52 protein-coding genes (2 of these 52 running past the window's edge) are annotated in these 57,671 nt (G+C 52.5%); 31 read left to right on the top strand and 21 right to left on the bottom strand.

The genetic code is table 11. The features are described from left to right. The 3 genes in view from dhaT to OGX97_RS01595 are tightly spaced (at most 16 nt apart) and all read left to right on the top strand, a layout consistent with a single transcriptional unit that may run on beyond the window. On the top strand, positions 1–686 hold the 3' portion of the coding sequence (dhaT, locus tag OGX97_RS01585) for a 1,3-propanediol dehydrogenase (RefSeq protein ID WP_003024734.1). The gene continues 478 nt to the left of window position 1, outside the view; the window shows 686 of its 1,164 coding nt (coding positions 479–1,164); its start codon lies off the left edge, out of view; the stop codon is at positions 684–686. Positions 687–702: 16 nt separating this feature from the next. Then, positions 703–1,056 (top strand): glycerol dehydratase reactivase beta/small subunit family protein, encoded by a 354-nt coding sequence (locus OGX97_RS01590; protein ID WP_032945057.1) that lies wholly within the window; start codon positions 703–705, stop codon positions 1,054–1,056. After that, positions 1,057–1,587 carry a cob(I)yrinic acid a,c-diamide adenosyltransferase gene (locus OGX97_RS01595; protein ID WP_235126617.1) on the top strand — a complete coding sequence of 177 codons (531 nt, stop codon included), beginning with the start codon at positions 1,057–1,059 and terminating at the stop codon, positions 1,585–1,587. On the opposite strand, the gene dhaR is transcribed toward OGX97_RS01595, so the two are convergent. From dhaR to OGX97_RS01610, 3 genes are all read right to left on the bottom strand, one after another. Then, positions 1,565–3,490, bottom strand: a complete 1,926-nt coding sequence (gene dhaR / locus OGX97_RS01600; RefSeq protein ID WP_003828512.1) for a dihydroxyacetone kinase operon transcriptional regulator DhaR — start codon at positions 3,488–3,490, stop codon at positions 1,565–1,567. The two genes, OGX97_RS01595 and dhaR, sit on opposite strands and share 23 nt — an antisense overlap. 91 nt (positions 3,491–3,581) lie before the next feature. Then, positions 3,582–4,679, bottom strand: coding sequence for a glycerol dehydrogenase (locus OGX97_RS01605; RefSeq protein WP_079935257.1), 1,098 nt, complete (start codon positions 4,677–4,679; stop codon positions 3,582–3,584). Between the two features lie 29 nt (positions 4,680–4,708). Next, on the bottom strand, positions 4,709–5,152 hold the full coding sequence (locus tag OGX97_RS01610) for a hypothetical protein (RefSeq protein WP_235126616.1): 444 nt from the start codon (positions 5,150–5,152) through the stop codon (positions 4,709–4,711). Positions 5,153–5,239: 87 nt separating this feature from the next. Here OGX97_RS01610 and OGX97_RS01615 point away from each other — a divergent pair, with 87 nt between their 5' ends. Continuing rightward, complete coding sequence (locus OGX97_RS01615; RefSeq protein WP_235126614.1) at positions 5,240–6,898, top strand: glycerone kinase; 1,659 nt, start codon at positions 5,240–5,242, stop codon at positions 6,896–6,898. A gap of 132 nt (positions 6,899–7,030) precedes the next feature. Here the strand turns inward: OGX97_RS01615 and cfa are convergent, their stop codons facing one another. Continuing rightward, positions 7,031–8,185 carry a cyclopropane fatty acyl phospholipid synthase gene (cfa, locus tag OGX97_RS01620; protein ID WP_048225647.1) on the bottom strand — a complete coding sequence of 385 codons (1,155 nt, stop codon included), beginning with the start codon at positions 8,183–8,185 and terminating at the stop codon, positions 7,031–7,033. A gap of 67 nt (positions 8,186–8,252) precedes the next feature. On the opposite strand from cfa, the gene OGX97_RS01625 reads away from it, so the two are divergent. Further along, positions 8,253–9,101 carry a helix-turn-helix domain-containing protein gene (locus tag OGX97_RS01625; protein ID WP_153752181.1) on the top strand — a complete coding sequence of 283 codons (849 nt, stop codon included), beginning with the start codon at positions 8,253–8,255 and terminating at the stop codon, positions 9,099–9,101. Here the strand turns inward: OGX97_RS01625 and OGX97_RS01630 are convergent, their stop codons facing one another. Beyond that, complete coding sequence (locus tag OGX97_RS01630) at positions 9,102–9,875, bottom strand: siderophore-interacting protein (RefSeq protein ID WP_048236806.1); 774 nt, start codon at positions 9,873–9,875, stop codon at positions 9,102–9,104. Positions 9,876–10,110: 235 nt separating this feature from the next. Between OGX97_RS01630 and OGX97_RS01635 the strand changes: the two genes are divergently transcribed. Next, positions 10,111–10,794 (top strand): PadR family transcriptional regulator, encoded by a 684-nt coding sequence (locus tag OGX97_RS01635; RefSeq protein WP_164091703.1) that lies wholly within the window; start codon positions 10,111–10,113, stop codon positions 10,792–10,794. 53 nt (positions 10,795–10,847) lie between these two features. On the opposite strand, the gene OGX97_RS01640 is transcribed toward OGX97_RS01635, so the two are convergent. After that, a complete protein-coding gene (locus OGX97_RS01640) occupies positions 10,848–12,368 on the bottom strand; it encodes a methyl-accepting chemotaxis protein (RefSeq protein WP_048236810.1) in 1,521 nt (506 codons plus the stop codon). 430 nt (positions 12,369–12,798) lie between these two features. Here OGX97_RS01640 and ygjG point away from each other — a divergent pair, with 430 nt between their 5' ends. After that, on the top strand, positions 12,799–14,178 hold the full coding sequence (gene ygjG / locus OGX97_RS01645) for a putrescine aminotransferase (protein WP_167371260.1): 1,380 nt from the start codon (positions 12,799–12,801) through the stop codon (positions 14,176–14,178). A 77-nt stretch (positions 14,179–14,255) separates the two neighbouring features. On the opposite strand, the gene OGX97_RS01650 is transcribed toward ygjG, so the two are convergent. Continuing rightward, the gene (locus OGX97_RS01650) at positions 14,256–14,588 is read right to left on the bottom strand and encodes a tRNA-binding protein (RefSeq protein WP_016157522.1); all 333 of its coding nucleotides are present in this window, start codon (positions 14,586–14,588) and stop codon (positions 14,256–14,258) included. Between the two features lie 209 nt (positions 14,589–14,797). On the opposite strand from OGX97_RS01650, the gene ebgR reads away from it, so the two are divergent. The 7 genes from ebgR to OGX97_RS01685 all read left to right on the top strand — a co-directional run bounded on the left by ebgR (position 14,798) and on the right by OGX97_RS01685 (position 26,911). Then, positions 14,798–15,781, top strand: coding sequence for a transcriptional regulator EbgR (gene ebgR / locus OGX97_RS01655; RefSeq protein ID WP_032945068.1), 984 nt, complete (start codon positions 14,798–14,800; stop codon positions 15,779–15,781). Positions 15,782–15,988: 207 nt separating this feature from the next. Continuing rightward, positions 15,989–19,081: a beta-galactosidase subunit alpha gene (gene ebgA / locus OGX97_RS01660; protein ID WP_279850797.1), complete on the top strand. Its 3,093-nt coding sequence runs from the start codon at positions 15,989–15,991 to the stop codon at positions 19,079–19,081. After that, the gene (locus OGX97_RS01665; RefSeq protein WP_279850796.1) at positions 19,078–19,527 is read left to right on the top strand and encodes a beta-galactosidase subunit beta; all 450 of its coding nucleotides are present in this window, start codon (positions 19,078–19,080) and stop codon (positions 19,525–19,527) included. The genes ebgA and OGX97_RS01665 overlap by 4 nt, the downstream gene beginning before the upstream one ends. 65 nt (positions 19,528–19,592) lie before the next feature. Then, positions 19,593–21,026, top strand: coding sequence for an amino acid permease (locus OGX97_RS01670; RefSeq protein WP_003828538.1), 1,434 nt, complete (start codon positions 19,593–19,595; stop codon positions 21,024–21,026). A gap of 207 nt (positions 21,027–21,233) precedes the next feature. After that, the gene (gene ygjJ / locus OGX97_RS01675; RefSeq protein ID WP_234096766.1) at positions 21,234–22,295 is read left to right on the top strand and encodes a protein YgjJ; all 1,062 of its coding nucleotides are present in this window, start codon (positions 21,234–21,236) and stop codon (positions 22,293–22,295) included. Between the two features lie 16 nt (positions 22,296–22,311). Continuing rightward, positions 22,312–24,663: an alpha-glucosidase gene (gene ygjK / locus OGX97_RS01680; RefSeq protein WP_235126594.1), complete on the top strand. Its 2,352-nt coding sequence runs from the start codon at positions 22,312–22,314 to the stop codon at positions 24,661–24,663. A gap of 229 nt (positions 24,664–24,892) precedes the next feature. Then, positions 24,893–26,911: an NADPH-dependent 2,4-dienoyl-CoA reductase gene (locus OGX97_RS01685; RefSeq protein ID WP_235126586.1), complete on the top strand. Its 2,019-nt coding sequence runs from the start codon at positions 24,893–24,895 to the stop codon at positions 26,909–26,911. Between the two features lie 53 nt (positions 26,912–26,964). Here OGX97_RS01685 and rlmG read toward each other — a convergent pair whose 3' ends face one another. Continuing rightward, positions 26,965–28,101, bottom strand: a complete 1,137-nt coding sequence (gene rlmG, locus OGX97_RS01690) for a 23S rRNA (guanine(1835)-N(2))-methyltransferase RlmG (RefSeq protein WP_279850794.1) — start codon at positions 28,099–28,101, stop codon at positions 26,965–26,967. A gap of 82 nt (positions 28,102–28,183) precedes the next feature. On the opposite strand from rlmG, the gene OGX97_RS01695 reads away from it, so the two are divergent. From OGX97_RS01695 to sstT, 4 genes are all read left to right on the top strand, one after another. Further along, a complete protein-coding gene (locus OGX97_RS01695) occupies positions 28,184–28,684 on the top strand; it encodes a M48 metallopeptidase family protein (protein ID WP_137378110.1) in 501 nt (166 codons plus the stop codon). Between the two features lie 72 nt (positions 28,685–28,756). Further along, complete coding sequence (locus OGX97_RS01700) at positions 28,757–29,755, top strand: Gfo/Idh/MocA family protein (protein ID WP_103014960.1); 999 nt, start codon at positions 28,757–28,759, stop codon at positions 29,753–29,755. A gap of 271 nt (positions 29,756–30,026) precedes the next feature. Further along, entirely contained in the window at positions 30,027–30,995 is a 969-nt protein-coding gene (locus tag OGX97_RS01705; RefSeq protein ID WP_003828551.1) for a TerC family protein, read from the top strand. A gap of 242 nt (positions 30,996–31,237) precedes the next feature. Then, positions 31,238–32,482, top strand: a complete 1,245-nt coding sequence (gene sstT / locus OGX97_RS01710) for a serine/threonine transporter SstT (RefSeq protein ID WP_032945076.1) — start codon at positions 31,238–31,240, stop codon at positions 32,480–32,482. A 16-nt stretch (positions 32,483–32,498) separates the two neighbouring features. On the opposite strand, the gene OGX97_RS01715 is transcribed toward sstT, so the two are convergent. The 3 genes from OGX97_RS01715 to uxaC all read right to left on the bottom strand — a co-directional run bounded on the left by OGX97_RS01715 (position 32,499) and on the right by uxaC (position 36,107). Beyond that, positions 32,499–33,053 (bottom strand): YgjV family protein, encoded by a 555-nt coding sequence (locus tag OGX97_RS01715; RefSeq protein WP_032945077.1) that lies wholly within the window; start codon positions 33,051–33,053, stop codon positions 32,499–32,501. A 138-nt stretch (positions 33,054–33,191) separates the two neighbouring features. Next, positions 33,192–34,679 (bottom strand): UxaA family hydrolase, encoded by a 1,488-nt coding sequence (locus OGX97_RS01720; protein WP_008785871.1) that lies wholly within the window; start codon positions 34,677–34,679, stop codon positions 33,192–33,194. Positions 34,680–34,694: 15 nt separating this feature from the next. Continuing rightward, a complete protein-coding gene (gene uxaC / locus OGX97_RS01725) occupies positions 34,695–36,107 on the bottom strand; it encodes a glucuronate isomerase (protein WP_235126574.1) in 1,413 nt (470 codons plus the stop codon). A 472-nt stretch (positions 36,108–36,579) separates the two neighbouring features. On the opposite strand from uxaC, the gene OGX97_RS01730 reads away from it, so the two are divergent. The 11 genes from OGX97_RS01730 to OGX97_RS01780 all read left to right on the top strand — a co-directional run bounded on the left by OGX97_RS01730 (position 36,580) and on the right by OGX97_RS01780 (position 43,859). Continuing rightward, the gene (locus tag OGX97_RS01730) at positions 36,580–37,881 is read left to right on the top strand and encodes an MFS transporter (RefSeq protein ID WP_003828557.1); all 1,302 of its coding nucleotides are present in this window, start codon (positions 36,580–36,582) and stop codon (positions 37,879–37,881) included. A gap of 134 nt (positions 37,882–38,015) precedes the next feature. After that, positions 38,016–38,792, top strand: a complete 777-nt coding sequence (exuR, locus tag OGX97_RS01735; RefSeq protein WP_003828559.1) for a transcriptional regulator ExuR — start codon at positions 38,016–38,018, stop codon at positions 38,790–38,792. 348 nt (positions 38,793–39,140) lie between these two features. Then, entirely contained in the window at positions 39,141–39,803 is a 663-nt protein-coding gene (gene yqjA, locus OGX97_RS01740) for a DedA family general envelope maintenance protein YqjA (RefSeq protein ID WP_003828561.1), read from the top strand. Between the two features lie 18 nt (positions 39,804–39,821). After that, positions 39,822–40,190: an EnvZ/OmpR regulon moderator MzrA gene (gene mzrA, locus OGX97_RS01745; RefSeq protein WP_162623447.1), complete on the top strand. Its 369-nt coding sequence runs from the start codon at positions 39,822–39,824 to the stop codon at positions 40,188–40,190. A 148-nt stretch (positions 40,191–40,338) separates the two neighbouring features. Then, complete coding sequence (locus tag OGX97_RS01750; protein WP_032941739.1) at positions 40,339–40,707, top strand: DUF1090 domain-containing protein; 369 nt, start codon at positions 40,339–40,341, stop codon at positions 40,705–40,707. Between the two features lie 33 nt (positions 40,708–40,740). After that, positions 40,741–41,046, top strand: a complete 306-nt coding sequence (locus OGX97_RS01755; protein WP_003024832.1) for a DUF883 family protein — start codon at positions 40,741–40,743, stop codon at positions 41,044–41,046. Between the two features lie 2 nt (positions 41,047–41,048). Then, entirely contained in the window at positions 41,049–41,444 is a 396-nt protein-coding gene (locus OGX97_RS01760; RefSeq protein WP_003828567.1) for a phage holin family protein, read from the top strand. Beyond that, positions 41,444–41,743 carry a YqjK-like family protein gene (locus OGX97_RS01765; protein WP_003828569.1) on the top strand — a complete coding sequence of 100 codons (300 nt, stop codon included), beginning with the start codon at positions 41,444–41,446 and terminating at the stop codon, positions 41,741–41,743. Before OGX97_RS01760 ends, OGX97_RS01765 begins: the two co-directional genes overlap by 1 nt. A 173-nt stretch (positions 41,744–41,916) precedes the next feature. Then, entirely contained in the window at positions 41,917–42,309 is a 393-nt protein-coding gene (locus tag OGX97_RS01770; protein ID WP_003024847.1) for a DoxX family protein, read from the top strand. Between the two features lie 72 nt (positions 42,310–42,381). After that, a complete protein-coding gene (locus tag OGX97_RS01775; protein ID WP_235126558.1) occupies positions 42,382–43,368 on the top strand; it encodes a glutathione S-transferase family protein in 987 nt (328 codons plus the stop codon). A gap of 125 nt (positions 43,369–43,493) precedes the next feature. Beyond that, on the top strand, positions 43,494–43,859 hold the full coding sequence (locus OGX97_RS01780) for a DUF805 domain-containing protein (RefSeq protein ID WP_008785879.1): 366 nt from the start codon (positions 43,494–43,496) through the stop codon (positions 43,857–43,859). A gap of 108 nt (positions 43,860–43,967) precedes the next feature. Here the strand turns inward: OGX97_RS01780 and yhaJ are convergent, their stop codons facing one another. After that, positions 43,968–44,864 (bottom strand): DNA-binding transcriptional regulator YhaJ, encoded by an 897-nt coding sequence (yhaJ, locus tag OGX97_RS01785; protein WP_003024855.1) that lies wholly within the window; start codon positions 44,862–44,864, stop codon positions 43,968–43,970. 104 nt (positions 44,865–44,968) lie between these two features. Between yhaJ and OGX97_RS01790 the strand changes: the two genes are divergently transcribed. Next, entirely contained in the window at positions 44,969–45,670 is a 702-nt protein-coding gene (locus OGX97_RS01790; RefSeq protein ID WP_003024860.1) for a pirin family protein, read from the top strand. Positions 45,671–45,696: 26 nt separating this feature from the next. After that, positions 45,697–45,846, top strand: a complete 150-nt coding sequence (locus tag OGX97_RS01795; protein ID WP_003828578.1) for a hypothetical protein — start codon at positions 45,697–45,699, stop codon at positions 45,844–45,846. Positions 45,847–45,900: 54 nt separating this feature from the next. Here the strand turns inward: OGX97_RS01795 and OGX97_RS01800 are convergent, their stop codons facing one another. From OGX97_RS01800 to tdcA, 9 genes are all read right to left on the bottom strand, one after another. After that, positions 45,901–47,211 (bottom strand): L-cysteine desulfidase family protein, encoded by a 1,311-nt coding sequence (locus tag OGX97_RS01800; protein WP_048236821.1) that lies wholly within the window; start codon positions 47,209–47,211, stop codon positions 45,901–45,903. A 24-nt stretch (positions 47,212–47,235) separates the two neighbouring features. Continuing rightward, positions 47,236–48,567, bottom strand: coding sequence for a hypothetical protein (locus tag OGX97_RS01805; protein WP_279850793.1), 1,332 nt, complete (start codon positions 48,565–48,567; stop codon positions 47,236–47,238). A 569-nt stretch (positions 48,568–49,136) separates the two neighbouring features. Next, the gene (gene tdcG, locus OGX97_RS01810; RefSeq protein ID WP_279850792.1) at positions 49,137–50,501 is read right to left on the bottom strand and encodes an L-serine ammonia-lyase; all 1,365 of its coding nucleotides are present in this window, start codon (positions 50,499–50,501) and stop codon (positions 49,137–49,139) included. A gap of 87 nt (positions 50,502–50,588) precedes the next feature. Beyond that, positions 50,589–50,984 (bottom strand): enamine/imine deaminase, encoded by a 396-nt coding sequence (locus OGX97_RS01815; protein WP_003828585.1) that lies wholly within the window; start codon positions 50,982–50,984, stop codon positions 50,589–50,591. A gap of 13 nt (positions 50,985–50,997) precedes the next feature. Next, a complete protein-coding gene (gene tdcE / locus OGX97_RS01820) occupies positions 50,998–53,292 on the bottom strand; it encodes a 2-ketobutyrate formate-lyase/pyruvate formate-lyase (protein WP_003828587.1) in 2,295 nt (764 codons plus the stop codon). Positions 53,293–53,320: 28 nt separating this feature from the next. After that, a complete protein-coding gene (gene tdcD / locus OGX97_RS01825) occupies positions 53,321–54,529 on the bottom strand; it encodes a propionate kinase (protein WP_032945082.1) in 1,209 nt (402 codons plus the stop codon). 31 nt (positions 54,530–54,560) lie between these two features. Continuing rightward, positions 54,561–55,892, bottom strand: coding sequence for a threonine/serine transporter TdcC (gene tdcC / locus OGX97_RS01830; protein WP_008785886.1), 1,332 nt, complete (start codon positions 55,890–55,892; stop codon positions 54,561–54,563). A gap of 22 nt (positions 55,893–55,914) precedes the next feature. Then, entirely contained in the window at positions 55,915–56,904 is a 990-nt protein-coding gene (gene tdcB / locus OGX97_RS01835) for a bifunctional threonine ammonia-lyase/L-serine ammonia-lyase TdcB (protein ID WP_003828594.1), read from the bottom strand. A gap of 98 nt (positions 56,905–57,002) precedes the next feature. Then, positions 57,003–57,671, bottom strand: partial view of a transcriptional regulator TdcA gene (tdcA, locus tag OGX97_RS01840; protein WP_003828596.1) — the 3' portion only. The gene runs 270 nt beyond the window's last position; only the last 669 of its 939 coding nucleotides appear in the window; its start codon lies beyond the right edge, outside the window — the gene reads right to left on this strand; it ends in the stop codon at positions 57,003–57,005.

Genomic DNA, 57,671 nt, shown 5'->3' on the forward strand with positions numbered 1-57,671 from the left:
AAACCAAAGTGAAGTTTGTGATTGTCAGCTGGCGTAACCTGCCGTCGGTCTCCATTAACGATCCGCTGCTGATGCTCGGCAAACCCGCTCCGCTGACCGCCGCGACCGGCATGGACGCCCTGACCCACGCCGTAGAAGCCTATATTTCCAAAGATGCCAACCCGGTCACCGACGCCGCCGCTATTCAGGCTATTCGCCTGATCGCACGCAACTTGCGTCAGGCCGTAGCGCTGGGCAGCAACCTGAAAGCTCGCGAGAACATGGCCTACGCCTCTCTGTTGGCGGGTATGGCTTTCAACAACGCCAACCTCGGCTACGTTCACGCAATGGCGCATCAGCTTGGCGGTCTGTACGACATGCCACACGGCGTGGCGAATGCCGTTCTGCTCCCGCACGTGGCGCGCTATAACCTGATCGCTAACCCGGAGAAATTTGCCGATATCGCAGAATTTATGGGTGAAAACACTGACGGACTCTCCACCATGGATGCCGCCGAACTGGCCATTCACGCCATTGCCCGTCTCTCCGCTGACATCGGCATTCCGCAGCATTTGCGCGATCTGGGCGTCAAAGAAGCCGATTTCCCGTACATGGCGGAAATGGCGCTGAAGGACGGCAACGCCTTCTCTAACCCACGCAAAGGGAACGAGAAAGAAATTGCCGAGATCTTCCGTCAGGCATTCTGATAACGCAGGGGGCGCAATGTCACTTTCATCACCGGGCGTACATCTGTTTTATCACTCACGCTGGCTGGATACTCGCGTGCTTGATGAGCTGTGCTGGGGACTGGAAGAGCAAGGCGTCCCTTGCCGGGCAATCTGTTGCGACGAGCATGACTGCGCGCTGGCATTGAGCAAACTTGCGGCCAAAAGCTCAACGCTACGTGTCGGTCTAGGTCTTAACGCCACGGGTGATATTGCTTTAACCCACGCCCAGTTGCCCGAGGATCGGGCACTGATCCGTGGGCATATCCGCGCCGGAATTGCGCAGATCCGAACGCTTGGCGCCAATGCCGGTCAACTGGTCAAAGTACTTCCCTTCAGCGAGATAAAATAAATGTACCGCATCTACACCCGAACCGGCGATAAAGGCACGACCGCGCTGTTTGGCGGCAGCCGTATCGACAAAGACGACATCCGCGTTGAGGCCTATGGCACGGTGGATGAACTGATTTCCCAGCTTGGCGTCTGCTATGCCAGCACGCACCAGGCTGAACTACGCCAGGATCTGCACGCCATGCAGAAGATGCTGTTTGTACTGGGTGCGGAACTCGCCAGCGATGAGAAAGGACTCACTCGCTTACAACAGCGTATTGGCGATGAGGATATTCAGGCGCTGGAGCAGCTTATTGACCGCAATATGGCGCAAAGCGGCCCACTCAAAGAGTTTGTTATTCCGGGGAAAAATCTGCCATCGGCACAGCTACACGTTGCGCGAACTCTGACGCGCCGACTGGAGCGGATCCTTATCGCAATGAGCAGAACGCTGACGTTACGCGATGAACCCAGGCGTTACATCAACCGACTGTCGGACGCGCTGTTCTCGATGGCGAGAATTGAAGAAACTAGTCCAGATGCTTGCGCTTAAACTGGCTGGCATCAATGTCGTATTGCTTCATCTTGCGCCACAAGGTAGTGCGACCAATGTTCAGCAGTTGCGACATCTCCTGTACGCGTCCGCTGGTGACGCGAGCAGCATGGATAATCGCCTCTTTTTCGATAGCGGTAAAGGTCAGACTGGCTGGCAGCAGTGAAGACGCCGTCTCCAGACCAGGACGTTCGGCAAACAGATAATCCGGTAGATTGCTCAGCCGAATATGGCCGTTATCACTGCTGATGGCGATGTTTTCGATAATGCTGTTCAGCTCAAAGTCATTGCCCGGCCACGAATAGGCCACCAGCTGAGCCAGCGCGTCGTCGTCGATCTTCAAACTGGATGAAAAGCGTTTTTTCAGGCTATTCAGTCGCGTATAAATCAGCGAGGGAATACTGTTACGCCGCGCCCGCAGCGGGGGGATCACTATCTCAAAAGAGTGCAGCGCGTAATATAGCTGACGGCTAAAGCGGTTTTGCTCCACCAGATTGGCGAGATCAACCGTGGTGGTGGCGATCACTTTGACATCCACCGGAATCAACCGACGGGCATCCAGGCGGGTTAGTACCCCCTGCTTGATCACCTGTAACAGCGCGGATTGCAGCTCCGGCGCCAGATATTCAATTTTTTCCAGAAACAGCGTGCCGCCGTTCGCCAGTTCAAGACGGCTCAGCCGGCCATTTTCATCGTCGGTGGGCGCACTGCCCATAAAATCCTGCCCCAGCACGCTGTTGGCATACAGCTGACAGTTCACGGCGATATACGGCCCGCTGGCGCGCTCGCTTTCATTGTGAATGGCCTGACTCAGCAGCTCCTTACCAACGCCCTCTTCTCCGCACAGCAGGATCGGGAAACTCCCCCTCGCCGCCTGGCGTCCAAAGTGGATCAAACGGCGGGTTTCCGGATCGTCAGTCGACATCTGCTCAAAGGTGTGACTCACCTTGCCGAGCTGGCTGGTCATCAGCTGGCGCATTTGCTCTACCGGATGCAGCAGCAGGATAAAGCTGTTGCCCTGCTCCTCAACAATCGGTTTCAGGGTAATGACGGCATCAACAAACTGATGCTGGCTTTCAAAGGTAACTTCGACGTGATTCAGGCCGCGGGCATGTTTGATCGCCCGGCGCAGCAGCATGGGGAGATTGAGCAGATCGTGAATATTTTTTCCCTGGCTGGCCTGCGCATCGAGATGCAAAAGCAGCGCCGCACGCGCATTGAGGAACTGCAATACGCCCTGTTCGTTCCAGGCCATCACACCATCATCCATACTTTCCAGCAGCCCGTACATCTGGTTCAGATGGCGGTTGGATTCAGCCAGCAGGCTGTCGGTCAGCAAAGAGTTGCCGACTTCTCTGGCTATCGCCAGCGTCAGGGATAAATCAGAAACGCACTCATGCTCCACCAGACAACACAGCGAGATGGAGCCGAACAGTCGACCATGGTTATCGAAGACCGGCGTCGAGCAGAACGACCACGGATGCAGAGCCTGTTTAAAATGCTGATCGCCAGAGGTTTTTGTCGGCTGGCCCGGCATCGTCGCCAGCGACAGTGCACAACTGCCAATGATGCTTTCCGCACAGTAGCTGCCGTCGCGAAACCCAAGCTCCGCCAGCTGCTCCACCGTCTGCGGATCACCGCAACGGCTGAGAATACAGGCTGATTCATCCAGAATCAGCAGCGCGCACGGGCGGCCGTCCATAAACTCCCAGGCATCTTCCAGCGCAGCCTGAGCAATCGTCAGCAACGCCGTCTTGCGACGACAAATCGACTCAAAGGTCAGCCCTTGCGCCTGATGCGGCGCCTGCCAGGTTTCCCGCTGCATAAACTTGCTGCAACGATGCCATGACTGGGCAATGACTGAAGAGACTTCCTTCCCGATGCTATGCGTGTGCGCCGTCATATCCCTTTCCGCTGTTTAACCATAGACAACCCCTCCGGCAGAGACTGTCAGAGGGGGAGAAGATGCCGGATAAAAACCTACCGACGACTGATTAACGCGCCAACCACTGCTGTCCCAGCAGGTCTGCCGTCAGAATAGCGGCATGTACGCTTTCAGGCGTTACCGGGAACGGCATATTGTGGATGGTTTCACCTTCTGCACAGGTCGCTTTTGCCACCGCCATGATCTTGCCGTCAACGTCTTCTTTCACGCCCATTTCCGCTAACGTTACCGGCAGGCCTACTTTCTGACAGAAATTCAGCACGGTTTCGATCTCTTCCATCGGGCTGTTTTGCAACACCAGCTGCGCCAGCGTACCAAAGGCGACTTTTTCACCGTGGTACAAATGGTGGCACTCTTCCAGAATCGTAAAGCCGTTGTGGATCGCATGCGCCCCTGCCAGACCGCTGCTTTCAAAGCCGATGCCGCTGAGGTAAGTATTAGCTTCGACAATACGCTCCAGCGCATCGGTCACCACGCCGGCCTGCGCGGCAAAGCGTGCCTTCTCGCCTTCCGCCAGCAGGGTATCATAGCACAAGCGCGCCAGGCTCAGCGCCGCCACCGTGGACTGTCCGCCCGCCATGCTGGTCGCTCTGGCGTCATAACAGGCTTTCGCTTCAAACCAGGTCGAGAGCGCATCGCCCATCCCGGCCACCAGCAGACGTACCGGCGCTTTGGCAATGATTGCTGTGTCCATTACCACCATATCCGGGTTTTTCGGGTAGATCAGATACTCTTCAAACTCACCGGCTTCGGTATAGATAACGGACAGCGCGCTGGTTGGCGCATCGGTAGACGCGATAGTCGGGATCACCACCACCGGCAACTTCTGGTAGTAGCCAATCGCTTTGGCGGTATCCAGCGTTTTCCCACCGCCAATCCCAACCACACCGCGGCAACCGTGCTGTTTCAGAATGGTAATCAGGCGATTAATTTCAACATGGCTACATTCACCGTTAAAGCGTTCCGCATGGCAGCTAATGTCGTGGCTGTGCAGGCCGTTGAGTACCTTCTCTCCCGCCAGCTTCATCACGAAGTCATCCGCAATCACGAAAAAGCTGTCCGCCAGATTTTTAGCGTATTGACCAAACAAGGTGGAAGCGTCAGGGCCCTGGAGATATTTGGCTGGAGATTGAATAACTTTTAGCATTCCTTTCATCCTCAAATAAGTACATGTTTTTACATGGTGAGCCCTGGCGTTAACCTGTTTGGCCTGATGCTGATGGCGAAAACGGGAGGTACCGGAGCGATGCAATAACTGTATGGCGAGGCGTGCACAAAAAAATCTTTCGTCTTTTTGTTCTGATATGAAACAGATAAAAACGACAAATGTTTCATATTGGAACGCTTAACCATAAAAAATATAAGGTTTGCGATCCCGATCCGTTCATTTACCACCAAATCTCCGGCACAGACGAATCTCACTTTCTCTTTTACCCACTCACTTGCCAAAATACCGGTAAAAAAAGCTGACAGTGCAGTGTGACCTGCATTCATCGCGAGAGGAAAAAGTCGAGCAAGCTCGCATTGTGATCGTTCCCCGTTCTTTTCGGTTTCATTTCGGAACAAAAAACAATAACAACGTTCCGTAATGAAACTCATTTTAACGTTGTTTTTTTCCACGCTGACTTCGCCAGAATCTCTCTATCGCCTCCGCACCATGACCATGCTTCCGGGGGTTTGTCTTACACTCAACCTCAAGGAGCCGTTATGTCTCAATTCTTTTTTAATCAACGCACCCATCTCGTGAGCGACGTCATCGACGGTACGATTATCGCCAGCCCGTGGAATAATCTGGCGCGTCTGGAAAGCGATCCGGCTATTCGCATCGTGGTCCGCCGTGACCTTAACAAAAATAACGTGGCGGTCATTTCCGGCGGCGGTTCAGGGCACGAACCCGCGCACGTTGGGTTTATCGGTAAAGGTATGCTAACGGCCGCGGTCTGTGGCGACGTGTTCGCTTCCCCGAGCGTAGATGCGGTACTGACCGCCATTCAGGCGGTAACCGGTGAGGCGGGCTGTTTGTTGATCGTGAAAAATTACACCGGTGATCGTCTTAATTTCGGTCTTGCCGCCGAGAAAGCCCGTCGCCTTGGTTACAACGTTGAAATGCTGATTGTCGGCGATGACATCTCCCTGCCGGATAACAAACACCCGCGCGGCATTGCGGGAACCATCCTGGTGCATAAAATCGCGGGCTATTTTGCCGAACGCGGCTACAACCTCGCCACCGTCCTGCGTGAAGCGCAATACGCGGCCAATAACACCTTCAGTCTGGGCGTTGCGCTTTCCAGCTGTCATCTGCCGCAAGAAACCGACGCCGCCCCGCGTCATCATCCGGGCCACGCGGAGCTGGGTATGGGCATTCACGGCGAACCAGGCGCCTCGGTCATCGACACCCAGAACAGTGCGCAGGTGGTGAACCTGATGGTGGATAAACTGCTGGCTGCCCTGCCTGAAACCGGCCGTCTGGCGGTGATGATTAACAATCTTGGCGGTGTTTCTGTTGCCGAAATGTCCATCATTACCCGCGAACTGGCCAGCAGCCCGCTGCATCCGCGTATCGACTGGCTGATTGGCCCGGCCTCGTTGGTTACCGCGCTGGATATGAAAGGCTTTTCACTGACGGCCATCATGCTGGAAGAGAGCATCGAAAAAGCGCTGCTCACAGAGGTGGAAACCAGTAACTGGCCGACGCCGGTCCCACCGCGTGAAATCAGCTGTGTACCGTCATCTCAGCGTAGCGCACGTGTGGAATTCCAGCCTTCGGCAAATGCCCTGGTGGCCGGGATTGTGGAGCTTGTCACCACAACCCTTTCCGATCTGGAGACCCATCTTAATGCGCTGGATGCCAAAGTCGGCGATGGCGATACCGGTTCAACCTTTGCCGCAGGCGCGCGCGAAATTGCCGGTCTGCTGCATCGTCAGCAGTTGCCGCTGGATAACCTTGCCACGCTGTTTGCGCTGATTGGCGAACGTCTGACCGTGGTGATGGGCGGTTCCAGCGGTGTGCTGATGTCTATTTTCTTTACCGCTGCGGGGCAGAAACTGGAACAGGGAGCTAACGTTGCCGAAGCCCTGAATACGGGACTGGCGCAGATGAAGTTCTACGGCGGCGCAGACGAAGGCGATCGCACCATGATTGATGCGCTGCAACCGGCTCTGACTTCGCTGCTCACGCAGCCGCAAAATCTGCAGGCCGCCTTCGACGCCGCGCAAGCGGGAGCCGAACGAACCTGTTTGTCGAGCAAAGCCAATGCGGGTCGCGCATCGTATCTGAGCAGTGAAAGCCTGCTCGGAAATATGGACCCCGGCGCGCATGCCGTCGCAATGGTATTTAAAGCGCTGGCAGAGAGTGAATTGGGCTAAGCCATAAATGCCTGATAAGGCACTTGCGCCGCCATCCTGCGAAGAAATGCCTGATGCGCTGCGCTTATCAGGCCTACGAGTACAAACCTATGTAGGCCGGATAAGGCGCTTGCGCCGCCATCCGGCAGAACGTTAACGATAAACGCGGATCCCGCCCTCTACGCCGCGGCTAAACAGCACCTGCCAAAGCTCAATATCTCTGGCGCGGAAAGCCCCTGCGCATGCACATAAATAATAATTAAACATTCTTCTGAAGGTGGCGGAATAACGTGATGACAGCTCCGGCCAGGCCTGATTAAAGCGCTCATGCCAGGCCATCAGCGTTTTATCATAATCGCTGCCGAAGTTATGCCAGTCCTCCATCACAAACCGTGATTCGCTGGCCTCGGCAATATGGGAAATCGACGGTAAGCAACCGTTCGGGAAAATGTATTTATTGATCCACGGATCGACGCTCATCCCTTTTTTATTGCTGCCAATGGTATGCAGCAGGAACAGTCCATCCGGTTTTAAACAACGGTCAGCGATGCTGAAATAGGTGTCGTAGTTTTTCGGCCCGACGTGTTCAAACATCCCCACGGACACAATGCGATCGTAGTGTTTATCAAGATCGCGATAATCCTGCAGCAGAATGTTAACGTCCAGCCCTTCACAGCGCTGCTGCGCCATTTTCTGCTGCTCTTTGGAAATGGTAACGCCTTCTACCGCCACGCCATAATGACGCGCCGCATATTCTGCCAACCCTCCCCATCCACAACCGATATCGAGTAAACGCATACCCGGCTTAAGCTGCAGCTTCTCGCAGATCATTTTTAATTTGGCATTTTGCGCTTCGTCTAATGTGGTCGCGTCTTTCCAGTAACCGCAGGAATATTGCATATGCGGATCAAGCATCAGCGCAAAGAGATCGTTACCAATATCATAATGTTCTTTACCGACGATCCATGCACGGCTACGTGACTGCAAATTAAACAGGCGTGCGCTGGCAATGCGTAAAATATCTTTCAGATTACCTGGCATCTGCTGGTCGAGTTTTGCTTTCAGGATTTTGCAGAACAGAATATCGAGCCGTTCGCAGTCCCACCAGCCTTCCATATAGCTTTCGCCAAGCCCTAACGAGCCTTGTTGCAATACCCGTTTAAAGAAACCGGTATGATGAAGTTGAATGTCCCAGGCGCGCGAGCCATTAATTCTGATATCCGCTTGCGAAAGCAGCTCTTTTCCCATTCGGGTCCAGTTATCATTTGTTTCATTGACGATGACAGCATCTGAACAAAGCGAGTTCATGGTATTTACCAAAAGTGGACTAAAAATTATTACGCAAGATTATTATGGAAAAAAGAGTGTATGTATTATGATCCGCGGACAAAATCTATCGAACAGCGGACACACCATCGGGAGCATTGACGATTCATTTATGGAAACTCTCGCGCAAAAACAGTGGAACTCCTTCCCGGATAACTCCATGACCGAACTGCCGCAGGACGTATTCTTTCGCTCTTATGTCCTGGAAGCCAACCACCATGTACCGCAGCATTCACACTCTTTTATGCAGTTTCATTTCGCCCGCAAAGGCAGCATGCGCATTGATGTTGCCGGTAAGTGCTGGATAATCCCCGCGCATTATGGCATTTGGATCCCAAATAATACGGAGCATGCGGTTTGGGCATTAGATGATGTGTATTTAGAAAATCTGGATATTAAACCGGGTTTTCTTGAAGAGAGCATCAATGAATGCAAAGTCGTGGCTATCAGTGATTTCGCCAGAGAGTTTATTCATTACGCCACGAATTCAATTTCAGGCCATTATGATAGTCAGTCAAAAGAGGGCAAGCTGGTTAGTGTGCTGGTCGATATTATTCTGCAACTCCCGGAAGTCGCCTTTGTATTACCCTGGCCGCAGGATCGCGAATTAACCAAAGTCTGCCGAACAATACAAGAATCCCCCGCACTGGAGCATTCGGTTGAATACTGGGCGCAGCATTTGGGTATGTCTGCCCGTACCTTTTCACGCCATTTCAAAAAAGAAACCGGATTGCCTTTCAGCGTCTGGAAGCAAAAAATGCGAATACTTGAATCGGTATTAATGCTGAAGAAAAATAAAAGCGTAACCGCCGTGGCACTCGACGTTGGGTATTCAAGCACCGCGGCATTTAGCTACGCATTCCGCCAGGCGTTTGGCGTTCCGCCCTCTAATTACTGATTAACGGCGTTGATGCCAGTAAGCCGCTGCACGAACCCGTTGCTGATCGAACGCCTCGGTTTCAAAACGAGCACTCAGGTTTTTGACCACCTTGCCTTCGCCGGTGATCCAGATGAAATAATCGTCTGCGGGCACGCTTAGCCGCGATAAGTGTTCATTCACCGCCTGCTCGTCATGGCCGATAAACCACTGAAGAGTAAATCCGTCGAGATGGGCAAAATAGTCCTGGTAGGCTGCATCCTGCACGCTAACCAGCGCCGTGACGTGCGGACGTACCGCCAAACGGCTGAGCGACTCCAGGCGTCGGCGCAACGCGGGCATTCCCGACTCATCACACACGTAAACCTGATACGCATAATCCTCTGGCACCACCAAAGAACCGCGCGGTCCGCCGATCGTCAGCTTGTCACCCTCACGGGCATTCATCGCCCATGTACTTGCCACGCCGCCGTCATGAATATAGAAATCCAGTGCCAGCTCATGGCGCGCTTCGTCATACAACGGCGTGTAGTCACGGGATAACGGACGTACACCGTCAGCCCAGACAATGCCTTCATCGGTGACGACAGGTGGTACAAAGTTGCTGCCCGGTTCAGGGAAAAAGACCTTGGTATGGTCGTCAAAGCCGCGTGAGCTAAAACCGTCCAGAGCGTCACCGCCCAGTACAATACGCTGAAAACCCGCGCTAATACGCTCTACGCGCAGGACAGTAAGTTCTCGAAAACGCAGTTCATTGCGAACGCGCTGTGGGTAGCGTGAGGTGTTTTTTGTCATTTTTTCGCCTTGTGAAGATAATACGATATATCTAAATTTATTTTTTAAATGATAATGATTGCTAATCAAAAATATTGCAAGCATTTTTTGATATAGTTAAATTATGATTATCCGGCTATCACACGCATTTAAAAACAGTTAATAATCATCACGTTATACAGGATATAATTTGTAGACTTGCAAACTGATAATCTTTAGATATAAATTAGATATATCTAAATAACATCAGGAGACGATGATGCAAAACCATCATGAAGGTTGCTGTAAGCACACAGAGCACCAACACGAAGGCTGCTGCAAGGGTGAAGGACATCACCATGAAGGCCGCCACAACGAGCACCATGCAGGTTGCTGCAAAGGTGAAGAACATCGCCATGAAGGCTGTAACAAAGAACATCACCACGAGCAGGGTTGCGGACATCGCCACGGTCGTGGTGGCGGCGGAGGGGGTCGTCGTCAGCGGTTCTTCGGCCACGGCGAATTACGCCTGGTGATTCTGGATATCTTGACCCGCGACGCCAGCCACGGCTATGAGCTGATTAAAGCGATTGAAACCCTGACCCAGGGTAATTACACCCCAAGCCCGGGCGTTATCTATCCAACGCTGGATTTCTTGCAGGATCAGGCACTGATCACCGTCAGCGACGAGGAAGGTGGGCGTAAACAGATTGCGATCACGACTCAGGGCCAGCAGTGGCTGGATGAGAACCGTGAACATCTGGAACATATCCACGAACGGATTAAAGCCCGCTGCGTGGGTTTTGAATTACGCAAAAATCCACAGATGAAACGCGCGCTGGAAAACTTCAAAGCCGTGCTGGATCTACGCGTCAATCATGGTGATACCAGCGATGCGCAGATCAAAAAAATCATCGGTATTATCGATCGCGCTGCACTGGATATTACTCAGCTGGATTAATCTGCACAGCAGGCGGAACCCGTATGCCCAACGTTCCGCCTGTATTTTTAGTATTAATGCAGCACCGTAACCGCATCTTCCAGACGACCCGCGCGATGTTTCACCATCGCGGAAATCTGCGCACTCTCTTCAACCAGTTCGGCGTTTTTCTGTGTAATGTTGCTCAGCTCATTCACCGCACGGGTCAGGCTGGAAAGACCATCTGACTGTTCCAGCGTGGAGTGGCTGATTTGGGCGATCAGCTGAGTGACGTTTTGTACCTGCGCCACAATATCGTCCATCGTGCGTCCTGCGGCGTGAACCTGGTCAGATCCGGACTGCACCTTGTCAGCGCTGGCATCAATCAACTTGCGGATATCATTGGCTGCACTGGCGCTACGGCTAGCAAGATGACGTACTTCTCCCGCCACCACGGCGAACCCTTTCCCTTGCTCGCCCGCCCGCGCGGCTTCAACAGCGGCATTCAAAGCCAGAATGTTGGTCTGGAAGGCAATATCGTTAATCAGCGTCGTAATGGTGCCGATCCGCTGGGTGCTGTTGGCGATATCGTCCATGGTTTTGATGACGGTATCCATCGCCTCACCGCCGTGCGTTGCCGCGCTACTGGCGGCAATAGAGAGCTTATCGGCCGCGGCGGCGGTCTCTGAGTTTTGTTTCACCGATGCTGCCATCTGATTCATGGTGGTCACCGTTTCCTGCACGTTCTCGACAGTCTGCTGCGTATGCTTGTTTAAATCATCGCTGCCTTTCGCCAGCGTTTCGCTGTCGCTGCGCACGCAACTCACCTGGCTGGAGACGTCGTGAATGAGCCAGCGACACATTAATCCAAGTTGGCCCACTGCTCGTAGCATCAGGCCCAGTTCATCACTACGGTTAAGATGCGACACGCTGTTCCGCTCACCGGTCGCCACTTTCAGCGCCTGACGGGTGACATTCTCAATAGGACGCACAATCTGCCATTCGAAAATAGCCGTTCCAAAAAGCATCACCAACGCGCTCATCAGCAGTAACGGCCATTCGGCGCCCATCTGCTGCAATGTGGCCGCTAGCAGGACAAACATGAATGCCATCACGCTGCGTACCCGCCAGCGAATCGGCATCGCCGGCAGTTTACCCAGCCAGCCTTTGCGTACCACCAGCCCTTTATGAATACGTCGGTTGCAACGTCCTTCGTTCAGCGCTTTATACAAAGGCTCTACCGCCGCAATTTCCTCGTCAGTAGCCCGGGTACGAATCGACATATACCCGGTCACGCGTCCTTCCCGCACCATCGGCACCGCATTGGCCCTCACCCAGTAGTGATCGCCATTCTTACGCCGGTTTTTCACAATCCCGCTCCATGGCTCGCCCTGCTTCAGGGTGTACCACATATCCGCAAACGCCGCTTTTGGCATGTCCGGATGACGAACCTGATTGTGCGGCTTATCAAGCAATTCATTCAGCTGATAGCCACTGACCTGGACAAATGTATCGTTCGCATGGGTGATATAGCTTTGTAAATCGGTGGTAGACATGAGGGTGATATCATCATCCAGCGGTGTATTTTGCTGACTAACGTAGGGATGAGAAGACATGATTGCGTCCTGTGCAGGTTATCTGGTTGTTAACTCTTTCGGCTTATGTTATTTCGGCGATAATTTTTTTATCTTTAGTTGTTAAATTTGATTTAGATCGCAATTTGCGATTAAACCTCAAAATCTGTACGCATTCTAATCCATTGATTTAAAATACTTTCATCTAGTAACTATTCAACGTCACTTCTACCAGCGCACCGTCACAGTGCAAATATTGCCCATTTTTAGCGCAAATTTGCGTTTATTCGATCTGTTTTCAGGCTCCTTACTTGGGCAAAATGCCAGCAAATGTTAAATCGCGGCATTAAATGTTGCGTAAATGAGATATTTCCTGGTGTTTATCCCGATTTTTGCTAAGCGCGCCGGAATGGCGCAATCCCTGCAATACTTAATTCAGTATCATGTGATACGCGAGCTCCGGGAGCATATTTTGAACAGGTTACCTTCCAGCGCATCGGCCCTGGCCTGCAGCGCACACGCACTGAATCTCATCGAAAAGCGCACGCTTGATCATGAGGAAATGAAATCGTTAAACCGAGAGGTGATTGAGTACTTCAAGGAGCATGTCAATCCGGGGTTCTTAGAGTATCGAAAATCTGTAACTGCAGGCGGGGATTACGGAGCCGTAGAGTGGCAAGCGGGAAGCCTGAATACGCTTGTCGACACCCAGGGGCAGGAGTTCGTCGATTGCCTGGGTGGTTTTGGAATTTTCAACGTGGGGCACCGTAATCCAGTCGTGGTTTCCGCCGTACAGAATCAACTCGCGAAACAACCTCTGCACAGCCAGGAGTTACTTGACCCTCTGCGGGCCATGCTGGCAAAAACCCTCGCCGCACTGGCGCCCGGTAAACTGAAATACAGTTTTTTCTGTAACAGCGGGACCGAGTCGGTTGAAGCCGCCCTGAAGCTGGCGAAAGCATATCAATCGCCGCGCGGTAAATTTACGTTTATTGCCACCAGCGGCGCATTCCACGGTAAATCACTGGGCGCGCTGTCCGCTACGGCTAAATCCACCTTCCGTAAACCTTTTATGCCGCTGCTGCCGGGCTTCCGTCATGTGCCGTTTGGCGATATTAACGCAATGCGCACCATGCTCAGCGAGTGTAAAAAGACCGGTGACGATGTCGCAGCTGTGATCCTCGAGCCGATCCAGGGTGAAGGAGGAGTGATCCTGCCGCCGCAAGGTTATTTGACCGCCGTTCGTAAACTTTGCGATGAGTTTGGCGCGCTGATGATCCTTGACGAAGTGCAAACCGGCATGGGGCGTACCGGCAAGATGTTCGCCTGCGAACACGAAAACGTGCAACCCGACATTATGTGCCTGGCCAAAGCGTTGGGCGGCGGTGTGATGCCAATTGGCGCGACCATTGCCACCGAAGAGGTGTTCTCCGTCCTGTTCGACAATCCTTTCCTGCATACCACCACGTTTGGCGGCAACCCGCTCGCTTGTGCAGCTGCGCTGGCCACCATTAACGTCCTGCTGGAGCAAAATTTACCGGCTCAGGCGGAGCAGAAAGGCGATATGTTGCTGGATGGTTTCCGCCAGCTTGCGCGGGAATATCCGGACCTGGTGCATGATGTACGCGGTAAGGGAATGCTGATGGCGATTGAGTTTGTCGATAATGAAATCGGCTACAACTTTGCCAGTGAGATGTTCCGCCAGCGGGTGCTGGTTGCCGGCACGCTTAATAATGCAAAGACGATCCGCATCGAACCACCGTTGACGTTAACGATCGAGCAATGCGATCTGGTATTGCGATCGACGCGCAAAGCCCTGGCAGCATTACGGGTGAGCGTGGAGCAAATGTAACAACCTTACCCGGCCTATAGAAGACACTCTTTTGTAGGCCGGATAAGGCGTAGCCGCCATCCGGCAATTAACCTAACTTAAACAATCCGCACACCAGCAGGCATAAGGCGTTCTGGCGTTAACAGTACGCTTTCGCTGCCATCGTCGGTTTCCGCGCACAGCAGCATGCACTCTGATGTCTCACCGCGCATTTTGGCCTTTTGCAGATTACACAGCACCACCACCGTTTTGCCCATCAACTCCTCTTCACTGTAGTAAGGCACCAGGCTGGTTACGGTTTGCAGCGTACGCTCTCCCACATCTACCTGTACGATATACAGCTTATCGGCATTGTCATGGCGCTTTACCTGTGCGATTTTTCCAACACGTATTTCCATTCGGGCAAAATCAGCAAATGCGACGGTATCCATTATTTTCTCCTTTAGTAAAATTTTACTAAATACTAGCAAAATATTTTCCGGGCATTGTTCTTAAAAGCGGGAAAATGACGTACTCATCACACTCTGAAAGCCCAGTTTTACCCCGAGCATGTCAATTAATCATGCTTTTTTTACTGAAAACAGATGAATAGATAAGCACTTCATTTACAATGCGCAGGTAACTCAGGGAAAAGGCAAACATGGCAACACTTAAAGACATCGCAATCGAAGCTGGCGTGTCCCTGGCGACAGTGTCCCGGGTTTTAAACGATGACCCCACGCTGAATGTAAAAGAAGAGACTAAGCATCGCATTCTGGAGATCGCGGAAAAGCTGGAGTACAAAACCAGCAGCGCCCGAAAGAACCAGACCAGCGCGCTCGGCCCCCAGCATATTCTGGCGCTCTACAGCTATCAGCAAGATTTGGAAATCAACGATCCTTACTACCTCGCGATCCGCCATGGGATTGAAACCCAGTGTGAGAAACTCGGGATCGAACTGACCAACTGCTATGAGCACAGTGGTCTGCCGGAGAGCAAACACATTACCGGCATTCTTATTGTCGGCAAACCTTCTCCCGCTCTGCGCGAGGCGGCAACAGCGCTTACCGACAACATCTGCTTTATCGATTTCCATGAATCCGGCAGCGAATATGATGCCGTCGATATCGATCTGGCACGCATCAGCAAAGAGAGCATCGACTTCTTCATTGCCCAGGGCGTCACCCGCATTGGTTTCATCGGTGGCGAAGACCAGCCAGGCAAGGCCGATATCCGCGAAGCCGCGTTTGTCGAATACGGTCGTCTGCAGCAGGTCGTTTCTGAACAGGATATCTATCGCGGCGGTTTCTCCAGTTCATCAGGCTATGAACTGGCTAAAGAAATGCTGGCGAAACCCGACTATCCCAGCGCCCTGTTTGTGGCTTCAGACTCGATTGCCATTGGCGTTCTGCGCGCCATCCACGAGCGTGGTCTGAATATTCCGCAGGATATTTCGCTGATTAGCGTTAATGATATCCCAACGGCGCGTTTCACCTTTCCTCCGCTTTCCACCGTTCGCATTCATTCGGAAATGATGGGCAGTCAGGGCGTCAACCTGCTGTTCGAAAAAGCCCGTGACGGGCGTGCGCTCCCCCTGCTGGTTTTTGTTCCCAGCAAGCTGAAACTGCGCGGCACCACCCGCTGAAATCCCCCGTTAACCCGCCCGGTTTCTTCTGATGCCGGGCGCGCATTGTCATGCATTCTTTTCCGCGTCCGAATTATTTTCGTGATCCAGTTAAAGTAAATCACCTCACCCGCTATATTTTAGTAAAACTTTTACTAAAATCACCATCAATTACACTTACCCACCATTACAATGAATGGTTCCAATTTTTCTCCACCGGGAGGCCTTATGAATCGCTGGGAAAACATTCAGCTCACCCACGAAAATCGACTGGCGCCACGCGCATATTTTTTCTCTTACGACTCCGTTGCGCAGGCTCGCTCGTTTGCCCGCGAAACCAGCAGTCTCTTTCAGCTGCTAAGCGGTCAGTGGAATTTTCAGTTCTTTGAGCATCCGCTGCAGGTGCCGGAAGCCTTTACGTCGCAGTTTATGAGTGACTGGGGCAGCATCACCGTCCCCGGCATGTGGCAGATGGAAGGACACGGCAAGCTGCAGTATACCGACGAAGGTTTTCCTTTCCCGATTGATGTCCCCTACGTTCCGACCAATAACCCCACCGGGGCCTATCAGCGTATTTTCACCCTCAGCGAAGGCTGGCAGGGCAAACAGACGCTGATTAAGTTTGATGGCGTAGAAACCTACTTCGAAGTTTACGTGAATGGTCAGTACGTTGGCTTCAGCAAAGGCAGCCGCCTGACGGCCGAATTTGATATCAGCGCGGTGGTGAAGACCGGTGATAACCTGCTGTGCGTTCGCGTAATGCAATGGGCTGATTCCACCTACGTTGAAGACCAGGATATGTGGTGGTCGGCGGGAATTTTCCGCGACGTCTATCTGGTCGGCAAACAGGCGACCCACATTCAGGATTTTACCGTTCGCACCGAGTTCGATGATGACTATCGCGACGCCACCCTCTCCTGCAACATTGCGCTGGAAAACCTGGCCTCCACGCCAGCGATAGCGTCGCTGGAATACACCTTGTTTGACGGTGAGAAGGCACTGCATAGCGGTGTGATTAACGCCCTGAAAGTGGATAAACAAACGCAGACCGCTTTTTATTTCAAGGTTAGCGCGCCGCAGCAGTGGTCTGCGGAATCGCCGTATCTCTACCATCTGGTGATGACGCTGAAAGATGCCAGCGGCAACATCCTTGAGGTCGTGCCACAGCGCGTTGGATTCCGCGATATTAAAGTTCGCGACGGTCTGTTTTACATCAATAACCGCTACGTGATGCTGCATGGCGTTAACCGCCACGATAACGATCATCTTAAGGGCCGCGCGGTCGGTATGGATCGCGTTGAAAAAGATCTGCTGTTAATGAAGCAGCACAACATCAACTCCGTACGCACCGCCCATTACCCGAACGATCCGCGTTTCTATGAATTGTGCGATATCTACGGCCTGTTCGTGATGGCCGAAACAGACGTTGAATCTCACGGCTTCGCCAATATCGGCGATATCAGTCGGATCACCGACGATCCACTGTGGGAAAATGTCTACGTTGAGCGCATCGTGCGCCACGTCCATGCGCAGAAAAATCACCCTTCGATCATCATCTGGTCGCTCGGTAACGAATCCGGATACGGCTGTAACATCCGCGCCATGTATCACGCTGCGAAAGCGCTGGATGACACGCGTCTGATCCATTACGAAGAAGATCGTGACGCTGAAGTGGTGGATATCATCTCCACCATGTACACCCGCGTGCCGCTGATGAATGAGTTTGGTGAATATCCGCATCCTAAACCGCGCATCATCTGTGAATATGCTCACGCCATGGGCAACGGTCCCGGCGGGCTAACGGAATATCAGAACGTCTTCTATCAGCATGATTGCATTCAGGGGCACTATGTCTGGGAGTGGTGCGATCACGGGATTCAGGCTAAAGATGACGACGGCAACGTCTGGTACAAATATGGCGGCGACTACGGCGACTATCCGAACAACTACAACTTCTGCCTTGATGGCCTGATTTATTCCGATCAAACCCCAGGACCGGGACTGAAAGAGTACAAGCAGGTAATTGCGCCGGTGAAAGTGCGCGCACAGGATCTGGCCCGCGGCGAGCTACGGGTAGAAAACAAACTCTGGTTCACCACGCTTGACGACTACACCTTGCATATTGAGGTTCGCGCCGAAGGAGATACGCTCTCTGTTCAGCAGATAAAACTGCGCGACGTTCCTCCCAACAGCGACGCGCTGCTGCAATGCGAACTGCCGGAGCTGGATGCGCGCGAAGCGTTCCTTAACGTCACCGTGACGAAAGATTCCCGCACGTCATACAGCGAAGCCGGGCATCACATCGCGACTTATCAGTTCCCGCTGAAGGCCAGAACGGCGGCTGCCGTACCGTTTAGCCTGCAAAACGCCAACCCTCTGACGCTGGAAGACAGCCGCCAGAGCTGCACCGTTCGCGGTTATAACTTCCATCTGACCTTCTCAAAGCTGACCGGTAAACCGATCGCCTGGAACGTCAATGGCGAAGAGCTGATTACCCGCGAGCCGAAGATTAATTTCTTCAAACCGACCATTGATAACCACAAGCAAGAGTTCGAAGGCCTCTGGCAGCCGAATCATTTACAGATTATGCAGGAGCATCTGCGCGAGTTTACCCTTGAGCAAACCGATGATGCGCTGCTGATAACCAGCCAGACCATTATCGCCCCGCCGGTATTCGATTTCGGTATGCGCTGCACCTATCGCTGGCGCATTGCCGCGGACGGTCAGCTGAATGTGGAACTTTCTGGCCAGCCTTACGGCGAGTACCGGGACATTATTCCGTGCATCGGTTTCACGATGGGCATCAACGGTGATTTGGGCCAGGTGGCGTATTACGGACGTGGTCCAGGTGAAAACTATGCCGATAGCCAGCAGGCCAACATCATCGACATCTGGCGCAGCAGCGTGGATGAGATGTTCGAAAATTATCCTTTCCCGCAAAACAACGGCAATCGTCAGGACGTGCGCTGGGCAACACTAACCAACCGCCACGGCAACGGTCTGCTGGTGGTTCCGCAGCGCGCTGTCAACCTGAGCGCCTGGCGCTATACGTCAGAAAATATCTTTGCCGCACAACACTGCAACGCGCTACAGCGTAGCGATGACATCACCCTGAATCTGGACCACCAGTTGCTGGGCTTAGGTTCCAACTCGTGGGGAAGTGAAGTACTCGATTCCTGGCGCGTCTGGTTTACGTCATTCAGCTACGGCTTCACGTTGTTGCCGGTTTCCGGCAGCGAATCTGGCGCTCAAACCACCGCCAACCGCGCCTTTGGCACCGGGTTCTTTTCCACGAATATGCACAGCGAGAATACAAAATGAGGATCATCAACAACTTAGAGCAGTTCCAGCAACGCTATGCTTCAGGTCGGAAATGGCAACGCTGCGTCGAGGCTATTGAAAATATTGACAATATTCAGCCAGGCGTCGCCCACTCTATCGGTGATTCCCTGAGCTACCGCGTGGAGACAGACTCCGCGACCGATGCGCTGTTTACCGGTCATCGTCGTTATTTTGAGATCCATTACTACCTGCAAGGGCAGCAAAAAATAGAGTATGCCGCCAAAGAGGATCTCCAGGTGGTTGAATATTATCGCGATGAAACCGATCGCGAATATCTGAAAGGTTGTGGAAAAACCGTCGAAGTGCACGGAGGACAAATGGTTATTTGTGACAACCATGAAGCCTATCGTTTTATTTGTAATAACGCAGTGAAAAAAGTCGTACTCAAAGTCACCATCGAAGATGGTTATTTTCATAATAAATAAAAACACAGGCGGCGCCGACGTTGCGCCGCCAGTACCCTATAATAATCAGGAATCGGAGATGTGCTATGTCTGATACCAAACGTAATACCATCGGCAAGTTCGGCTTACTTTCACTCACCTTTGCCGCGGTTTATAGTTTTAATAACGTAATCAACAATAATATTGAGCTTGGTCTGGCATCCGCACCGATGTTTTTCCTCGCGACGATTTTCTACTTTATTCCGTTTTGCTTAATCATCGCCGAATTTGTTTCGCTGAATAAAAACTCCGAAGCCGGTGTCTACGCATGGGTAAAAAGTTCGCTGGGTGGACGTTGGGCATTTATTACTGCCTACACCTACTGGTTCGTTAACCTGTTCTTTTTTACCTCGCTTTTGCCCCGCGTTATTGCCTACGCCTCATATGCTTTTTTAGGCTACGAATACATTCTGACGCCGTTCGCAACCACCGTGTTAAGTATGGTGCTGTTTGCCTTCTCCACCTGGGTTTCGACCAATGGTGCAAAAATGTTAGGGCCGATTACCTCGGTCACCTCCACGTTGATGCTGCTGCTGACGCTGTCCTATATTTTACTGGCAGGTACGGCGCTGGTTGGTGGCGTACAGCCTGCTGACCCTATCACCGTAGACGCAATGATCCCGAATTTTAACTGGGCCTTCCTCGGTATCACCACCTGGATTTTTATGGCGGCAGGCGGCGCGGAGTCGGTGGCGGTTTACGTCAACGACGTCAAGGGCGGCTCCAAATCATTCGTGAAGGTCATTATCATTGCCGGAATTTTTATCGGCGTGCTCTATTCCATCTCCTCGGTGCTGATTAACGTCTTCGTCAGCAGCAAAGAGCTGAAGTTTACCGGTGGATCGGTGCAGGTATTCCACGGCCTGGCGGCATATTTCGGCCTGCCGGAGTTGGTCGTGAACCGCTTTGTCGGCCTGGTCTCCTTTACCGCGATGTTCGGCTCCCTGCTGATGTGGACCGCCACGCCGGTGAAGATCTTCTTCTCAGAAATTCCGGCGGGTATTTTCGGTAAAAAAACCGTCGAACTGAATGAAAACGGCGTCCCGGCCCGTGCAGCATGGATCCAGTTCCTGATCGTTATCCCGCTGATGATTATCCCGACGCTCGGTTCCAATACCGTGCAGGATTTAATGAACACTATCATCAACATGACCGCCGCCGCCTCGATGCTGCCGCCGCTGTTTATTATGCTGGCTTACCTGAATCTGCGTGCAAAACTGGACCACTTACCGCGCGACTTCCGTATGGGTTCGCAAAAAACCGGCATTGTTGTGGTGTCGATGCTGATCGTTCTTTTCACCATCGGATTTATTGCCTCTACCTTCCCAACCGGCGGCAATATCATGACCATTATTTTCTATAACGTCGGTGGGATTGTTATTTTCCTCGGTTTTGCCTGGTGGAAATACAGTAAATATATCAAAGGGCTAACCAAAGAAGAAAAAGCTATTGAGGCAGCCCCTGCTTCAGATATCAATTAATGACTAAAACATAATAACAATAAACAATATTCTCCAAGGCTATAACTAAAATAATTAGAGTTGCATGAAGGCGGCAAGTGAGTGAATTCCCAGGAGCATAGATAACTATGTGACTGGGGTGAACGAACGTAGCTAACGCACATGCAGCTTGAAGTATGACGGGTATATAACAATAAAAATTATATTTTATTTGCTTAGGATCGAAGCATGAAAAACATTAGCCATTGTTGCAGGGCAATTATTGCCCTGCCCTTTTTCTGCGTCTCCTCTCTGGGTGCAGAAGAAGTTCGCCCGGCAGAACACGACGACACGAAAACGCCAGAAATATCTTCCCCCTCATTTCGCTTTTATGGCGAATTGGGCATGGGGGGATATATGGATTTAGAAGGACAAGACAAACATAAATACAGTGATGGTACCTATATAGAAGGTGGCCTGGAGATAAAACACGGCTCTTGGTTTGGTCTGATCTACGGCGAGGGCTGGACCGTGCAGGCCGACCATCAGGGCAATGCCTGGGTTCCTGACCATAGCTGGGGCGGATTCGAGGGCGGGATCAACCGCTTTTACGGCGGTTATCGTACCAATGACGGAACGGAGCTGATGCTCAGCCTGCGCCAGGACTCTTCGCTGGATGACCTGCAATGGTGGGGGGATTTCACTCCAGACCTGGGCTACGTTATTCCCAACACCCGTGACATCATGACTGCCATTAAGGTGCAAAACCTGACCGGTCCTTTGCGCTACAGCGTGACAGCAACACCCGCCGGACACCACGACGAGAGCAAAGCCTGGCTGCACTTTGGTAAATACGATCGCTACGACGATAAATATACCTATCCGGCCATGATGAACGGCTATATCCAGTACGACCTGACTGAAGGCGTAACCTGGATGAACGGCCTGGAGATCACAGATGGTACCGGACAGCTGTTCCTGACCGGCATCCTTTCGCCCAACTTCGCCGCCCGCGCCTGGCACCACACGGGCCGCGCCGACGGGCTGGATGTGTCCGGCACCGAAACCGGCTACATGGTCAGCGCGATGTATGAAGCGCTAAAAGGCGTTTACCTCTCCACTGCTTATAGCTACGCCAAACACCAACCGGATCGCGCCGAGGACGAAACCACTTCCTTTATGCAGTTCGGTATCTGGTATGAATACGGCGGCGGCCGTTTCGCTACCGCCTTCGACAGTCGATTCTATATGCAGAATGCATCCGGCGACCCGAGCGACCAAATCTTCCTGATGCAATATTTCTATTGGTAACAAGGACCGGAATACCATGAACATGAAACCTATTCTTACGCCGCTGGCCTGTATCCTGCTGATGAACTTCTCCGCACATGCCGCCAGTGCTAACGACTTTAAAAACATCATTAATCGCACCGGTGCGCCGGGCTACATGCATGACTACGATCACGACGACCACCAGCGCTTTAATCCATTTTTCGATCTTGGCGCCTGGCACGGTCATTTGCTCCCGGACGGCCCTGCAACGATGGGCGGCTTTCCAGGCGTGGCGTTGCTGACCGAAGAATACATCAATTTTATGGCCAATAATTTTGACCGTCTGACGGTGTACCAGCACGGTAAAAAGGTCGATTTCGCGCTTGAGGCCTACAGCATTCCCGGCGCGCTGGTGCAAAAGCTTTCATCTAAGCATGTGCAAATAGAGATGACGCTGCGTTTTGCCAGCCCGCGCACCTCGCTGCTGGAAACCAAAATCACCAGCAACACGCCGCTGGATCTGGTGTGGGACGGCGAGCTGCTGGAGAAACTGGAAGCCAAAGAGGGAAAAGCGCTGTCGGATAAAACCATTGATAGCGAATTCCCTGGCTATCAGCGCAAAATCACCGCCACGCACGACGGTCTGAAAGTCACCTTCGGCAAAGTGCGCTCAACCTGGGATCTGCTCACCTCCGGTGAGTCAGAGTATCAGGTGCATAAATCTGTCGCTATGAAAACCACGGTTAACGGTCATCGCTTTACGGGGAAGGCCCATATCAGTGGTTCGACAACCATTTACACCACCTGGTCTCATCTGCTTACCGCCGAGGATGTGGCGAAAGAGCAGCCGCAGATCCGCGATATTCTGGCGCGCCCGGCCTGGTATCTTGCTGCATCACAAAAGCGCTGGGCAGATTATCTGCAAAAAGGCTTAACTAACCCGGATGCCACAACGGAACAAACCCGGGTCGCGGTAAAAGCTATTGAAACGCTGAACGGCAACTGGCGCTCGCCAGGCGGTGCGGTAAAACACAATACCGTGACGCCATCGGTCACCGGCCGCTGGTTCTCCGGCAACCAAACCTGGCCGTGGGACACCTGGAAGCAGGCCTTCGCTATGGCGCACTTTAACCCGGAGATCGCCAAAGAGAATATTCGCGCCGTCTTTTCATGGCAGGTTAAACCCGGTGATCCGGTTCGCCCGCAGGATGCCGGATTCATTCCCGACCTGATTGCCTGGAATCTCAGCCCGGAACGCGGCGGCGACGGCGGTAACTGGAACGAGCGCAACACCAAGCCCAGCCTGGCGGCCTGGTCGGTGATGGAGGTCTACAACGTCACCAAAGACAAGGCCTGGCTCGAAGAGATGTATCCAAAGCTGGTTGCGTATCACGACTGGTGGCTGCGTAACCGCGATCATAACAGCAACGGCGTGCCGGAATACGGCGCTACCCGCGATAAAGCCCACAATACTGACCGCGGCGAAATGTTGTTTACGGTGAAAAAAGGCGACAAGGAAGAAACGCTCTCCGGGCTTAACAACTACGCCACCGTGATCGATAAGGGTCAGTATGACAGCCTGGAGATCCCAGCGCAGGTTGCCGCCTCGTGGGAGTCCGGTCGTGACGATGCGGCTGTATTCGGTTTTATCGATAAAGATCAACTGGATAAATATGTCGCGGGTGGTGGAAAACGCAGCGACTGGGTGGTGAAATTTGCCGAAAATCGCAGTAAAGACGGTAATTTGCTGGGTTACTCGCTGTTGCAGGAGTCAGTCGATCAGGCCAGCTACATGTACAGCGACAACCATTATCTGGCGCAGATGGCAACCCTGCTCGGCAAACACCAAGAGGCGCAGCGCTATCGCCAGTTGGCGCAAAAACTCGCAGATTACATCAACACCTGCATGTTCGACCCGACAACAAAATTCTATTATGACGTTCGTATTGAGGACCAGCCGCTGGCAAACGGCTGTGCGGGTAAACCGATCGTCGAACGTGGCAAAGGGCCGGAAGGCTGGTCACCGCTGTTTAACGGCGCAGCAACGCAGCCCCATGCGGACGCGGTGGTTAAGGTGATGCTCGACCCCAAAGAGTTCAACACCTTTGTCCCGCTTGGCACGGCGGCGCTGACCAACCCGGCTTTCGGCGCGGATATCTACTGGCGCGGGCGCGTCTGGGTGGATCAGTTCTGGTTCGGGCTAAAAGGTATGGAGCGTTACGGCTATCGCGATGACGCGTTAAAACTGGCGGATACCTTCTTCAGCCACGCCAAAGGCCTCACCGCTGACGGTCCGATTCAGGAAAACTATAACCCGCTGACCGGCGCACAGCAGGGCGCACCGAATTTCTCCTGGAGCGCGGCGCATCTCTATATGCTGTATAACGATTTTCTTAAAAAACAGTAATCTGTGACATAACGCCGGATGGCGCTTCGCTTATCCGGCCTACAAAGACACATTTTCACAGGCCGGATTAGGTGCTTGCACCGACATCCGGCATATTCGTCCTCTGGCTCCACTCCTTTTTTGAATCCCATCACAATCACGGCATTCCCCTTTTCCCTTTTACGCGGCGACGGCTAAATTATTAACTCATCCGACCACATAACAATAATTTTACATACTGGACACCTTTATGAGCTATCCGTCGCTGTTCGCCCCGCTCGATTTAGGCTTCACCACGCTTAAAAACCGCGTGCTGATGGGTTCAATGCATACCGGGCTGGAAGAGTATCCCGATGGTGCAGAACGGCTGGCCGCGTTCTACGCCGAGCGCGCCCGTCACGGCGTAGCGTTAATTGTGAGCGGAGGTATTGCGCCTGCGCTTTCTGGCGTGGGGATGGAAGGCGGTGCGATGCTGAACGACACCAGCCAGCTTGCTCACCATCGCGTCATTACCGATGCTGTGCATGATGAAGGCGGCAAAATCGCCCTGCAAATCCTGCATACCGGACGTTACAGCTACCAGCCGCATCTGGTGGCGCCTTCTGCTATTCAGGCACCCATTAACCGCTTTACGCCACATGAATTAACGCACGATGAAGTGCTGCAGTTGATTGAAGATTTTGCCCACTGCGCACAGCTGGCGCGGGAAGCGGGCTACGATGGCGTGGAAGTGATGGGGTCGGAAGGGTATCTCATCAACGAATTCCTGACACTGCGTACCAATCAGCGCGATGACCAATGGGGCGGTGAGTATGCCAACCGCATGCGGTTTGCCGTTGAGGTGGTGCGAGCGGTACGTCAGCGTGCCGGGAATGACTTTATTATTATCTTCCGCCTGTCGATGCTCGATCTGGTGGAAAACGGCGGAACCTTCGACGAAACCGTTCAGTTGGCGCAGGCTATAGAAGCCGCGGGGGCCACCATTATTAACACCGGTATTGGCTGGCATGAGGCACGTATTCCCACTATCGCTACCCCGGTACCGCGCGGTGCGTTTAGTTGGGTGACGCGTAAGCTGAAAGGGCATGTGGCAATCCCACTGGTCACCACCAACCGCATTAACGATCCCCAGGTCGCCGATGACATTCTGGCCCGTGGCGATGCCGATATGGTGTCGATGGCCCGTCCGTTCCTCGCCGATGCCGAACTGCTGTCAAAAGCGCAAACCGGACGAGCGGATGAGATCAACACCTGTATCGGCTGTAACCAGGCCTGTCTGGATCAGATCTTCGTCGGCAAAGTCACCTCTTGCCTGGTCAATCCGCGCGCCTGCCATGAAACCAAAATGCCGATCGTTGCGGCAGCTGTGCCGAAAAATCTGGCGGTTGTCGGTGCGGGGCCTGCGGGCCTCGCCTTCGCCATTAATGCCGCAGCGCGCGGGCATCACGTGACGCTGTTTGACGCACATGGCGAGATTGGCGGGCAGTTTAATATCGCCAAACAGATCCCCGGCAAAGAAGAATTCTATGAAACCCTGCGCTACTACCGCCGGATGATCGACGTGACTGGCGTGACCCTGAAGCTGAATCACTTTGTCAGCGCACACGATCTGCACACCTTCGACGAAGTGATCCTTGCCAGTGGGATCGAGCCACGCATGCCGCCGATCGAGGGGATCGATCATCCTAAAGTGCTGAGCTATCTCGACGTTCTGCGCGATAAGACGCCAGTGGGTAAACGCGTGGCGATCGTGGGCTGCGGCGGGATCGGTTTTGATACCGCAATGTATCTGAGTCAGCCCGGTGAACCCACCAGCCAGAACATAGCGGAGTTTTGCGTGGAATGGGGGATCGACACCAGCCTGCAACAGCCTGGCGGCTTACGCCCGGAAGGCCCGCACTTATCCCGCAGCCCTCGCCAGATAGTGATGCTGCAGCGCAAAGCCAGCAAACCGGGGCAAGGTTTAGGTAAAACGACGGGCTGGATCCATCGCGCCACCCTACTCTCACGCGGCGTGAAAATGATCCAGGCAGTCAGCTATCAGAAGATTGATGATGATGGGTTACACGTTGTGTTGAACGGTGAACCGGTGATCTTTAACGTGGATAACGTGGTGATTTGTGCCGGACAAGAGCCGCGCCGTGAGCTGGTCGATCCGCTGCACGCGGCTGGTAAAACGGTGCATCTGATCGGCGGCTGCGATGTGGCGATGGAACTGGATGCCCGACGCGCTATTGCGCAAGGCACCCGACTGGCACTGGAAATTTAACAGGATGTATTTCGTAGGCCGGATAAGGTGTTAGCCGCATCCGGCACCCGCTATTACCGACGGCGACCGGTTTTGACCGCTTTCAGCACCACGAATTTATTATTGGTGGCGATGGTCACGCAGTTGCCGAATATCTTCTTCAGCTTGTGGAAGTAGTCGAGGTGACGGTTAGCCACAATATACAGCTCACCGTTGATTTTCAGGCAGCGACGGGCGTGGTGGAACATTTCCCAGGCAATGTTATCCGTCAGCGCGTGCTTCTGGTGGAACGGTGGGTTGCACAGCACAGCGTTAAAGCGGAACGGTTCAATGCCAGACAGCGCGTTGTTAATCATAAACTCGCAGCGATCCAGCGCTTCAGGCATGTTACTTTCCACGTTCAGGCGGCTTGAAGCCACCGCCATTGGCGATTCATCAACAAATACCACACTGGCTTCTGGGTTTTTCGCCAGCAGCGTCATACCGATGACGCCGTTGCCGCAACCGAGATCAACAATCTCCCCTTCAAGGTTTTCCGGCAGATGCTCGATAAAAAAGCGCGCGCCGATATCCAGCCCGGTACGGGAGAAGACGTTGGCGTGGTTATGGATAGTCCAGTCGGTGCCTTCCAGCTTCCAGCTTAGCGTTTGCGAGGCAGCGGCCAGCTCCGGTTTGCTGAACGTACAGTTGATCAATCGGGCTTTTTTCCACGCCAGCGTAGTGGTGGTTGGACCCAACACTTTTTCAAACAGTTCCAGCGTCGAGGCATGTACATCACGCGCTTTTGCCCCGGCGATGATACGCGTTTCTGGCGTTACCACTTCGCGCAGCGCACGCAGTTGCTGCTCCAGCAGCGCCATGGTTTTTGGCAGCTTAATCAGCACCACGCCCGGCGCCTGCGGATAGTCAGCGGTACTGTCGAGGAACTTGACGCTCGACTCGGCAATATCGTTGTGACGCAGGTTCTCGCGCGTGGCAAGCTCGCTGAGATAGGAATCGCCGATGCTGTACGGCGTATGTTCCGCCAGCGCACAGCCCAGCGCGCCGAAGGTATCATTCAGGATCAGCACCGGGCCGCTAATCTCGGTATCGTCCAGCTGTTGCAGCAGATATTCATCTGCAGCTTCCCACGCCAGCAGCGGGTTAACGTCATCCGTTTCCGGGAAACGTTTAAGTGACAGCGAACGGAAACCGTTGTCTATGTGGCTCATCGGCCCTCCTGAATGGTAAAATTTCGGCGTATCCCTGAAAAGGGTGCGTGAGTATACACTTTTATGATTTGCGTGGACATGAATGAACCAACTAACTTACCTCCAGGGCTACCCGGAACATTTGCTTTCTCAAGTGAGAACGCTGATTGCTGAGCAGCGCCTGGGCGCAGTGCTGGAGAAGCGCTATCCGGGTACGCATGACTTCGCGACTGACAAAGCGCTCTGGCAATATACCCAGGATCTGAAAAATCAGTTTCTGCGTAACGCCCCTCCGCTGAATAAAGTCATGTATGACAGCAAGATCCACGTTCTGAAGAATGCGTTGGGGTTGCATACCGCCATCTCTCGCGTGCAGGGCGGTAAGCTCAAAGCCAAAGCGGAGATCCGCGTCGCCACCGTGTTTCGCAGCGCCCCAGAACCCTTTTTACGCATGATCGTCGTTCATGAACTGGCGCATCTGAAAGAAAAAGAGCACGACAAAGCGTTTTACCAGCTTTGCTGTCATATGGAGCCTCAGTATCATCAACTGGAGTTCGATACCCGCCTGTGGTTAACGCAACAATCGTTAAAGCAAACTGCGTAGTCGCGCACTGGCTTTGTCTTCAGGGCATGCTAAATTGACGAAAGAATCCCTTTTCGCAGCCTGAAGGCCTTTATGATACGTTTCGCAGTAATTGGCACAAACTGGATCACCCGCCAGTTTGTCGATGCCGCCCATGAAACCGGCAAGTATAAGTTAACCGCAGTCTATTCCCGTAGCCTTGAGCAGGCACAGACCTTCGCCAACGATTACCCTGTCGAACATCTGTTTACCTCACTGGAAGCGATGGCGCAAAGCGAGGCAATCGACGCTGTCTATATCGCCAGCCCGAACTCCCTGCACTTTCCACAGACCGAGCTGTTTTTGCGGCACAAAAAGCATGTTATTTGCGAAAAGCCGCTGGCCTCCAATCTGGCGCAAGCCGAAGCCGCTATCGCCTGCGCGCGTGAGAATCAGGTCGTGCTGTTTGAAGCGTTTAAAACCGCCTACCTGCCTAATTTCCTGCTGTTACAGCAATCACTACCCAGAGTAGGAAAAATCAGGAAAGCGTTTATCAATTACTGCCAGTACTCCTCGCGTTACCAGCGCTATCTGGACGGTGAAAATCCGAACACGTTTAATCCGGCGTTCTCCAATGGCTCGATTATGGATATCGGTTTTTACTGCCTGGCCTCGGCGGTTGCGCTGTGGGGCGAACCGCAGAGCGTTCAGGCCAGCGCCAGCCTGCTGGAAAGCGGCGTGGATGCCCACGGCGTGGTGGTGCTGAATTACGGTGATTTCAGCGTTACGCTCCAGCACTCAAAAGTAAGCGACTCGGTATTAGCCAGTGAAATTCAGGGCGAGTCGGGATCGCTGGTCATCGAGCATATCTCCGAATGCCAAAAGGTGTGCTTCGTGCCACGCGGGGGAAAAACGCAGGATCTGACGACGCCTCAACACATCAATACTATGCTGTATGAGGCAGAGGCTTTTGCCCATTTGGTTGAATCCGGCGAAGTAGATCACCCGGCACTGGCCGTCAGCCGTATTACCGCCAAACTGCAAACGGAGATTCGCCGCCAGACCGGCGTGGTTTTCCCGGCAGACGAAGCGGAAACATCGCTGACTGCGTAAAGGTGTGTAAAACGAATGTTGCAGGCCATTGACTGAAAGCATGGCCTGTAATATTTTGTAACCCGCAAAGGGGAGTAACTTCGTTGTCGGTTGATCGTCATTACGATGTGTGAAAAACCACATCCGGTCACCGGGCGATAACAAAGGAATACGCCACCGTATTCCTTTGTTGTTGTAAGTGAGACCTTGCCGAATGGCAAGGTCTATGCATAAAAAGCAGCGGCTAACGTCATTCGGCGTTGGCCGTTTTTTTTATGCATGGGGAAATACAATGAATACTGTCGGCACACCGTTGTTATGGGGTGGCTTCGCTGTCGTAGTGGTAATTATGCTGGCCATCGACCTGCTGTTGCAGGGGCGTCGTGGCGCGCATACGATGTCAATGAAGCAGGCTGCAGCCTGGTCTATCGTCTGGGTAACGTTGTCGTTACTGTTTAACGCTGCATTCTGGTGGTACCTGGCGGAAACCCAGGGGCGCGCCGTTGCCGACCCACAGGCGCTGGCGTTCCTTACCGGCTATTTGATCGAAAAATCACTGGCGGTAGATAACGTCTTTGTCTGGTTGATGCTCTTCAGCTACTTCTCCGTGCCGCCTGCGTTGCAGCGTCGGGTACTGGTGTATGGCGTGCTGGGTGCGATTGTGCTGCGTACGATCATGATCTTCGCGGGCAGCTGGCTTATCACCCAGTTTGAGTGGCTGTTGTACGTGTTCGGCGCGTTCCTGTTGTTTACCGGCGTGAAGATGGCGCTGGCGAAAGAAGATGCCTCCGGTATTGGCGACAGACCGTTAGTACGCTGGCTGCGCGGTCATTTGCGCATGACCGATACCATCGAAGATGAAAAATTCTTCGTGCGTAAAAACGGCCTGCTGTTTGTTACGCCGCTGATGCTGGTGTTGATTCTGGTTGAGCTGAGCGATGTGATTTTTGCCGTCGACAGTATTCCGGCTATCTTTGCCGTGACCACCGACCCGTTCATCGTGCTGACCTCGAACCTGTTTGCTATTTTGGGTCTGCGTGCGATGTACTTCCTGCTGGCGGGCGTGGCGGAGCGTTTCTCCATGCTGAAGTACGGCTTGTCGGTCATTTTGGTGTTTATCGGTATTAAGATGCTGATCGTCGATTTCTACCATATCCCGATCGCTATCTCGTTAGGCGTGGTATTTGGCATTCTGTTTGTGACGCTGATTGTGAACGCTTGGGTCAACCACCAGCACGATAAAAAGCAGCAAATACAGTAAGTTTCATCTGCTAGCTGAAAAGCCCGACAGCACACTGCGTGCGTCGGGCTTTTTGTTTATCATGTCAAAATAATGTTAAGTCAAAGTTATAAAATATGATCTCAACGCGGAATCCAGGATATTTCGCTTCCCGAACCGCGTTCTTTCCTTATACTCAGCCATGCAAACATTTGCCCGATCCTGAAAGATGCGTCAACAGAACGCACAAAGGTAAGGCAACAACACAATGAAAGGATTACTACATGACTACGCAACGTTCATCGGGGCTACTCTCGCGTTTGGCGCAAGGGAGCCTGGTTAAACAAATTTTGATCGGTTTGGTACTGGGGATTTTACTGGCACTGGTGTCAAAACCTGCGGCTGAAGCCGTTGGTTTGCTGGGTACGCTGTTCGTCGGCGCATTAAAAGCCGTCGCGCCAATTCTGGTTCTGATGCTGGTGATGGCTTCTATCGCCAACCACCAGCACGGGCAAAAAACCAATATCCGCCCCATTCTGTTCCTCTACCTGCTCGGAACATTTTCAGCGGCATTAACCGCCGTTGTCTTCAGCTTTGCTTTCCCATCAACACTGCATCTTTCCAGCAGTGCGGGGGATATCGTACCGCCGTCCGGGATTGTTGAAGTGATGCGCAGCCTGCTGATGAGCATGGTTTCTAACCCAGTTGATGCCCTGCTTAACGCTAACTATATCGGTATTCTGGTATGGGCCGTTGGTCTGGGCTTTGCACTGCGCCACGGTAATGAAACGACCAAAAATCTGGTCAATGATATGTCCAACGCCGTCACCTTTATGGTGAAACTGGTGATTCGTTTCGCGCCAATCGGTATCTTTGGTCTGGTCTCCTCTACGCTGGCAACCACCGGTTTCGCAACGCTTTGGGGCTACGCCCAACTGCTGACCGTACTGGTAGGCTGTATGCTGCTGGTGGCATTTGTGGTTAACCCACTGCTGGTCTTCTGGAAAATTCGCCGTAACCCGTACCCTCTGGTGCTGGCCTGTCTGCGTGAAAGCGGCGTGTATGCCTTCTTTACCCGCAGTTCGGCGGCAAATATTCCGGTGAACATGGCACTGTGTGAGAAACTGAATCTGGATCGTGATACCTATTCGGTGTCTATTCCGCTGGGCGCCACCATCAATATGGCTGGCGCGGCGATCACCATTACCGTACTGACGCTGGCGGCGGTGAATACGCTGGGTGTTCCGGTTGATTTACCGACTGCGCTGTTACTGAGCGTGGTGGCTTCGCTGTGTGCCTGTGGTGCATCGGGCGTGGCGGGCGGTTCTCTGCTGCTGATCCCGCTGGCGTGCAACATGTTCGGTATCCCGAATGACATCGCCATGCAGGTTGTTGCCGTTGGCTTTATCATCGGCGTATTGCAGGATTCCTGTGAAACGGCGCTGAACTCTTCTACAGACGTCCTGTTTACCGCTGCAGCCTGCCAGGCAGAAGACGAGCGTCTGGCAAATAACGCCCTGCGCGGCTAATCCCTACGCCCCTCCGTCATCGGGCGGAGGGGTTCTTTTCTTGTACGCTTTTTTCAAGTTTGAACGGATCAATTCCGCGTTTTTGCATTCGCCGGAAGCGAATAATATTCAGGCCGTTCATCACCAGAAAACTCCCTTCGATCATTGTCCCACCAATCGATCCCAGCCAGAAATTATGGATAACCCAACAGGCAGTTGCGCACCACATGACGCAGCGCACGGTTAACCCCTTGCAGCGGAACAGCGCCCAGGTGCTGGCCAGCGTGCCAATTATCGGCAACAGCTCCATCGCATGCTGTAATTTCGCCAGCCCGAGAACCAGGGTGAGGACAATAAAAACGGTCATTACCCACAGTTTGCGGGTATGCATTGAGACAAGTGTGCGGATGGTGTTGAGTTCTGCACTCATTCCCGCAGGCCAGGCACCCATCAGGAAAAAATGCACGCCGATGGTGGCGCTATAGACAGCGAGTTGCAGCCGGAACCGGCGCTCATCGCGATTGAAAAAGGTGGTAATACCGATCAGAAAGGCGATGACACCTACGCCCTGGGCCAGCCAATACGCGGTCATGCAAGCAACCCCAATTCTATCTCGTAGGCCGGATAAGGCGGGTTCGCCGCCATCCGACAACGGTTTGTGCCTGATGGCGCTGCGCTTATCAGGCCTACGGTTTGCGCAGACCTGCATGCAGGTACCATCAGGTATTTACTACAACGTTACGCCGCTTTTAAATATCGCTAACTCTCTAAAATCATTCCGCTCGTTGCAGGTTTGCTTGCCGTTGGCGAAATCAACGATGGTATCGACAAATTCTTCCAGTAACTGCGGCATCGCTTTACCATGGATCAACTGTCCAGCGTCAAAATCGATCCAGTGCTTTTTCTTCGCCGCCAGCTCGCTGTTGGTGGCAATTTTCACCGTCGGCACAAAACCACCGTAAGGTGTACCGCGACCGGTACTGAACAGCACCATATGACAGCCCGCGCCCGCCAGGGCACTGGTCGCCACCGCATCGTTACCCGGTGCGCTCAGTAGATTCAGACCATGCGTCTTCAGACGTTCGCCGTAGCGCAGTACGTCCACCACCTGGCTGGAGCCTGCTTTTTGCGTGCAACCGAGAGATTTATCTTCAAGCGTGGTGATACCGCCCGCTTTGTTACCCGGCGATGGGTTCTCGTAGATCGGCTGGTCGTGAGCAATGAAGTACTGCTTGAAGTCATTGACCATGGTGACCAGCTTGCCAAAGGTTTCTTCATCGCGGCAGTGGTCCATCAGCAGTTGCTCGGCGCCGAACATTTCCGGTACTTCGGTCAGTACGGTGGTGCCGCCGTTAGCAATCACGTAGTCAGAAAAACGACCCAGCATCGGGTTGGCGGTAATACCAGACAGGCCGTCAGAGCCGCCGCATTCCAGACCAAACTTCAGCTCGCCCAGCTTACCCGGCTCACGCTTATCGTTACGCATCACGTTGTACAACTGGTGAAGATGTTCAATCCCCGCTTCCACTTCGTCTTCCTGATGTTGGCAGACCATGAAGTGAACGCGCTCAGGATCGTACTCGCCTAAGGTTTCGCGGAAGGCATCAACCTGGTTGTTTTCACAACCAAGGCCAACCACCAGCACCGCACCCGCATTCGGATGACGCACCATGTTTTGCAGCATGGTGCGGGTGTTAATGTGGTCGTCTCCGAGCTGTGAACAGCCGTAGGTGTGGCTGAAGAGATGCACGCCGTCGATTCCTTCGGCGTCGTTAGTCTCTTTCAGAAAACGGTTCTGCATCTGGCGCGCCATGGCGTTAACACAGCCTACCGTCGGTAGGATCCACAGTTCGTTGCGCACGCCAACATCCCCGTTGGCACGACGGTAGATCTGCACATCACGATCCGCCGGTTGTGCAACTTCCGCCTGAAAATCAGGGTGGTAGCTATACGTGTCCAGGTCGCTCAGATTGGTGCGCGTGTTGTGAGCATGAATATGCTCACCCGCCGCAACGTCCACCAGCGTATGGCCAATTGGCAAACCGTATTTAATGACGTTTTCGCCTTTCGCAATATCGCGTAAAGCGAATTTATGGCCACGAGAGACCGCCTGACGCAGGGTTACCGCCTGCCCATCAACGGTGACTTCGGTTCCTTCAGCCAAATCAGCGAGCGCTACCGCGACGTTATCCAGCGCATGGATCTTGATGTATTGCATACCTTCACCCGGGCCTTAGTTCAGTTCAATGGCGAAGTAATCACGCGCATTGTTAAAGCAAATATTTCTGACCATTTCACCCAGCAACTGGATATCTGCCGGTGCTTCACCTGCAGCAACCCAACGGCCAATCATCTGGCACAGAATGCGACGGAAGTATTCATGGCGCGTGTATGACAGGAAGCTACGGCTATCGGTCAGCATGCCGACGAAACGGCTCAGCAGGCCGAGCTGGGCCAGCTGCGTCATCTGACGTTCCATCCCGTCTTTCTGATCGTTGAACCACCAGCCGGAACCGAACTGCATCTTGCCCGGCATACCTTCGCCCTGGAAGTTGCCGATCATGGTGCCCAGCACTTCGTTATCACGCGGGTTCAGGCAGTAGAGAATGGTTTTCGGCAGCAGGTTCTGTTCATTCTGCTTGCTCAGCAGTTTGGACAGCTCTTCGGCCATCGGACGGTCGTTGATGGAGTCAAAGCCAACATCCGCGCCCAGCAGTTTGAACTGACGCAGGTTGTTATTACGCAGCGCGCCGATGTGGTACTGCTGTACCCATTCGCGACGCGCGTATTCTGCGCCGAGGAACACCAGTACGGCAGTTTTAAACTGGGCAACTTCATGCTCGCTCAGGGTTTCACCCGCCAGGCGGCGCGCCAGAATACTATCCAGTTCAGATTCGTTAGATTCAGCAAACAGCACCACGTCCAGCGCGTGGTCAGAGACTTTACAGCCGTGAGCCGCGAAGTGATCCAGGCGTTTGGTCAGCGCAGTCTGCAGGTCTGCGAAGCGACGAATGTCGGTGTCGGACACTTCACCGAGCTTCGCCATGTAGTCATTAAAGGTCGCCAGCTCAATGTTAAAGGCTTTATCCGGACGCCAGCTCGGCAGCACTTTCACATCAAAGCTTCCGTCTTTAGCAACGGCCGCATGGTGCTCCAGAGAGTCGATCGGGTCATCGGTAGTGCCGACCATTTTCACATTCATCTGCTGCATGATGCCGCGCGCGGAGAATTGATCCTGCGCCAGCAGCTCGTTGCACTGGTTCCAGATTTCATCAGCAGTCGCAGGAGAAAGCAGCTTACCTGTAATACCAAACGGGCGACGTAATTCGAGGTGGGTCCAGTGGTACAGCGGGTTACCGATAGTGTGCGGAACCGTGGCGGCCCATGCGTCAAACTTCTCGCGATCGGACGCATCGCCGGTACACAAGCGCTCAGCGACGCCATTAGTACGCATCGCACGCCATTTGTAGTGATCACCCTTCAGCCAGATGTCATACAGGTTATTAAAACGGTAGTTTTCAGCGATTTGTTGCGGTGGTAAATGGCAGTGGTAATCGAAGATCGGCTGGTCTTTGGCGTAATCATGGTACAGACGGCGGGCAAATTCGGTGTCCAGCAGGAAATCTTCAGTCATAAACGGGGTCATTATCGTCTTCCTCTCAACGAGTGCGTCAGATTGCTTATGTTTTGATGTTGACAAAGTTATCACACCAATTTCCATACACTGAAGATATTTTCGTGAGTTAGATCAACAAATGGTGACAAAAAAATTACTCTCAAAGAGGTAAATCACGCGTCAAGCCGCGCCAGCGCTGGCTTTGCTGAATCGAAATAATGACCACACGAAGATTCACACTTTTGTGATGGCACTCACCTTTTAAAGCTGTATGACAAGTTATCTTTTGGCCGTCGCGATACATAAGCCGACGGAATGCAAATTACCGATGTATCACCATCGGATTGACCGGTACGGAAACCGAATTAGCACAATTATTGACATGGCAAAGTTCGGGGAGTACCGGCTTTTTTTTCGGTCCCCCCTCGTAAAAGAACATCCTCCGCCCTGAACTGGAAGATGACCGCTCGTTCGCGGACATAACAAAACGATGAGGTTTTACATGCGTAAAATTAAAGGGTTACGTTGGTACATGATTGCACTGGTGACACTTGGCACCGTGCTGGGTTACCTGACACGTAACACTGTGGCGGCAGCTGCGCCAACTCTGATGGAAGAGTTACACATCTCCACTCAACAGTATTCCTATATCATCGCAGCGTATTCTGCTGCTTACACCGTAATGCAACCCGTTGCCGGCTACGTGCTCGATGTGCTCGGCACAAAAGTTGGTTACGCGATGTTCGCCGTTCTGTGGGCCGTCTTCTGTGGCGCGACCGCACTGGCTGGCAGTTGGGGTGGACTGGCGCTGGCGCGTGGCGCGGTAGGTGCCGCTGAAGCCGCAATGATCCCTGCGGGTTTGAAAGCCAGTTCTGAGTGGTTCCCGGCAAAAGAACGTTCAATTGCCGTTGGGTACTTTAACGTCGGCTCTTCTATCGGTGCGATGATTGCTCCGCCGCTGGTCGTCTGGGCAATCGTCATGCACAGCTGGCAGATGGCATTCATTATTTCCGGTGCGCTGAGCTTCATCTGGGCGATGTGCTGGCTTGTGTTCTACAAACACCCGCGCGACCAGAAAAAACTGTCTGATGAAGAACGTGATTACATTCTGAATGGTCAGGAATCACAGCATAAAAACGCGACCTCGAAAAAAATGTCGCTCGGTCAGATCCTGCGTAACCGCCAGTTCTGGGGCATCGCGCTGCCGCGTTTCCTGGCAGAGCCGGCCTGGGGTACCTTCAACGCCTGGATCCCGCTGTTCATGTTTAAAGTCTACGGCTTTAACCTGAAAGAGATTGCGATGTTTGCCTGGATGCCGATGCTGTTTGCTGACCTGGGCTGTATCGTTGGGGGCTACTTACCGCCGCTGTTCCAGCGCTGGTTCGGCGTTAACCTGATCGTTTCACGTAAAATGGTCGTCACCATGGGCGCATTGCTGATGATTGGCCCAGGGATGATTGGTCTGTTCACCAGCCCGTACATTGCTATCGCCCTGCTGTGCGTTGGCGGCTTTGCTCACCAGGCGCTGTCCGGTGCGCTGATTACGCTTTCTTCTGACGTATTTGGTCGTAATGAAGTGGCAACGGCAAACGGCCTGACCGGTATGTCCGCCTGGCTTGCAAGTACGCTGTTTGCACTGGTTGTTGGCGCACTGGCTGACACTATCGGCTTTAGCCCGCTGTTCGCCGTACTGGCGGTATTCGACCTGCTCGGCGCACTCGTTATCTGGACGGTCTTGCAAAACAAATCGGCCAGCGAGGTCGACTCGGGATCACAGACTGGCGATCCCGCTCCGCAAAATTAACCCGCTGCTTTTCATCAAGGGTATATAATGCAAAGCCGCCAGTCATCTGGCGGCTTTTTTATCGCCGCGAGTGGAGCAGTAATCGCAAAAGTGGTATAACAAATATAGTCTGCCGTATCATGCCTGGAGCGCATATGGAAATCACCGAACCACGACGTTTGTACCAACAACTTGCAGCTGATCTGAAAGAACGCATTGAGCAAGGCGTCTATCTGGTGGGTGACAAACTCCCTGCCGAGCGCTTTATCGCAGATGAAAAAAATGTCAGCCGTACCGTGGTTCGTGAAGCAATTATCATGCTCGAGGTAGAGGGTTACGTTGAGGTGCGCAAAGGATCGGGGATCCACGTCATTTCCAACCAACCCAGACATTATGTTGCGCCAGATGAAAACCTGGAATTTGCCAGCTACGGTCCTTTCGAGCTGCTCCAGGCGCGTCAGCTCATAGAAAGCAACATTGCCGAGTTTGCCGCCACGCAGGTGACCAAACAGGACATCATGAAGCTGATGGAGATTCAGGAGAAATCACGTAACGAAAAAAGCTTTCGTGACTCCGAGTGGGATCTCCAGTTCCATGTGCAGGTCGCCCTGGCAACGCAGAACTCGGCTCTGGCCGCGATTGTTGAAAAAATGTGGACTCAGCGTATTCATAACCCCTACTGGAAGAAACTGCACGACCACATCGACCTGCGCACGGTTGATAACTGGTGTGATGACCATGACCAGATCCTTCGGGCGCTGATTCGCAAAGATCCTCATGCCGCCAAACTGGCGATGTGGCAGCATCTTGAGAACACGAAGCAGATGCTGTTTAACGAAACCAGCGATGATTTTGAGTTCAATGCGGACCGTTATCTATTTACCGAAAATCCGGTCGTTCACCTCGATACAGCGGCTAACAGCGCAAAATAAACAATCTTATCAATGCAGGCGCGACCACGCGCCTGTTTCTGACACTTGGTAAGCGTTAGGTATAAAGTGTCAGCCTGTGTAAATCCTCTCGCCTCCCTCCATTGCGATAAGCAAAATCACAGTTCAACAACCGTAATTTCTATAACGGACTACGTTGACCTTTGTTACAATTAGATGCTGTTTGAATTTTTGTGTTTAAGAGCTTGCTAACTTCACAACTTTACAGGGAATAGTTCAGGCCGTGAATTTGTATCAAACCGCGAGTCATGTAAAAAATATTAATAAAATCGTGGTGTTACAAAACCCAGAAAACCGGCATGACGATAACCGATTCTCCAGGAATATTGAATGGAACTACTGACTCAATTACTAAATGCTTTATGGGCTCAGGATTTTGAAACGCTGGCCAATCCTTCCATGATTGGCATGCTCTATTTTGTACTCTTTACCATTTTGTTTCTGGAAAACGGACTGCTGCCAGCAGCCTTTTTACCTGGCGACAGTTTGCTGGTACTGGTCGGCGTACTTATTGCCAAAGGCGCAATGGGTTTTCCGCAAACGGTGCTACTACTCACCACCGCAGCCAGCCTCGGTTGCTGGCTCAGCTATATACAAGGTCGATGGTTGGGCAATACCCGCACAGTGCAAAACTGGTTATCTCATCTTCCTGCACATTACCATCAGCGTGCGCATCATCTGTTCCATAAGCATGGCTTGTCTGCGCTGCTGGTCGGTCGCTTTATCGCGTTTGTCAGAACATTACTGCCGACCATCGCAGGATTGTCCGGCCTGAACAATGCGCGCTTTCAGTTCTTCAACTGGATGAGCGGACTGCTTTGGGTCCTTATTCTCACATCGTTGGGCTATCTGCTTGGCAAAACACCGGTGTTTCTCAAATATGAAGATCAGCTGATGTCTTGCCTGATGCTGCTTCCTGTGGTGTTACTGGTGTTTGGTCTGGCAGGTTCACTGGTTGTTCTTTGGAAAAAGAAATACGGGAACCGAGGGTAAATTATGCTGAAATCATGCATAACGCTCCGACGACTTGCCTGGTCCACCACTTTTATGTTGTTCATCGGCGCATTGCTCCTGACCTGGTCGGTCATTCGCCAGCAGGAGTCAACGCTTGCCATTCGTGCCGTAAACCAGGGAGCCAGCATGCCTGATGGCTTCTCTATCTGGCATCACCTGGATGCCAACGGCATTCGTTTTAAAAGCATCACTCCGCAAAATGACGCCCTGCTGATTACCTTTGATTCCAGTGCACAGAGCGCAGCGGCGAAGGTCGTACTGGATCGAACGTTACCGCACGGTTTCGTTATCGCTCAGCAGGATGATAATAATCAGGCGGTTCAGTGGTTATCCCGCTTACGTGAGACCCCACACCGTTTTGGTTAATTTCCAGGAATCTGAATTAGATCACTCACTTTGGTGATTTCACCGTTTAGCGCCTATGATTAATAAACTGGGTTTATGACCCAACGCTTTATTATTCTGGAGCATCGACCCTAAACGACGAGGTCGAATCACAATGGAAGGTTCAAGAATGAAATACCGCATCGCTTTGGCAATTAGCCTTTTCGCTCTCAGTGCCGGCAGCTACGCCACCACCCTCTGTCAGGAAAAAGAACAAGACATTCAGCGGGAGATTAGCTATGCCGAAAAACACAACAATCAGAGCCGTATCAATGGGCTGAATAAAGCGCTGAGCGAAGTCAGAGCAAACTGTACTGACAGCAAACTGCGCGCCAACCATCAGAAAAAAATCGCCGAGCAGAAAAATGAGATTGCCGAGCGTCAACGTGACTTAGCCGAAGCTAAGCAAAAAGGCGATGCGGATAAGGTAGCAAAGCGTGAACACAAGCTTGCTGAAGCCCAGCAAGAGCTAAAAGAACTCGAGACCCGCGATTACTAAGTACGGTAACTAGCCACTCAACTGGAGAAAACTATGTCGAAAGATAATGCTACGGAAAACCTGCGCGCTGAGCTGAAATCTCTTGCGGATACGCTTGAAGAAGTACTTAGCTCCTCTGGCGATAAGTCGAAGGAAGAGATGAGTAAAATTCGCAGCAAAGCCGAACATGCGCTGCGCGAGAGCCGCCATCGTCTGAGTGAAACCAGCGATGTAATTGCCAAACAGACCCGTGAGGCCGCGGCTAAAGCCGATAACTACGTGCGCGAAAACCCATGGACAGGCGTCGGCATTGGCGCTGCAGTCGGTGTGGTGCTTGGTGTACTGCTGTCGCGCCGTTAACAATGGCTGATTCTCAACACGCACAAGGTCCAGGCAAAGGCGTACTGGGTATTGGACAGCGGATCCTGACGATTCTCGTTGAGATCGTAGAAACACGGCTGCGGCTGGCCGTCGTTGAGCTGGAAGAGGAAAAAGCCAATCTCATCCAGATCCTGCTGATGCTTGGGCTGACTATGCTGTTCGCGGCGTTTGGCCTGATGAGCCTGATGGTGCTTATCATCTGGGCCATTGACCCTCAATACCGCCTGAACGCCATGATTGCCACCACCGTTGTGCTGTTGCTGTTAGCGCTGATTGGCGGGATATGGACGCTGCGTAAAGCACGTAAAACAACGCTGCTACGCCATACACGCCAGGAACTCGCTAATGACAGGCAAGCCCTGGAGGATGATGCATAATGAGCAGCAAAGTCGAACGTCAAAAGCGTAAGGCGCAACTGCTTGGACAGATCCAGCAGCAACGGCTGGATCTGTCTGCGACTCGCCGCGACTGGCTGGAAGCCACCGAGGTCTACGATCGTGGCTGGAAGACGCTACTGAACCTGCGTGGCTGGGTGTTGGTCGGGAGCAGTATTATGGCGGTTCGCACCATCCGCAACCCGAATCTGCTGGTACGCTGGGCTAAGCGCGGCTTTAGCGTCTGGAGTATCTGGCGTCTGGTGAAATCGACCATCAGACAGCAGCAACTGCGCGGCTAATCCTTTCCTTGCCCCCAACCTCAAAATTTTTGAAAAATACTGACAGTTTTCCTTGCTAACAATTCTCATTAAGCACGTTTATGATTCTCTCCATCGACAGCAACGACGCGCTCTGCAGCGTCGATGCACAAAAAAACACAATAAGCCGCCTGAGTGGTTTCCTGGAGAGTATGATGAAGAAATTAGAAGATGTTGGTGTACTGGTAGCGCGCATTCTGATGCCAATCCTGTTTATTACCGCAGGTTGGGGAAAAATCACCGGATATGCGGGTACCCAACAGTACATGGAAGCCATGGGCGTCCCAGGATTTATGCTGCCGCTGGTGATTCTGCTTGAGTTTGGCGGCGGTCTGGCAATTCTGTTCGGTTTCCTGACCCGTACAACCGCGCTGTTCACCGCAGGCTTCACATTGCTGACGGCGTTCCTCTTCCACAGCAACTTTGCGGAAGGTGTGAACTCTCTGATGTTCATGAAAAACCTGACCATCGCAGGCGGTTTCCTGCTGCTGGCTATCACCGGTCCAGGCGCATTTAGTATTGACCGCGTGCTGAATAAAAAGTGGTAAGCAAACTATACTGAACACATCAAAAAGCGAGGAGATATCTCCTCGCTTTTGCTATCTGAGGAGGCGAAAATCATGGGACAACTGATTGACGGCATCTGGCATGACACCTGGTACGACACCAAATCAACCGGTGGAAAATTTCAACGTTCTGCATCGGCTTTCCGTAACTGGCTCACCGCGGATGGCGCGCCTGGCCCGACCGGTGAAGGTGGCTTTGCTGCCGAAAAAGACCGCTATCATCTGTACGTTTCTCTGGCCTGTCCGTGGGCGCATCGCACGCTGATTTTGCGCAAACTCAAAGGGCTGGAACCGTTTATTTCCGTTTCTGTTGTGCATCCGCTGATGCTGGAAAACGGCTGGACCTTTGACGATAACTTCCCGGCGGCAACCGGCGATACCCTGTATCAACACGAATTTCTTTATCAGCTCTATTTACACGCCGATCCGCACTACAGCGGTCGGGTCACCGTTCCGGTGCTGTGGGATAAAAAGAACCACACCATTGTCAGCAACGAATCTGCAGAAATCATCCGCATGTTTAACACCGCGTTTGATGCGCTGGGCGCCAAAGCCGGAGATTACTATCCCCCTGCCCTGCAAAGCAAAATCGACGAGCTGAACGACTGGATTTATGACAACGTTAATAACGGCGTGTATAAAGCCGGATTTGCCACCAGTCAGGAAGCCTACGACGACGCCGTGGATAACGTCTTTCAATCTCTGGCACGGCTGGAGCAGATCCTTGGGCAACATCGCTACCTGACCGGCGACCAGTTAACCGAGGCCGACATTCGCCTGTGGACCACGCTGGTACGCTTTGATCCCGTGTATGTCACCCACTTCAAGTGCGACAAACACCGGATTAGCGACTATCTGAACCTGTACGGTTTCCTGCGTGATATCTACCAGATACCGGGTATTGCGGAAACCGTCAATTTCGATCATATCCGCAATCACTACTTCCGTAGCCACAAAACCATTAACCCGACCGGCATTATTTCTGTTGGGCCGTGGCAGGACCTCAACGAACCTCATGGGCGTGACGAGCGTTTCGCATGATATACACAGGCCCCCATTTGGGGGCTAAATAATTAATACCGTAAATATTTACCATCATTTCATTCACAGCTATTCTTAATTTGATTACTTTAAAAACAAGTAATTGAATGCAGAACGAGGCAAAAATGGATTGGTATTTAAACGTATTAAAGAATTACTTTGGTTTTGGTGGCCGCGCGCGTCGTAAAGAATACTGGATGTTTGTGCTGGTCAACATCATCTTCACATTCGTGCTGGGTATTCTGGACAGAATGTTTGGCTGGGAGCGCGCCGGTGGAGAAGGCATATTAACGACGATTTACGGGGTTCTGGTCTTTATTCCGTGGTGGGCGGTACAGTTCCGGCGTTTACATGACACCGATCGTTCAGCCTGGTGGCTACTGGTGCTGCTGATCCCGATCGTAGGCTGGCTGGTGATCATCATTTTCAACTGTCAAAACGGGACTCAGGGGAGCAACCGCTTCGGGCCCGATCCCAAACAGTTATCCTGACGTAGCATATGTAGATGCCTGATGGCGCTGCGCTTATCAGGCCTACAACATACTCCGTCTTCCAGGCCGGATAAGGTGCTTCGCACCGCATCCGGCGTAACAGTCAGGCTATTTACCCGCAAACAGCTTGGGGATTTCCCGCAGACACCAGGATTTCGCCTCGCCCATGCTGTCACGACGCCAGGCCATAATAATATCTATCTCGCTTGTCGATTCCGGACTAACGACCCGCAGCCGACCAGCCGCAATATCCTCTTCCACCAGTGGGTACGGCATCGTCGCCACGCCAAGTCCTGCCAACAGCGCCTGACGTTTATCTTCTATCGTACTCACCGTCAGACGCGGCTGCTTATCCAGCAGTTGAACCGTCAGCACCGGACGTTCACGGGCGGTATCCGCCACCGCGATCCCACGGTATTTAACGCGGGTGACTTCCGATAACGGTTCCGGCTCCTGATGAATGGGATGATCCGGGGCCGCTACATAGACGTTCATCAGCGAGTACAGCTTGCGCGAGTTGATTTCTGAGGATGAGCGAAAATGCATATCCGGCGCAATCACGATATCCGCCCGCCCCTGCTCAAGACGCTCCCACGCCCCGGCCAGAACTTCGGTAATAACGGAAAGCTGGGTATTGGCCTTCCCGGCAAGCCTGTCGATCAGCGGGAAAAAAGCCGCCGTCGGCACCAGCGCTTCGGTAACGATAGTCAGATGCGTTTCCCAACCGCGAGCCAATGCTTCGGCATCGGTAGTCAGTTTATCCGCAGCTTCCAGCAGTACGCGCCCGCGCTCCAGCAACATACGCCCAACGTTAGTGAATTTTGTGCGGTGGCCTGAGCGGTCAAACAGCACCACGTCCAGCTCTTCCTCCAGCTTCTGCATGGTATAGCTAAGTGCGGAAGGAACGCGTCCCAGTTCGTCTGCCGCAGCAGCAAAACTACCGCGTCTGTCTATTGCGTCCATGACGCGTAACGCTTCAAGCGTTAAAGCCCTTTCTTTGGCCATCTCGTTCTCATTCAGGAAATTTGAACATACCGGGCAGAATATCTGGCTAACAATGCAGCGTCTAGCCATTTAACATAAAAGGAAGTAAAGAGAGGTCAAGAACTATGATTACTACCCGTACAGCCAAACAATGCGGGCAAGCAGACTACGGCTGGCTGCAGGCCCGTTATACCTTCTCCTTTGGACACTATTTTGATCCTAAACTGCTGGGTTATGCCTCGCTGCGTGTTCTGAACCAGGAAGTTCTGGCACCGGGGGCCTCTTTCCAGCCACGGACCTATCCGAAGGTGGATATCGTCAATCTGATCCTCGAAGGGGAAGCGGAGTACCGAGACAGCGAAGGCAACCATATCAAGGCCAAAGCAGGTGAAGTTTTGCTGCTCGCGACACAGCCCGGGATTAGCTATAGCGAACACAATATCAGCAAAGACAAACCGTTAACCCGGATGCAGCTCTGGCTGGACGCCTGCCCGCAGCGTGAAAACGCCTGTGTACAGAAAGCCACGCTGGGCACCGGTAAGCATCAGTTGCTGGCCTCGCCGGACGGTGAACAAGGCAGCCTGCATCTGCGCCAACAGGTATGGGTGCACCACGTTGAGCTACAGCAAGGTGAATCGTTGAGTTTTCAGTTACATGGGCCACGTGCTTATTTACAGTCGATTCACGGCAGATTCCATGCGGTGACGTCTGGCGCCGAAAAAGAAGCGCTCACCTGTGGCGATGGGGCATTTATTCGTGACGAAACTAACATAACGTTAGTCGCCGATACCCCGCTGCGCGCTTTGCTGATAGATTTGCCCGTATAGTCAGGGAAAACAATGGAGTACGACTATTGAGCAAGAAATCATCAAAAAAACGCCAGCCTCAGGTTGAGCCGAAAAAACAAGAAACAGTTACCTTCGGCTATGAAGAAATGCTGACAGAGCTGGAAGCGATTGTGGCCGATGCCGAACTACGGCTGGAAGACGAAGAAGCCGCCTGAACAGGCGGCTTAGACTTATGCCGGGTGGCGGCAACGGCTTACCCGGCCTACAGATTAATGTGCCTTACTGGCCATGATCTCAATAATCTGCTTGTCGGTTTCCTGCATTGAACGACACGCCAGCGCGCACAGGTTAGCGATAGATTGTTCCACGTTATGCGCCACAATCCCTTCGTTGCCGGTTACAGCAGTATCATCCAGCGCCATCAGTACCGCTTTCCACGCCGCGGAAGCACTGGTTGAGACTTTCATCGCGCAGCTGTTTGAAGCGCCATCGCATATCATTCCGCTCACGTCACCAATCATGCTGCTGATCGCCATCGCGATGGTGTTGTAGCGACCATCTACGATCCATGCCATCCCCGCTGCTGCCCCCATCGCCGCCGTAGTTGCCGCACACAGTGCAGACAAACGCGGAAGCTGATGATGGATGTAGATAGCGCTCAGATGAGACAACATTAGCGCACGTGCCAGTTTCTCCTCATCCGCGCCAAAGTGCTCAGCCACCACCATCACCGGAACAGTCGCGGTAATGCCCTGATTACCGGAGCCGGAGTTGCTCATGGCCGGCAGCGTCGCCCCGCCCATTCGCGCATCCGATGCCGCACTGGTGCGGATCAGAATAGAGGTGGAGAGATCGTTCGCCAGCAGGCCACGCACACACTGCTTCTCAAGCGTAGTTCCGATGTGCAAACCCCAGTTACCGCGCAGCCCTTCCTGAGACAGCGCACCGTTCAGTTTTGCCGCATCGAGAATGAAGCGGATTGACTCAAACGGTACCGCGTTCACGAACGCCAGAATCTCTTCCAGCGAGGTGTGAGACAATACCGCCAGCGGCGACTCCTGTTCCTCTTCCTGAGCATTCTGTTCTGTGGTGAACACTACGCCCTTATTGGTCTCGATGTGCACAATGTTGGTATGACCGCCCACAATCGTCACGCACGCCCATCCTTCAGCGCTGTAAACCTTCGCGCGGGAAAAGAGGATGTCCTCGCAAGGCTCCTGCAGCATCACCGCAACCTTGCCAGCGCTCAGCATCGCTTTCGCATCGGCGATCGCTTGTGGTGACGCATCTTTCAGTACCTCTAAACCGGCACGGGCATTTCCCCCCAGCGCACCCAGCGCCGCCGCGACAGGTAACCCGACCATTCCGGTACCCGGCACGGTAACGCCCATGCCGTTTTTCATCAGGTTCGGTGAGACCCACGCGTCAATGCGTTCAACCGCGCCGTCCAGCTCAGAGGATGCAACCGCCGCCGCCAGAGCCAGAGAGATAGGTTCTGTACAGCCCAACGCAGGCTTAACTTCTTCCTGCACCGCGCGGATAAAACTATCCCATAATGGATTCAATGTAGTCTCAAACATAACAACAACCTTTGCTCAAATATCTCAGGAAAATGCCAGGAACGGAGAAACGCACAACAGCAGGCCCGTGAAAATAATCAGATACAGGGAAGCGCCTTTGTATTTGTGCAGTGCAGGAACTTTGTAGACCAGCCAGGCCGGGATCAGACAACCCACCATGCCGAAGATAGGGCTACAAATAGAGGTGAAGCTCAGCACCGGCGCGTTGAGCACAATTGCGCTCCAGGCCAGCAGGATGGCAAAAATCATAATGCCGCGCTGAACAAAGGTTTCGTTGATTTTCTCAGCCGGCATATAGCGGCGCAGAATGTTCATCACGATCCCTTGAGTCGCTTCACGGAAACCTAAGTAGACACCGAAGAAAGCGGTCATAACGGCGAAAATGTTCAGAATAACGCTGACGATTTTCACCCAGCCAGCACCCGCACCATTGATAAATTGCGCGGCAATCGCCAGAGCGGAAATGTTCTGCTCATAAGCTTTAACCGCTTCGTCGTGGCCCATCGCCAACGTGAAGGAAACGGCGTAGAAAAAGACGGTAACAAACAGAATACCGAACGCGATGTTCATGGCACGCAGGGCTTTATGACGCGCCACTTCGATGGATTTGTTGCGTGAACGGTATGAGATAACCATCGGGCTTAAGGTCTGAATAAACAGAATCGAGGTCAGCGTAAACGGCAGAGTGATGATCGCATTTTTGATCAGCAGCGCCATCGGCGGCAGTGAACCCGCGTTATGCAGATGCCACATCCCTACCATCGACACGCCAAGCGCTGCCACAACCAGCAGCTTGGTCATTACCATACCGGTGGAGATTTTAAACAGCATTTGTTCCCCGCGTGACGAGATAGCCACCAGGATGCAAATCAGTACCAGGCCATAGAACGGGCTGTCGGACAGTAAACCTTCCGTCACACCAAACGTGTGCAGATAGGAGGCGCTGTCATTGGTGATGGCGGTGGAATAAACGAACATCCAGATAACCAGCATCACAAAATACAACGCACCTAACAGGATGCCCCAGTTCTTACCCAGATAGCCGCTGATCACGCTCGGGTAGTCTTTACACTCTGGGGACTCAGCCAGCGTGTTGATAAACAGGCGCTGGAACAGGTACATGGCTGGGTAGCCGATGATAGAGGAGAGCAAGAACACCCACAGCCCCATCAATCCAACCTGGACAGGAAGAAAAACAATCCCCGCGCCAATTGCCATACCGATACTCATAATGATCCAGCCGGTGTCCGTGCTGTCGAACTTAATGGCTTCACGCCATTCGCTTTCGGTCATTCCCGCCCGACGTGCCGGAGCAGATGCGTCGAGTATTACGCTACTATTCGTTGCCGTTTCCATAATTTCCCGCTCAATGTGTAGGTAGAGGTTTTTATATTTTTTTCGTACTGCATCAATGCGATACGCAGTACTTAGGTGCAGGTGAGCTATTGGAGTAATGAAGAAATCATACGCGCAGGATCAGAGAAAAACTTCACAAACAAACCCCTGTAATTTCTAAAAGTTAAGAAATATTTTCTCTTTTATATGCATATATAGGATTTAAATTCTATTTTTGAAGCAGATCACAACAAAAAATGTACACCAAAGTGCTAATGCTGATCAGTTAACACCTCACCTTCTGCGTTTTTTGTTAAAACAGCAAAACAGATTTAACTGGAAGTCAGAGGGTTGAAGCGATGACCCCGGTCCGGCTGAAAATCGATGAGGCGTTGACGGCTGACCGGGACTGCCCGCAGGGATGCGGGCAGAGGGGACGGCCTGCATGGATGCAGGCTCGGCCCCGACCCGACAGGCAGACGGAATAAGACGAATAGCTCGCGCAGCGACGATTTTCCCGCCGGGAGCCTGGGATGCAAGGGAGCGGCGGCGCTTACGCCTTATCCGGCCTACAAACGCACCCTTTCATCTCAGGTACAAACTACTTTAATCGCCAGACCACCGCGTGACGTTTCGCGGTATTTGTCGTTCATATCTTTGCCCGTTTCATACATGGTCTCGATCACTTTATCGAGCGAAACGCGTGGCTCAGATGTGCGACGTAGCGCCATGCGTGCGGCGTTGACGGCTTTTACCGCGTTGATCGCATTACGCTCAATGCAAGGTATTTGCACCTGTCCAGCAACCGGATCGCAGGTCAGCCCCAGGTTATGCTCCATGGCGATTTCCGCCGCAATACAAACCTGCGACGGGCTACCGCCGAGCAACTCGGTCAGCCCGGCTGCCGCCATTGAACAGGCTACGCCAATTTCACCCTGGCAGCCGACTTCGGCACCAGAAATAGAGGCGTTCATTTTATACAGCGCCCCTATCGCCCCCGCGGCCAGCAAGTAGCGGGCAATGGAGTTTGCATTCACCGGACGGCGGAACTTGTCGTAATAGGCCAATACGGCAGGGATAATTCCACATGCGCCGTTGGTCGGTGCCGTCACAACCCGGCATCCGGCGGCGTTTTCTTCGCTCACGGCCAGCGCGAACATGTTGATCCAGTCGATAACGTTCATCGGGTCGCTGGACAGATTATCGCTGGAAACCAGTAACCGACGTAATGCTACGGCGCGACGCGGTACGTTAAGCGGGCCAGGCAGGACGCCTTCGGTGTTCATGCCGCGCTCAATCCCGGCGTGCATGACATCCCAGATGGCGGCAAAGCCAGAATCGATTTCTTCTTTGCTGCGCATCGCCAGTTCATTCTGCATCATCAGACCGGAAACGGACAGCCCGTTACGCTCACAAAGTTTCAGTAGTTCGCTGGCGGAATGAAAATTGTAGGGCACGTGTGCTTCAACATCATACGCCTGACCAAATTGCTCCTCTTCAACGATAAAACCACCGCCGACGGAGTAATAGGTTTTGCTTAATAGCGTCTCGGTGCCGTTCCATGCGGTGATACGCATGCCATTTTCATGGCGCGGCAGCGTTTCGGCGTGAAAGAGGATATTTTTGTCTGGGGAGAAATCGACAATATGCGTGCCCTCTGCAACCGGTAAACGTCCGGTACGGGCCACTTCCTGAGTAAAACCAGCGATAGAATCTATATTAACGTTTTGCGGACTGTTACCGGCCAGTCCCATCATGATGGCGACATCCGTCGCATGACCTTTTCCGGTCAGGGAGAGCGATCCATAAAGATCGACCACAATATGCGTAGCCTTGGGAAGTTCCCCGCTGCTGACCAACAGATCGATAAAGCTTTTACCTGCGTTCATTGGCCCCACGGTATGGGAGCTGGAAGGTCCAATGCCAATCTTAAAAATATCGAATGCGCTAATCATATCCACACCCTCGGATTGCCGTTCAGTGAAGACCAGGTTTCACACTCATTAAGGATCGGGGCGATCCTGAGATCGCCCCGCAAGGGATTACAGCGTGTCGCCACGTACGGCGATGGCTTCAATCTCCAGCTTCACATCCTTTGGTAAGCGGGCGACCTGTACGCAGCTGCGCGTAGGGTAAATTGCCTTATGCTCATCAAAGAACTGCTGGTACACCTGATTAATGGTGGCGAAGTCGTTCAGGTCAGAAACGAAAACGGTCGTCTTCACGATATCGCTCACTTTCAAACCTGCGGACTCGACGATCGCTTTCACGTTTTCCAGGCTTTGACGCGCCTGATCGGCCACGTTTTCAGCCACTTCACCGGTCTGTGGACACACCGGGATTTGACCTGACGTCAACACCATACTGCCCAGATCCACACCCTGTACGTAAGGCCCAATCGCCCCTGGTGCACATTCGGTTGCAATTACTTTTCTCATAGTCCCTCCGGCGTCAGAGCGCCTGGGTGAAAGTACGTGAAATAACATCCTGCTGCTGTTCGCGGGTCAGCGCGTTGAAGCGCACCGCATAGCCAGACACGCGGATCGTCAGGTTCGGATAGTTTTCCGGGTGCTCAATGGCATCCATCAACATTTCACGGTTCATAACGTTAACGTTCAGATGCTGCCCGCCTTCCACATGTGCTTCATGGTGGAAGTAACCGTCCAGCAGACCGACCAGGTTGGTTTTACGCACTCCATCCTCTTTGCCCAGCGCTGCCGGCACAATGGAGAAGGTGTACGAGATACCGTCTTTGGCATAGGTGAACGGCAGTTTGGCAACCGAGGTTAACGACGCCACCGCACCTTTACGATCGCGGCCGTGCATCGGGTTCGCCCCTGGCGCAAACGGCGTACCTGCGCGACGTCCGTCCGGCGTGTTACCGGTTTTCTGTCCGTACACCACGTTGGAGGTAATGGTCAGAATGGACTGCGTCGGCACCGCGTTACGGTAGGTTGGCAACACCTTAATTTTCTTCATAAAGCGTTCGACCAGGTCGCAGGCAATGCTGTCTACGCGCTCATCGTTGTTACCGTATTGCGGATAGTCGCCTTCGATTTCGAAATCAACTGCCAGACCATTTTCATCACGAATCGGTTTCACGCGAGCGTATTTGATAGCCGACAGAGAATCCGCCGCCACGGACAGACCCGCCATACCACAGGCCATCGTGCGATAGACATCACGATCGTGCAGCGCCATCAGCGAAGCTTCGTAGCTGTACTTGTCGTGCATGTAGTGGATGATGTTCAACGCGCTGATGTACTGCACGGCCAGCCAGTCCATAAAGTGGTCCAGGCTCTCCATCACCGTGTCGTAGTCCAACACGTCATCCATCAGCGGTGCCGTTTTCGGCCCGACCTGGATTTTCAGCTTCTCATCCACGCCGCCGTTGATTGCATACAGCAACGTTTTGGCGAGGTTGGCACGCGCCCCGAAGAACTGCATTTGCTTGCCGATAACCATCGGGCTGACGCAGCAGGCAATGGCATAGTCATCGCTGTCAAAGTCGGCACGCATCAGATCGTCGTTTTCATACTGCAAAGACGAAGTGATGATAGACACCTGGGCGGCGTACTTTTTGAAGGCTATCGGTAGCTGCTCAGACCACAGCACCGTCAGGTTCGGCTCAGGTGCCGGGCCCATGGTGTGTAGCGTATGCAGGTAGCGGAACGAGTTTTTCGTCACCAGCGTGCGGCCATCCAGTCCCATACCGCCGATAACTTCGGTCGCCCAGATTGGGTCGCCTGAGAACAGGGTGTCGAATTCCGGCGTACGCAGGAAGCGCACCATACGGATCTTCATAATGAAGTGGTCGATCAGTTCCTGCGCCTGCTGCTCATTTAACACGCCCGCTTTGAAATCGCGCTCAATGTAGATGTCGAGGAACGATGCGGTACGGCCCAGCGACATAGCACCACCGTTCTGAGATTTCACCGCAGCCAGGTAAGCAAAGTACACCCACTGCACCGCTTCCTGCGCATTACGCGCCGGACGGGAAATATCGCAGCCGTATTTCGCCGCCATTTCCTGCATTTGCAGCAGGGCGCGACGGTGTTCAGACAGCTCTTCGCGCAGACGAATCGTGGCTTCAAGATTCTGGCCCCACTCCAGGTTCGACTGGAGATCGGCAAACTGCAGTTCACGCTCACGCACCAGATAGCGGATACCATACAGCGCGACGCGGCGGTAGTCACCGATGATACGGCCACGACCGTAACCATCCGGCAGGCCGGTCAGCACGCCGGATTTACGGCAGCGCAGCATATCCGGAGAGTAGGCATCGAATACGCCCTGGTTATGGGTTTTACGCAGTTCAGTAAACTGGTATTCAAAATCAGCATCCATCTCACGACCATAAGCATCAAAAGAGCTTTTGATCATGTTGATGCCGCCAAACGGATGCAGAGCACGCTTGAGCGGCTTATCCGTTTGCAGACCGACGATTTTTTCCAGTTCTTGTTCAATATAACCCGCATCATGCGCGGTTATCGTGGTAGCAATATTGGTATCGAAATCAACCGGCGCGTGCGTCGAGTTTTCAATACGGATGCCCGCCATGACTTTTTCCCACAATGCAGTGGTCGCAGGCGTTGCTTCGGCGAGGAAAGATTCATCCCCTTCATAAGGCGTATAGTTGTGCTGAATAAAATCACGGACATTAATTTCTTCTTTCCAGTCCGTACCTTTAAAGCCATTCCAGGCTTCGGCATACAGCATATCGCTGGTATCGATATTTACCTTCATGAAAAATAATCTCTCTGCTGAAATTTAATTATGCAAATTCTACTGGTGTATTAATTTTGCCTAAGGCAATGGCATCACGCGCAATCATTTTCTCTTCATTTGTGGGAATAACCGCACAAATAACACGAGCATCTTTATTAGAGATAATTCTTTCGCCATGGGAATTTGGCAGGCTATTCATTTCGCTGTCGATATTCACCCCTAAAACGGCGAGATGTTCAATAACCAGACGACGAATTAATACCGAGTTCTCACCAATTCCGCCGGTGAAAATAATCCCATCAAGACGATGCAGCGATGCGGCATGTCCGGCGATATGGCGTGCAATACGATGCACAAACGTTTTAATCGCCAGCTGCGCACGCTCATGTCCTTCGTGCCAGGCTTTTTCTAACGTACGTAAGTCAGAGGACAAACCGGAAATACCCAGTAAACCGGACTCTTTATTCACTACGCGCTCAAGGTCGCTCAGCGTCTGGTTGGTTTCGCTGGCAATCCACGCCATCGCGCCGAAATCGACGTCGCCGCTGCGTGTGCCCATCATCAGCCCTTCCAGCGGCGTCATGCCCATAGAGGTATCAACGCTCTGTCCATTACGTACCGCACAGATTGACGCGCCGTTGCCCAGGTGCGCCACAACCAGACCGGAGTCATCATGTTGCAACTCGAGAAGCTCATGCGCCCGTTGAGAAACATAGCGGTGCGACGTGCCGTGGAAGCCATAACGGCGAACGCCCAACTCCTCAAAATATTTCCACGGTAAACCGTACAGATAGGCTTCTGGGGCCATCGTCTGGTGGAAGCTGGTATCAAATACCGCGACCTGCTGCACGCCTGGGAAAAGGTGCTGAGCAGATTCGATCCCACTCAGGTTCGCATAATTATGTAACGGAGCTAGCGGCGATACCCGACGAATATTATCGATAACTTCGTCAGTAATAATTGCTGATTCAGTAAAGATATTTCCGCCGTGGGCAATGCGGTGGCCAATTAAGGCCACGCTGTCCATTAAATTACGTTTCTCTAGTTCAACGGCAATTGCTTTTAATGCGTCTTCGTAGCTGTGGTGAGCCAGCTTAGCTGGCTCTCCACCATTAATTGCTATGAACGCATTTTCAGAGTTAATACCGTCTGCGATCCCCGCCATTAAAACTTCACAGTTTGCTGCATCCAGCACTGAGAATTTAATGGAAGACGAACCACAGTTAATAACCAGTACTACCGGAAACTCATTCATTTCACTACTCCGCTCATCCTGAGCTTAAGGATTAAAACAGTTTGTAGACGATGTTCAGGATGGTCAGCAGACCAATCACGGTAACAAACACGTTATCCAGACGGCCACGGTATTTCGCCAGTGATGGCGCCTTACGGATGGCATACATCGGCAGCAGGCAGAGCAGAGAGGCAATAATCGGCGCGCCCATTGCTTCAATCAGGTCCAGGATGTTCGGGTTGGCGTAAGCCACAACCCAGGTGGAGCCCATGATGAAGATCATGCTGATGGTATTAAGTTTGCCGGCAGAAACTTTCGTTTTATCGCCTTTATAACCAAACTTCAGCACCAGACCGTTCAGACCTTCCAGCGTGCCCAGATAGTGGCCGAAGAAAGATTTGAAGATAGCAACCAGGGCGATGATTGAAGCACCGTACTCCAGAACAGTTGCGAAGGTGGACTTCGTACCGGACAGTGAAGCGAAGTGGTTTGCCAGGTAAGACAGCACAGGAATGTTTTGCGCTTTCGCATCCGCCATGTTTGCCGGAGACAGCGTGAACAGGCAGCTAAAGGCGAAGAACATTACCACCGCAACCATCAGCATACTGGCGCGGGAGATGATTTTGGAACACTTCTGCTCGGTAAATTCACGACCGTAATCTTTCTCATACTCTTCACGTTTAGAGACGACGAAGGAAGAAACGATTGGCGAGAAGTTGAAAGAGAACACCATGATGGAAATACCCAGCCATACGGTAACCAGGATGCCGTCATGGCCAGTCAGGGCGATATTGCTGATATCAACCTGATCGATAACCGCAGAGTTCCAGTAAGGAATCAGTGACAGAGAGATAAGCACCAGGCTGGCAATGAACGGCCATACCAGGTAGCTCATCACTTTAACCATCAGATCTTTACCAAACCAGATGACGAATGCCATCAGCAGCAACAGGAACAACGCCACGAAGCCACGGTTCAGCGCGGGCATCTGCAGCTGGTTTTCCCAGAAGGTCATAAAGGTGTTGGTAATGGTGACGCCATAAATCCACAGCAGCGGACAAATCGCAAAGAAGTAGAGGAACGTGATAACCACGCCGCCCGTTTTACCAAAGTGCTCTTCAACCGTTTCTGTGATGTTACCGGAAGGGTTAGAACCGGAAAGACACAGGCGTGCCAGCGCACGGTGGCAATAGAAGGCGATGGGGTATGCTAACACCAGCATGATCAGAATGGGGATCAGTCCGCCAAAACCTGCGCGGATAGGGAAGAACAGCACCCCAGCGCCGATGGCTGTACCAAATAAACCCAGTGTCCAGGTGGTGTCCGATTTGCGCCAGGACGACTGTTTTGTCTGGCTGGATACAATGCTATCAGTAGTACTCATATCCTATCCTCAACGAAGTATATTAAGCGTCAACTAAACCAGTAATTTGAGATACACGAGAAAGGTCGATATTACCGCCAGAAATAATGCTGACTGTTTTTCTGTTCTGGATATAGCTATCTAATTTCCCGCTTAATAATGCTGCGCATGCCAGCGCGCCGGCACCTTCAGTCACAACTTTATTTCGCTGAATTAATGCCACCATGCTGTTGCGAATTTCATCTTCGCTGACCAGGACAATGTCATCCACCAACTCACGAACAATTTCATACGTTAAAGTACCCGGGCGGGAAACGTCACAACCATCCGCCAGGGTGCCGGTCGTTCGGTGCGTGGTTATTTCTCCAGCGTGGAAAGAAGCCGCCATGCCGTGAACGTTTTCAGACTGTACGCCAATAATTTTAATGGTCGGGTTAATAGATTTAATTGCCACCGCAATACCAGCAATCAGTCCACCACCGCCAATTGGCACAATCACGTTATCGACATCGTACAAGTCTTCCAGAATTTCCAGACCAATAGTGCCCTGACCAGCAATAACTTTCGGGTCATCATAGGGTGGAATAAAGATACGGCCTTCAGTTTCCACAATCTCGCTAACCTTAGCGATGGTGTCGTTGAAGTTGTCGCCGTGCAGCACAACTTCTGCGGAATAATCGCAGGTTGCCGCTACTTTAGACTTCGGTGCGCCTTTCGGCATCACCACTTTGCCGTCGATTCCGAGCATAGCGCAGGAGAGAGAAACACCTTGCGCATGGTTACCTGCAGAGCAAGCCACCACGCCCTTACATCTTTCAGCTTCGGTTAATGAACTGAGCTTGTTAAAAGCACCACGGATTTTAAATGAACCGGTACGCTGCATGTTTTCAAACTTGAGGAAAATTTCCCCTTTGCAACGTTCACTAAAATAGTTAGAGCGAGGCATTCCCGTTTTATAAATTTTCCCCGCAAGTCTTTTTTTCGCTTCGAGGATATCTTCAATTGCAACTGGGAGATCGTATGTAATGTGCATTAGAACCTCTTACCTGGGTATTAAAGTAAATAGATAGCCGTGACCATTGTCAGATATAGACAAATGGCGTTTATTTCGTGTTAAAACAAATTCAATCTTTAATCAATTTCAATTAATTGCCTTCGTCTCCGACAATTATATGATGAATATTCTTTGGCTAATTCCACCAAAATAGATGCTGCTTTTTTAATTCGATAATTTTTCGACCACACGGCGGCATAGCGCGCGACGGGTAAGGTTTCTTCTACCGGGATAGTAATAAACTGGTTTGAGCCAAACGGTGTGGTCATATCGCAGGGAATTACTGTTAAGAAATCAGCATTGAGAACAAGATTATAAATCGTAACGACAGAGTCTGTTTTAACGATGTTTTCACTGCTGATGCCATTATTCTGTAACGTGGTAAGAAGTTCGCTGTAGTACCCCATATTCGTTTGTGGCAACACCCACTGTTCGTTTTTCAACGCGCTCAGCGAGGTGATGCCGGTGCATGTTCGGGACTTGCTGGCAACCAGGATAAAGTCTGACTCAAAGAGCGGTTCAACATGCAGATCGTGCAGTTTCATCTCATCACTCAGCGTACCGATGGCGAAATCCAGACGTCCGTCACGGATTGCCGGTAAGAAGGAGGAGAGCTGAGCTTCATACATAGAAACCTGCGCCTTCGGGAACACTTCTTTGAATTTTTTAATCATGCCGGACATGATGGTGAAGGCGATCAGTGAAGGAAAGCCAAACGACACATCAACGACCGCGTTGCTCGTCAT

Origin of the sequence: Citrobacter sp. Cpo061, from assembly GCF_030332845.1 — a bacterium.
GTDB lineage: Bacteria > Pseudomonadota > Gammaproteobacteria > Enterobacterales > Enterobacteriaceae > Citrobacter > Citrobacter portucalensis.

Excerpts from the sequence above, each read along its gene's own strand:
- OGX97_RS01590 (WP_032945057.1), top strand. The coding sequence starts at position 703 with ATGTCACTTTCATCACCGGGCGTACATCTGTTTTATCACTCACGCTGG.
- OGX97_RS01595 (WP_235126617.1), top strand. The coding sequence starts at position 1,057 with ATGTACCGCATCTACACCCGAACCGGCGATAAAGGCACGACCGCGCTG.
- dhaR (WP_003828512.1), bottom strand. The coding sequence starts at position 3,490 with ATGACGGCGCACACGCATAGCATCGGGAAGGAAGTCTCTTCAGTCATT.
- OGX97_RS01605 (WP_079935257.1), bottom strand. The coding sequence starts at position 4,679 with ATGCTAAAAGTTATTCAATCTCCAGCCAAATATCTCCAGGGCCCTGAC.
- OGX97_RS01615 (WP_235126614.1), top strand. The coding sequence starts at position 5,240 with ATGTCTCAATTCTTTTTTAATCAACGCACCCATCTCGTGAGCGACGTC.
- cfa (WP_048225647.1), bottom strand. The coding sequence starts at position 8,185 with ATGAACTCGCTTTGTTCAGATGCTGTCATCGTCAATGAAACAAATGAT.
- OGX97_RS01625 (WP_153752181.1), top strand. The coding sequence starts at position 8,253 with ATGATCCGCGGACAAAATCTATCGAACAGCGGACACACCATCGGGAGC.
- OGX97_RS01630 (WP_048236806.1), bottom strand. The coding sequence starts at position 9,875 with ATGACAAAAAACACCTCACGCTACCCACAGCGCGTTCGCAATGAACTG.
- OGX97_RS01635 (WP_164091703.1), top strand. The coding sequence starts at position 10,111 with ATGATGCAAAACCATCATGAAGGTTGCTGTAAGCACACAGAGCACCAA.
- OGX97_RS01640 (WP_048236810.1), bottom strand. The coding sequence starts at position 12,368 with ATGTCTTCTCATCCCTACGTTAGTCAGCAAAATACACCGCTGGATGAT.
- OGX97_RS01650 (WP_016157522.1), bottom strand. The coding sequence starts at position 14,588 with ATGGATACCGTCGCATTTGCTGATTTTGCCCGAATGGAAATACGTGTT.
- ebgR (WP_032945068.1), top strand. The coding sequence starts at position 14,798 with ATGGCAACACTTAAAGACATCGCAATCGAAGCTGGCGTGTCCCTGGCG.
- ebgA (WP_279850797.1), top strand. The coding sequence starts at position 15,989 with ATGAATCGCTGGGAAAACATTCAGCTCACCCACGAAAATCGACTGGCG.
- OGX97_RS01665 (WP_279850796.1), top strand. The coding sequence starts at position 19,078 with ATGAGGATCATCAACAACTTAGAGCAGTTCCAGCAACGCTATGCTTCA.
- OGX97_RS01670 (WP_003828538.1), top strand. The coding sequence starts at position 19,593 with ATGTCTGATACCAAACGTAATACCATCGGCAAGTTCGGCTTACTTTCA.
- ygjJ (WP_234096766.1), top strand. The coding sequence starts at position 21,234 with ATGAAAAACATTAGCCATTGTTGCAGGGCAATTATTGCCCTGCCCTTT.
- ygjK (WP_235126594.1), top strand. The coding sequence starts at position 22,312 with ATGAACATGAAACCTATTCTTACGCCGCTGGCCTGTATCCTGCTGATG.
- OGX97_RS01685 (WP_235126586.1), top strand. The coding sequence starts at position 24,893 with ATGAGCTATCCGTCGCTGTTCGCCCCGCTCGATTTAGGCTTCACCACG.
- rlmG (WP_279850794.1), bottom strand. The coding sequence starts at position 28,101 with ATGAGCCACATAGACAACGGTTTCCGTTCGCTGTCACTTAAACGTTTC.
- OGX97_RS01695 (WP_137378110.1), top strand. The coding sequence starts at position 28,184 with ATGAACCAACTAACTTACCTCCAGGGCTACCCGGAACATTTGCTTTCT.
- OGX97_RS01700 (WP_103014960.1), top strand. The coding sequence starts at position 28,757 with ATGATACGTTTCGCAGTAATTGGCACAAACTGGATCACCCGCCAGTTT.
- OGX97_RS01705 (WP_003828551.1), top strand. The coding sequence starts at position 30,027 with ATGAATACTGTCGGCACACCGTTGTTATGGGGTGGCTTCGCTGTCGTA.
- sstT (WP_032945076.1), top strand. The coding sequence starts at position 31,238 with ATGACTACGCAACGTTCATCGGGGCTACTCTCGCGTTTGGCGCAAGGG.
- OGX97_RS01715 (WP_032945077.1), bottom strand. The coding sequence starts at position 33,053 with ATGACCGCGTATTGGCTGGCCCAGGGCGTAGGTGTCATCGCCTTTCTG.
- OGX97_RS01720 (WP_008785871.1), bottom strand. The coding sequence starts at position 34,679 with ATGCAATACATCAAGATCCATGCGCTGGATAACGTCGCGGTAGCGCTC.
- uxaC (WP_235126574.1), bottom strand. The coding sequence starts at position 36,107 with ATGACCCCGTTTATGACTGAAGATTTCCTGCTGGACACCGAATTTGCC.
- OGX97_RS01730 (WP_003828557.1), top strand. The coding sequence starts at position 36,580 with ATGCGTAAAATTAAAGGGTTACGTTGGTACATGATTGCACTGGTGACA.
- exuR (WP_003828559.1), top strand. The coding sequence starts at position 38,016 with ATGGAAATCACCGAACCACGACGTTTGTACCAACAACTTGCAGCTGAT.
- yqjA (WP_003828561.1), top strand. The coding sequence starts at position 39,141 with ATGGAACTACTGACTCAATTACTAAATGCTTTATGGGCTCAGGATTTT.
- OGX97_RS01750 (WP_032941739.1), top strand. The coding sequence starts at position 40,339 with ATGAAATACCGCATCGCTTTGGCAATTAGCCTTTTCGCTCTCAGTGCC.
- OGX97_RS01755 (WP_003024832.1), top strand. The coding sequence starts at position 40,741 with ATGTCGAAAGATAATGCTACGGAAAACCTGCGCGCTGAGCTGAAATCT.
- OGX97_RS01760 (WP_003828567.1), top strand. The coding sequence starts at position 41,049 with ATGGCTGATTCTCAACACGCACAAGGTCCAGGCAAAGGCGTACTGGGT.
- OGX97_RS01765 (WP_003828569.1), top strand. The coding sequence starts at position 41,444 with ATGAGCAGCAAAGTCGAACGTCAAAAGCGTAAGGCGCAACTGCTTGGA.
- OGX97_RS01770 (WP_003024847.1), top strand. The coding sequence starts at position 41,917 with ATGAAGAAATTAGAAGATGTTGGTGTACTGGTAGCGCGCATTCTGATG.
- OGX97_RS01775 (WP_235126558.1), top strand. The coding sequence starts at position 42,382 with ATGGGACAACTGATTGACGGCATCTGGCATGACACCTGGTACGACACC.
- OGX97_RS01780 (WP_008785879.1), top strand. The coding sequence starts at position 43,494 with ATGGATTGGTATTTAAACGTATTAAAGAATTACTTTGGTTTTGGTGGC.
- yhaJ (WP_003024855.1), bottom strand. The coding sequence starts at position 44,864 with ATGGCCAAAGAAAGGGCTTTAACGCTTGAAGCGTTACGCGTCATGGAC.
- OGX97_RS01790 (WP_003024860.1), top strand. The coding sequence starts at position 44,969 with ATGATTACTACCCGTACAGCCAAACAATGCGGGCAAGCAGACTACGGC.
- OGX97_RS01800 (WP_048236821.1), bottom strand. The coding sequence starts at position 47,211 with ATGTTTGAGACTACATTGAATCCATTATGGGATAGTTTTATCCGCGCG.
- OGX97_RS01805 (WP_279850793.1), bottom strand. The coding sequence starts at position 48,567 with ATGGAAACGGCAACGAATAGTAGCGTAATACTCGACGCATCTGCTCCG.
- tdcG (WP_279850792.1), bottom strand. The coding sequence starts at position 50,501 with ATGATTAGCGCATTCGATATTTTTAAGATTGGCATTGGACCTTCCAGC.
- OGX97_RS01815 (WP_003828585.1), bottom strand. The coding sequence starts at position 50,984 with ATGAGAAAAGTAATTGCAACCGAATGTGCACCAGGGGCGATTGGGCCT.
- tdcE (WP_003828587.1), bottom strand. The coding sequence starts at position 53,292 with ATGAAGGTAAATATCGATACCAGCGATATGCTGTATGCCGAAGCCTGG.
- tdcD (WP_032945082.1), bottom strand. The coding sequence starts at position 54,529 with ATGAATGAGTTTCCGGTAGTACTGGTTATTAACTGTGGTTCGTCTTCC.
- tdcC (WP_008785886.1), bottom strand. The coding sequence starts at position 55,892 with ATGAGTACTACTGATAGCATTGTATCCAGCCAGACAAAACAGTCGTCC.
- tdcB (WP_003828594.1), bottom strand. The coding sequence starts at position 56,904 with ATGCACATTACATACGATCTCCCAGTTGCAATTGAAGATATCCTCGAA.